General features: G+C 65.0%; 46 protein-coding genes and 2 pseudogenes (1 of these 48 only partly in view). 23 read left to right on the plus strand and 25 right to left on the minus strand.

Going from position 1 to position 48,261, the window contains the following annotated elements; all coding sequences use genetic code 11:
* On the plus strand, positions 1-626 hold the 3' portion of the coding sequence (locus tag ACZY1I_RS27140) for an AAA family ATPase (protein ID WP_463759775.1). The gene continues 1,249 nt to the left of window position 1, outside the view; the window shows 626 of its 1,875 coding nt (coding positions 1,250-1,875); the start codon falls outside the window, past its left edge; it ends in the stop codon at positions 624-626.
* A gap of 32 nt (positions 627-658) precedes the next feature.
* On the opposite strand, the gene ACZY1I_RS27145 is transcribed toward ACZY1I_RS27140, so the two are convergent.
* From ACZY1I_RS27145 to ACZY1I_RS27160, 4 genes are all read right to left on the minus strand, one after another.
* Positions 659-1,867 (minus strand): DNA adenine methylase, encoded by a 1,209-nt coding sequence (locus tag ACZY1I_RS27145; protein ID WP_463759777.1) that lies wholly within the window; start codon positions 1,865-1,867, stop codon positions 659-661.
* Between the two features lie 42 nt (positions 1,868-1,909).
* Positions 1,910-3,319, minus strand: a complete 1,410-nt coding sequence (locus ACZY1I_RS27150; RefSeq protein WP_463759779.1) for a hypothetical protein — start codon at positions 3,317-3,319, stop codon at positions 1,910-1,912.
* Positions 3,320-3,324: 5 nt separating this feature from the next.
* Complete coding sequence (locus tag ACZY1I_RS27155) at positions 3,325-5,331, minus strand: helicase HerA domain-containing protein (RefSeq protein ID WP_463759781.1); 2,007 nt, start codon at positions 5,329-5,331, stop codon at positions 3,325-3,327.
* Positions 5,332-5,834: 503 nt separating this feature from the next.
* Positions 5,835-6,752 (minus strand): hypothetical protein, encoded by a 918-nt coding sequence (locus ACZY1I_RS27160; protein WP_463759783.1) that lies wholly within the window; start codon positions 6,750-6,752, stop codon positions 5,835-5,837.
* 196 nt (positions 6,753-6,948) lie between these two features.
* Between ACZY1I_RS27160 and ACZY1I_RS27165 the strand changes: the two genes are divergently transcribed.
* Entirely contained in the window at positions 6,949-7,239 is a 291-nt protein-coding gene (locus tag ACZY1I_RS27165; RefSeq protein ID WP_463759785.1) for a hypothetical protein, read from the plus strand.
* A 13-nt stretch (positions 7,240-7,252) separates the two neighbouring features.
* Here ACZY1I_RS27165 and ACZY1I_RS27170 read toward each other — a convergent pair whose 3' ends face one another.
* On the minus strand, positions 7,253-7,510 hold the full coding sequence (locus ACZY1I_RS27170) for a hypothetical protein (protein ID WP_463759790.1): 258 nt from the start codon (positions 7,508-7,510) through the stop codon (positions 7,253-7,255).
* A gap of 126 nt (positions 7,511-7,636) precedes the next feature.
* On the opposite strand from ACZY1I_RS27170, the gene ACZY1I_RS27175 reads away from it, so the two are divergent.
* The gene (locus ACZY1I_RS27175; RefSeq protein WP_463759793.1) at positions 7,637-8,578 is read left to right on the plus strand and encodes a PE-PPE domain-containing protein; all 942 of its coding nucleotides are present in this window, start codon (positions 7,637-7,639) and stop codon (positions 8,576-8,578) included.
* Positions 8,579-8,582: 4 nt separating this feature from the next.
* Here the strand turns inward: ACZY1I_RS27175 and ACZY1I_RS27180 are convergent.
* The 5 genes and pseudogenes from ACZY1I_RS27180 to ACZY1I_RS27200 form a co-directional block, all read right to left on the minus strand.
* Positions 8,583-9,322, minus strand: a pseudogene (locus ACZY1I_RS27180) (glucose 1-dehydrogenase).
* Between the two features lie 12 nt (positions 9,323-9,334).
* Positions 9,335-10,471: a cellulase family glycosylhydrolase gene (locus ACZY1I_RS27185; protein WP_463759796.1), complete on the minus strand. Its 1,137-nt coding sequence runs from the start codon at positions 10,469-10,471 to the stop codon at positions 9,335-9,337.
* A 123-nt stretch (positions 10,472-10,594) separates the two neighbouring features.
* Positions 10,595-10,954: a hypothetical protein gene (locus tag ACZY1I_RS27190; RefSeq protein ID WP_463759799.1), complete on the minus strand. Its 360-nt coding sequence runs from the start codon at positions 10,952-10,954 to the stop codon at positions 10,595-10,597.
* 79 nt (positions 10,955-11,033) lie between these two features.
* A complete protein-coding gene (locus ACZY1I_RS27195) occupies positions 11,034-11,417 on the minus strand; it encodes a YbjQ family protein (protein WP_463759803.1) in 384 nt (127 codons plus the stop codon).
* 46 nt (positions 11,418-11,463) lie between these two features.
* On the minus strand, positions 11,464-12,372 hold the full coding sequence (locus tag ACZY1I_RS27200) for a helix-turn-helix domain-containing protein (protein ID WP_463759806.1): 909 nt from the start codon (positions 12,370-12,372) through the stop codon (positions 11,464-11,466).
* Between the two features lie 51 nt (positions 12,373-12,423).
* Here ACZY1I_RS27200 and ACZY1I_RS27205 point away from each other — a divergent pair, with 51 nt between their 5' ends.
* From ACZY1I_RS27205 to ACZY1I_RS27225, 5 genes are read left to right on the plus strand one after another with little or no spacing between them, the layout of a single operon-like run.
* Positions 12,424-13,713: a sulfotransferase family protein gene (locus tag ACZY1I_RS27205; RefSeq protein WP_463759810.1), complete on the plus strand. Its 1,290-nt coding sequence runs from the start codon at positions 12,424-12,426 to the stop codon at positions 13,711-13,713.
* Between the two features lie 13 nt (positions 13,714-13,726).
* Positions 13,727-14,965: an MBL fold metallo-hydrolase gene (locus ACZY1I_RS27210; protein ID WP_463759814.1), complete on the plus strand. Its 1,239-nt coding sequence runs from the start codon at positions 13,727-13,729 to the stop codon at positions 14,963-14,965.
* Complete coding sequence (locus ACZY1I_RS27215) at positions 14,962-15,711, plus strand: SDR family NAD(P)-dependent oxidoreductase (RefSeq protein WP_463759818.1); 750 nt, start codon at positions 14,962-14,964, stop codon at positions 15,709-15,711. The genes ACZY1I_RS27210 and ACZY1I_RS27215 overlap by 4 nt, the downstream gene beginning before the upstream one ends.
* 10 nt (positions 15,712-15,721) lie before the next feature.
* Positions 15,722-16,189: a VOC family protein gene (locus tag ACZY1I_RS27220; RefSeq protein WP_463759821.1), complete on the plus strand. Its 468-nt coding sequence runs from the start codon at positions 15,722-15,724 to the stop codon at positions 16,187-16,189.
* Positions 16,190-16,191: 2 nt separating this feature from the next.
* Positions 16,192-17,163: an LLM class flavin-dependent oxidoreductase gene (locus ACZY1I_RS27225; RefSeq protein WP_463759823.1), complete on the plus strand. Its 972-nt coding sequence runs from the start codon at positions 16,192-16,194 to the stop codon at positions 17,161-17,163.
* A gap of 20 nt (positions 17,164-17,183) precedes the next feature.
* Here ACZY1I_RS27225 and ACZY1I_RS27230 read toward each other — a convergent pair whose 3' ends face one another.
* Positions 17,184-17,582 (minus strand): hypothetical protein, encoded by a 399-nt coding sequence (locus ACZY1I_RS27230; RefSeq protein WP_463759825.1) that lies wholly within the window; start codon positions 17,580-17,582, stop codon positions 17,184-17,186.
* A 205-nt stretch (positions 17,583-17,787) separates the two neighbouring features.
* Here ACZY1I_RS27230 and ACZY1I_RS27235 point away from each other — a divergent pair, with 205 nt between their 5' ends.
* Both ACZY1I_RS27235 and ACZY1I_RS27240 read left to right on the plus strand, forming a co-directional pair.
* On the plus strand, positions 17,788-18,123 hold the full coding sequence (locus tag ACZY1I_RS27235; protein ID WP_463759829.1) for a PE family protein: 336 nt from the start codon (positions 17,788-17,790) through the stop codon (positions 18,121-18,123).
* Between the two features lie 47 nt (positions 18,124-18,170).
* The gene (locus tag ACZY1I_RS27240; protein WP_463759831.1) at positions 18,171-18,557 is read left to right on the plus strand and encodes a DUF2237 family protein; all 387 of its coding nucleotides are present in this window, start codon (positions 18,171-18,173) and stop codon (positions 18,555-18,557) included.
* On the opposite strand, the gene ACZY1I_RS27245 is transcribed toward ACZY1I_RS27240, so the two are convergent.
* The 3 genes from ACZY1I_RS27245 to ACZY1I_RS27255 form a co-directional block, all read right to left on the minus strand.
* Entirely contained in the window at positions 18,558-19,880 is a 1,323-nt protein-coding gene (locus tag ACZY1I_RS27245; RefSeq protein ID WP_463759833.1) for a M1 family metallopeptidase, read from the minus strand.
* Complete coding sequence (locus ACZY1I_RS27250) at positions 19,877-23,812, minus strand: Pls/PosA family non-ribosomal peptide synthetase (RefSeq protein ID WP_463759835.1); 3,936 nt, start codon at positions 23,810-23,812, stop codon at positions 19,877-19,879. Before ACZY1I_RS27250 ends, ACZY1I_RS27245 begins: the two co-directional genes overlap by 4 nt.
* Before the next feature lie 78 nt (positions 23,813-23,890).
* A complete protein-coding gene (locus ACZY1I_RS27255; RefSeq protein ID WP_463759838.1) occupies positions 23,891-24,535 on the minus strand; it encodes a GntR family transcriptional regulator in 645 nt (214 codons plus the stop codon).
* Positions 24,536-24,603: 68 nt separating this feature from the next.
* On the opposite strand from ACZY1I_RS27255, the gene ACZY1I_RS27260 reads away from it, so the two are divergent.
* From ACZY1I_RS27260 to ACZY1I_RS27295, 8 genes are all read left to right on the plus strand, one after another.
* Complete coding sequence (locus ACZY1I_RS27260; RefSeq protein ID WP_463759841.1) at positions 24,604-25,974, plus strand: LLM class flavin-dependent oxidoreductase; 1,371 nt, start codon at positions 24,604-24,606, stop codon at positions 25,972-25,974.
* Entirely contained in the window at positions 25,967-27,151 is a 1,185-nt protein-coding gene (locus ACZY1I_RS27265) for a CaiB/BaiF CoA transferase family protein (RefSeq protein WP_463759926.1), read from the plus strand. Before ACZY1I_RS27260 ends, ACZY1I_RS27265 begins: the two co-directional genes overlap by 8 nt.
* 17 nt (positions 27,152-27,168) lie before the next feature.
* On the plus strand, positions 27,169-28,092 hold the full coding sequence (locus ACZY1I_RS27270; protein WP_463759844.1) for an HpcH/HpaI aldolase/citrate lyase family protein: 924 nt from the start codon (positions 27,169-27,171) through the stop codon (positions 28,090-28,092).
* A 52-nt stretch (positions 28,093-28,144) separates the two neighbouring features.
* Positions 28,145-28,354 carry a hypothetical protein gene (locus ACZY1I_RS27275; RefSeq protein ID WP_463759847.1) on the plus strand — a complete coding sequence of 70 codons (210 nt, stop codon included), beginning with the start codon at positions 28,145-28,147 and terminating at the stop codon, positions 28,352-28,354.
* A gap of 118 nt (positions 28,355-28,472) precedes the next feature.
* Positions 28,473-30,005 carry a carboxylesterase/lipase family protein gene (locus ACZY1I_RS27280; RefSeq protein ID WP_463759850.1) on the plus strand — a complete coding sequence of 511 codons (1,533 nt, stop codon included), beginning with the start codon at positions 28,473-28,475 and terminating at the stop codon, positions 30,003-30,005.
* Positions 30,006-30,082: 77 nt separating this feature from the next.
* A complete protein-coding gene (locus ACZY1I_RS27285) occupies positions 30,083-30,694 on the plus strand; it encodes a TetR/AcrR family transcriptional regulator (protein ID WP_463759854.1) in 612 nt (203 codons plus the stop codon).
* An 80-nt stretch (positions 30,695-30,774) separates the two neighbouring features.
* Positions 30,775-32,139 carry a flavin monoamine oxidase family protein gene (locus ACZY1I_RS27290; RefSeq protein WP_463759857.1) on the plus strand — a complete coding sequence of 455 codons (1,365 nt, stop codon included), beginning with the start codon at positions 30,775-30,777 and terminating at the stop codon, positions 32,137-32,139.
* Between the two features lie 21 nt (positions 32,140-32,160).
* Positions 32,161-33,165 carry a D-2-hydroxyacid dehydrogenase family protein gene (locus ACZY1I_RS27295; protein WP_463759860.1) on the plus strand — a complete coding sequence of 335 codons (1,005 nt, stop codon included), beginning with the start codon at positions 32,161-32,163 and terminating at the stop codon, positions 33,163-33,165.
* Here the strand turns inward: ACZY1I_RS27295 and ACZY1I_RS27300 are convergent.
* The 5 genes from ACZY1I_RS27300 to ACZY1I_RS27320 all read right to left on the minus strand — a co-directional run bounded on the left by ACZY1I_RS27300 (position 33,140) and on the right by ACZY1I_RS27320 (position 36,818).
* On the minus strand, positions 33,140-33,733 hold the full coding sequence (locus ACZY1I_RS27300; protein ID WP_463759862.1) for a TetR/AcrR family transcriptional regulator: 594 nt from the start codon (positions 33,731-33,733) through the stop codon (positions 33,140-33,142). The two genes, ACZY1I_RS27295 and ACZY1I_RS27300, sit on opposite strands and share 26 nt — an antisense overlap.
* Complete coding sequence (locus tag ACZY1I_RS27305; RefSeq protein ID WP_463759865.1) at positions 33,730-34,503, minus strand: SDR family NAD(P)-dependent oxidoreductase; 774 nt, start codon at positions 34,501-34,503, stop codon at positions 33,730-33,732. The genes ACZY1I_RS27300 and ACZY1I_RS27305 overlap by 4 nt, the downstream gene beginning before the upstream one ends.
* Positions 34,500-35,000 carry a VOC family protein gene (locus tag ACZY1I_RS27310; protein WP_463759867.1) on the minus strand — a complete coding sequence of 167 codons (501 nt, stop codon included), beginning with the start codon at positions 34,998-35,000 and terminating at the stop codon, positions 34,500-34,502. Before ACZY1I_RS27310 ends, ACZY1I_RS27305 begins: the two co-directional genes overlap by 4 nt.
* Positions 34,997-36,079 carry an NAD(P)H-dependent amine dehydrogenase family protein gene (locus tag ACZY1I_RS27315; protein ID WP_463759869.1) on the minus strand — a complete coding sequence of 361 codons (1,083 nt, stop codon included), beginning with the start codon at positions 36,077-36,079 and terminating at the stop codon, positions 34,997-34,999. Before ACZY1I_RS27315 ends, ACZY1I_RS27310 begins: the two co-directional genes overlap by 4 nt.
* 64 nt (positions 36,080-36,143) lie before the next feature.
* Positions 36,144-36,818 (minus strand): VC0807 family protein, encoded by a 675-nt coding sequence (locus tag ACZY1I_RS27320; protein ID WP_463759928.1) that lies wholly within the window; start codon positions 36,816-36,818, stop codon positions 36,144-36,146.
* A gap of 319 nt (positions 36,819-37,137) precedes the next feature.
* On the opposite strand from ACZY1I_RS27320, the gene ACZY1I_RS27325 reads away from it, so the two are divergent.
* Positions 37,138-38,487: a WS/DGAT/MGAT family O-acyltransferase gene (locus ACZY1I_RS27325; protein ID WP_463759931.1), complete on the plus strand. Its 1,350-nt coding sequence runs from the start codon at positions 37,138-37,140 to the stop codon at positions 38,485-38,487.
* Between the two features lie 98 nt (positions 38,488-38,585).
* Here the strand turns inward: ACZY1I_RS27325 and ACZY1I_RS27330 are convergent, their stop codons facing one another.
* Complete coding sequence (locus tag ACZY1I_RS27330; RefSeq protein WP_463759872.1) at positions 38,586-39,584, minus strand: AraC family transcriptional regulator; 999 nt, start codon at positions 39,582-39,584, stop codon at positions 38,586-38,588.
* A 46-nt stretch (positions 39,585-39,630) separates the two neighbouring features.
* Here ACZY1I_RS27330 and ACZY1I_RS27335 point away from each other — a divergent pair, with 46 nt between their 5' ends.
* Positions 39,631-41,016: a WS/DGAT/MGAT family O-acyltransferase gene (locus tag ACZY1I_RS27335; protein WP_463759874.1), complete on the plus strand. Its 1,386-nt coding sequence runs from the start codon at positions 39,631-39,633 to the stop codon at positions 41,014-41,016.
* A gap of 5 nt (positions 41,017-41,021) precedes the next feature.
* Positions 41,022-41,507 (plus strand): NUDIX hydrolase, encoded by a 486-nt coding sequence (locus ACZY1I_RS27340; RefSeq protein ID WP_463759877.1) that lies wholly within the window; start codon positions 41,022-41,024, stop codon positions 41,505-41,507.
* Here ACZY1I_RS27340 and ACZY1I_RS27345 read toward each other — a convergent pair.
* On the minus strand, positions 41,490-42,569 hold the full coding sequence (locus tag ACZY1I_RS27345; protein ID WP_463759879.1) for a DUF2330 domain-containing protein: 1,080 nt from the start codon (positions 42,567-42,569) through the stop codon (positions 41,490-41,492). The genes ACZY1I_RS27340 and ACZY1I_RS27345 overlap by 18 nt on opposite strands.
* Positions 42,570-42,641: 72 nt before the next feature.
* Here ACZY1I_RS27345 and ACZY1I_RS27350 point away from each other — a divergent pair, with 72 nt between their 5' ends.
* The gene (locus ACZY1I_RS27350; RefSeq protein ID WP_463759881.1) at positions 42,642-43,880 is read left to right on the plus strand and encodes a cytochrome P450; all 1,239 of its coding nucleotides are present in this window, start codon (positions 42,642-42,644) and stop codon (positions 43,878-43,880) included.
* Positions 43,881-43,931: 51 nt separating this feature from the next.
* On the opposite strand, the gene ACZY1I_RS27355 is transcribed toward ACZY1I_RS27350, so the two are convergent.
* The 3 genes from ACZY1I_RS27355 to ACZY1I_RS27365 form a co-directional block, all read right to left on the minus strand.
* Positions 43,932-44,354 (minus strand): hypothetical protein, encoded by a 423-nt coding sequence (locus ACZY1I_RS27355; RefSeq protein ID WP_463759883.1) that lies wholly within the window; start codon positions 44,352-44,354, stop codon positions 43,932-43,934.
* A gap of 106 nt (positions 44,355-44,460) precedes the next feature.
* Positions 44,461-44,928: a hypothetical protein gene (locus tag ACZY1I_RS27360; protein WP_463759886.1), complete on the minus strand. Its 468-nt coding sequence runs from the start codon at positions 44,926-44,928 to the stop codon at positions 44,461-44,463.
* A 26-nt stretch (positions 44,929-44,954) separates the two neighbouring features.
* Positions 44,955-45,545 (minus strand): TetR-like C-terminal domain-containing protein, encoded by a 591-nt coding sequence (locus tag ACZY1I_RS27365; protein WP_463759888.1) that lies wholly within the window; start codon positions 45,543-45,545, stop codon positions 44,955-44,957.
* A 179-nt stretch (positions 45,546-45,724) separates the two neighbouring features.
* Here ACZY1I_RS27365 and ACZY1I_RS27370 point away from each other — a divergent pair, with 179 nt between their 5' ends.
* Positions 45,725-46,789 (plus strand): ATP-dependent DNA ligase, encoded by a 1,065-nt coding sequence (locus tag ACZY1I_RS27370; protein ID WP_463759890.1) that lies wholly within the window; start codon positions 45,725-45,727, stop codon positions 46,787-46,789.
* Positions 46,790-46,982: 193 nt separating this feature from the next.
* On the opposite strand, the pseudogene ACZY1I_RS27375 reads toward ACZY1I_RS27370, so the two are convergent.
* A pseudogene (locus tag ACZY1I_RS27375) lies at positions 46,983-48,261 on the minus strand (PE family protein); the annotation flags it as partial.

Consider the following 48,261-nt stretch of genomic DNA (forward strand, 5'->3'; position numbering starts at 1 on the left):
TGGTGGAGGTGCCGCTGCCCGGCGCCAAGCGCGGTCTGGGTGCCACCTCGCGGGTCACGCTCAAGGACGCGATGAACCAGTGGGTCGGCTACCTGAAGATGGGCGATCGCATCGATACCCACGACCAAGGTCGGCTGGGACTGGAACTACAGATTCACCAGCAGTTCGTCGACGTCGACCTCGACTTGACCAGCGTCGGCACGGGCGTAAGCCAGCTGCTGCCGGTGCTGGTGCTGTGTTTGGAGGCTCCCCGGGGCTCCCTGGTTCTCATAGAGCAACCCGAACTTCACCTCAACCCAGCAGTCCAGCAGCGGCTGGCCGACTTCCTGCTCGCCATCGCCGCGTCGAACCGCCAACTAATCGTCGAAACGCACAGCGAGTACCTCATTTCGCGGCTTCGCCTGCGCATCGCCGAAGACGCGTCCGACACCGTGCGCGACAGCGTCGGGTTGCTGTTCACCGAGCAGAGCGAGGGCCGAACGACCTACCGACTGGTCGAGACGAACGAGTACGGCGGCATCGACAACTGGCCGGCGGACTTCTTCGACCAGTCGGCGGCAGAGTCACGGGCGATTCTGGAGGCGGCGCTGGAGAAGCGACGCAAGCGGACGGTGCAGACAGAATGACGCCGCGCCTCGTGTGACGAGAATGCGGCGGCTCAGAGTTCTCGCAGTTGGTCGTCGATCGGGACCGTCGCCGGCGGCAGAGTCGTGAGCAGCAGTTCATCGGCTGAACGCTTGCCGACCCGGCCGGCCGCCGTGTAGCGCGTCGTCACCAGACGCTTGCTGATAGTCCACTGCGACACGCCAAGCAATGCGCGGTCGGCTGTGTTCGGCGTCATGCGGCTGCGGGCGTAGAGCCACCTGTTCTCGGTGAGCATGGGGTGGTTGTCATAGCTGAGCACCCACCGGAATTGTGCTTTATGGGTCAGGTAGTGGGCGAGCAGGACGTGTAGGGAGTCGTCCTTGGACGACTGGGCTCGTCGGGTGCCGTGATAGTCGTAGGAGGGGTCGAACGACGCCCGGTATAGGGCGGACGACTTCTCCACGTAGGGCGGGTCCAGGTAGGCCACGACGCGCGAGGGGAGCAGCTGGGGGTAGTACTCGGGGACGTCGGCCAGGGTCTGCTGCCAGTCCTTGCGCCAGACGTCGACCAGACGGCCGCTGTCGTAGAGGTGCCCGATCAGGCGGACGCGCTCGGCCAGGGCGTCCGGATTCCAGCGACACCCGATCGGGTAGGGGCTCTGCTGCCGCCGGCCACCGAGCGGGCCGGCGGTGCCGTGCAGGATCCCCGAGAACGTTGTCCGGTTCAGGAACAGGCACTTCACCGCCGCTCCCAGTCGACGCGTCCGTTGCTGCGTGTTCCGTCGCGGCTCCCAGGCCTTCCAGTAGTCCCACCGCTGGACCGCGGCGTGCCCGCCGGGCCGGACGAACCGATCCCATTCGTCGTAGGCGCGGTCGACGAGGCGTTCGGTGTCCTCGGCGGCGCTCTGCCAGAAGGCGGCGACGAGCGGGTCCGCGTCGGCGAGCAGGATGCGGTCGACCACACCGGATCCGACCAGGCGCAGGGAGGCCGACGCCCCGCCGGCGAACGGCTCGACCAGCAGATTGACGTGTCCGACTTCGCGGGATCTCCGTGCGGAGGTGATGATCCGGGCGATCACCGGCGCCAGAACAGACTTGGCCCCCGGATAGCGCAACGGCGACTGATAGCGGCCAGCGGCCAGCGCGTGGTCGATCGGTTCGAGCCTCGTCGGAAGGGGCCGCGGAAGCGAGCCGATCGTCGGCGATGCGCCGAACCTGTCGGCGACACCGGCGAGCCCGGTCGCGGCCGTTGATGCCGAGGGCGGCGCGCTGACGGGGGCCATGTCCGTATCTTGCACCACGTTTCGGACAGTTCAGCGTATTGGCTAGGCCGGGAAGTAGGAGGGCCGCTTGACCGCTTGCACATCCACCTTCAGCTCGGGGATGTTCTCCTGAGCCATCATGGTGAGCACCGAACGCCCGACGCCCAGCGGCAACGCGGCCGCGGAGTGGGCGAGCGCCACCGGCACGACGGCGTTCTGATACATGTGCGTGCGCAGCGAGTCGAGGATCTCGCAGACCAGTCGCAGTGTGGGGTAGGCCTCGAAACCCTCGACGGCGTCGCCGCCGTCATAGGGCGACAGTCCCGGCGCCGGGGGCACGGTGAGCACCAGCGGGTCCCCGGCACGGGTGCGGTAGATGAACCGGCGGCCGTAGAACTCGTCGATCCCGTAGCGGTTGGTCGGTGCGCGGCCGCTGATGCGGTTGATGTAGGCGTTCGGCAGCCGCATGACCGAACCGGGTGCGATGAGATCCCCGATCAGGGCGGCGTGCTCGACGAACGCGCCGGACTTCTCGATGCCCACCATCAGAGGCGCGGGTAGACCTTGCTCGCCGCACCACGTCGCGAGGTCGCTGAGATGCTCGACGAACCGCCGCTTCAATGGCGCCAGCGGGCCGAAGAGCGCCAGCGGGCCGTCGGTAATAAACAGCGTATGCCGCAGCACCTCCGGGGCGTTCTCGGCGAAGAAATTCAGATAGCAGACCGACATCAGCCGCTCAGTCGCCGTCATCACCCGCCCCATCGGGGTGAAGTTGGACCCCTCTAGGGAGTACTCCTCGTGGGTGCGCAGCACGTCGGACAGGAACAACGGAGCCCGACACCCCGCGCATTCACCACCATCGGCGGCCACGGTGATGGCGGCACCCGGGTCCGCTTTGACGCCACAGCCGGGGCACACGCGAAGGGCGACCCGTTCGGCGGGCCTGCCGCGCGTGCCGTGTAGGGCCAGCAGGCCGTCGGCCAACGTCATCTCGGTGCTCGAGTCGAAGCGTGCGCTGCGCAGGAACTCGTCGAGTTCGGTGCGCCAAGTGTCGACCCCGGACAAGCCGGGACGCACCAGCTGAGAACCCGGAAGCGCTACATCGAAGGCGTACTGGGTGTGCGCACTGCGCACATCGCGGGGGTCGATGTGCCGCTGGGTAGCCAGCGTACGGAACGAGTCGAGCCGCACCATGGAGCCCGCGACACGCAGATAGCCGACCTTGACCGTCGGGTGGTCGCGGGTTGCCTCGACCTCGGTGTCCGATCCGTCGACGGTGATCGAGAACTCGACGTCCTCGGGCCGGCCGATTGACGCGAGGTTGGTCAGCGGGCGGCACAGCGCCTCGATCTCACTGCTGGAATCGGGTCGGGTGGAGGTGATCGTCCACCGTTGCAGGGCTGCCTGGACGGCCTCGTTGCGGACTGTGTCGACATGCCCGAGGCGGGAGGCGCGCTCCATCTGGTACGGCACGGCGATCACTGACCCTCAGGGCGCGCATCAAGTTCGGGCAGGCCGGCGGCGACGCGCGCGGCGTTGACCATCGCGTGGTCGAACTTGACGATCTGGACCGGCACGATGTACTTGCCGGAGTATGTCTTCATCCGCACGAAGCCCACGTCTTCCGCGCGCATAATGCTCGGCGCCCACACCTTGAAGTCGTAATAATGCGACAGCTCGCGCGTCTCGTGATCCGAATTGAGGTGCGCGACAAGAAAGTTGGACGTGTTCGACAGGATGCGCTTGTCGACGGATGTGACCTCCTGAGTCGCGTATACCAGGCCCATTCGATACTTGGCGGCTTCCTTGGACAGCCTGACCCAGGGGTCGTCGGCGACGTCGCGTCCCCCGCGCTCGAACAGGTTATGCGCCTCCTCGACGATGATCTGCATTTCGACGGGCTCGAGATCGGAACGGAACCTTTCCCCGGCGCGGTTGAGCAGATGGCTCACGATCCGTTCAGACATCGCTTTGGCGACGGTGTCGTTTCCGCTGGACAGGTCGACGATCGCAAGCCGGCCGGCCATCATGTCCTGCCAGAGGTGCTCACCGACGTCACCAACGGACTGGGCCCCGTGGAAGGCGCGGATGGTGCGGATCGCCGAGGTGATGCCGGTGTACTTGTACACCCCGTAGATGTCGGCGAAGTGGCAGTTCTCGGTGTCGTGCCACTTGGGGTACTCCGTCGAGTTCTCACCCACCCACTCGGCGAACGCTCGAGCGGCGGCAGGAGAGTTCACGCGGTAGCGTCCGGCACGGCCTGCCTGGCTGAGCATGCCAGCGTGGTCGGCGATGAACTGCTCGGTGGGACCCGCCGGTGCAGCGATAACGAGGTCCTGCGGCATGGCTGCGCACTGGAAACCGCACTTAGCCAACAGCCCGTAGAACGCGACCATCGCCCACCCCCAGCGGCTGTGGGCACTGCGGTCGCCGGGGTCGGGTTCGGTCAGCGCCGCCGCGCGGAAGCTCTTGCCGTAGTTCGTGTTCACCGGGGCGGTGGCCTCGCTGACGAGGCTCCAGGCCGCCTCAAGGACCTCGCGGTCGTAGAAGTTGATACGCAGCGGCTTCTCGCGGTCGTCGGCCGGGTCGGGCTCGACCTTATAGATCCGCACGCTCGTGTCGTCGTCGCCGAGCAGTCGCAGACCAGTCCCGTCCTGGGGGTTGACGTTGGCGTACTCGCCCTGCGGGTCGAAGATCAGCTGCCCGATTGACCTGCGGTGCTCGGAGCCGTACTGGTGCACAGCGGTGACGAGGGTCTTCATCGTGTTGGACTTACCGGTCCTGGTCATGCCGAACACGGCGGTCTTGCGGCCCACGAAGTCGGCGATGTCGACACGCACCTCGGCGGTGTCGATGCCCGAGAGGTGCGCCTTGCGGCGTGTGGCCGCGAAGCGTACGTGTCCGACGGCGAGCGCGTCGTTCGGATTCGTCGGACCGGGGTAGGAGGCCAGCCAGGACAGCACCTGCGGGGACGGCAGGAAGACCTGGTACTTGGCGGACACGACGACGTTGTCTATGTCGGCGCCGAACCGGATCGGGGCACTGCGCTCATCGGAGTCGGTATAGAAGGTGCCCAGCACTTCGCAGTCGAAAGCCGACTGCTGCAACTCATTTCGGGTTAGCACGTCGGTTACGTCGTCGAACCCGACTCCCGATGCGCCGGCATCTCGGACCACCGCCAGCCGCGTCTGCACCAGTTCGGACTCGTTGGGCAGCCCCGCGGTCGACCGGACCCGCAGCAGGATGACCTCCTGATCTTCGAGCACGAAACCGGTGGCGGTATTCGTCCCGGCGACTGCGAGCAGGAACCCGCCGCGCGGCACGCCGCCGGCCTGGTGCTTCTTGAAGTCGTCGGTCAGCACCACGGCCGAGTCGTAGTCCAGCTTGTACACCCCGCCCACCGGGTAGCACTGCTGGTTGATCAATGCGGTCAGCGGCTTCTTCAACTCGTTCGAGTTCTGTACTGCCTCGGCGATTCCGGTCACTCGCTTGTTCTCCTCCGGTCCTGTAGGCCCGCGCCGCAACGGATAGCACCACGGCGTCAGTTCCTCGTTCTGCTTCTAGCAAGCCCCCGCGGTGTCCTCGATGTAAACGACCGGACAAACCCGCATCACAGGCCGAGTGGCGGCTGCCGTCCTTGTGCGGAGGTGGCCGTCCTCGCAGCAGTGATCGAGACCGCGGGCATCGGTGGACTACGCGTGGCGGACCGCATTTGTAGCCCGGTCGGCCCGCCGCGACCGGGCCTGACGTCGGTGGAGATCTTGTGACGCGCCGCCCCGCCTTCAGCGGGCCGCTCCGGTTGGGCGGGGTCGAAGCGTCGCTATGTGCCCACATTTTGCCCACACTTGACCGCTATATCTGGTGATCTCGAGTCAACTGCGGCGATCCATCTGCGCACGTTAACCATGGTTTCTCCGCCGAACAGTGCCTGGAGATAGGGTTCAAATCCCTCCGCCACCGCCAAACGCCCTCTGACTGTTAACGCAGTTCAGAGGGCTTTTGCGTCTCGCGCTTCAGCCGATTTATCGATGGCAGTGGGCGAGCCGCCAAAAGGAATTTCTACACCACTTTGAAATGACAAAGCCGCACTCTGGATTACCAACGCGACAGCAAGTATCCCCAACCAGAGCCAGGCTTCAGTCGGCGAGATGTGCACGGCCGGATTCGCGTATCCCAGTAGTGCAACAGAGCGCATTGTCACGGCGACAGCGACGGCGATCGTCGTGTACGGGACGGACATTTGTACACGTTGCGCAAGGGCGCCGGCAGGAGATTCCGAGCGCCGCCTCTTCATCCCGAGAAACCATATGACGGCGCAAATGATTGTGATCGCCACCGGAATCACCGTCAACAAGTGATTGGCCTGGTCCCACAGCGGTTGCAGCGGCTGTCGCGTGTCCGGATTACCCAGAGCGAGCGCAAGATGCGCGAGTGTCTGTTCGACGAAGGACACGGCAAGTGCAGGAGCAAGAACCGCGAGGATGAAAACGCAGTGCCTGGCGAGAATGCCTGATGCGCCCGAAAAGAACTGAACCACGGCATAAAGCAACGTGTAGATGGAAGCCGCCAGCGACACGGCGGCGAGCACTGCCGCGGACCCGGCTCGGCCCTGGGTAATGGCGCATCCGCTCTCGCCGGCAAGCAGGCTGTAGCGCAGCGTTGTCAGAACCAAGCCCAGAAATGCGCACACCAGCGCAATCCCTATCTGGGTCTCACGCGCAGCCTCACGGGGACTCGACGAACGGCCATCTCCGCGCCGACGATAGGCGCGGTCGAGCACGAGATTTATGACGACAAAGGCAAACCCGGCCAGGATCCCGGTGAATTGGGCGAAGTTTCTGGCCACTATTGCCGGATCGAATCCAGACCAAAGGACGCAGGGCTCAGCAATTTGTCCTGTCAACACCGCCGCATATTAAACGCGATCAGCGATCGCACCTCGTTGCAACTCGCGGTTTAGCGGCGGGCGTCGGCTGATGCGCATGGCTCCAGAGTGCAACTTCGACTGCGGCGAAGGCGCCCGATGCCGACGGCCTCCGCCCAAGCCGAATTGATACCGCGTTCGCCTGGACGTTCCACCCGGGACGCCGCATCATTTCTAAATGAGCGCATCGGAGGCGCAACCCGCCGCAGCGCGGTTGAACGAACTGGCCGACCAAGTGGCGGCAGCTGCCGAGTTGGACGATGGTGCGCGCCGTAATGTCATGTTCGACTTGGAGTTCGGCGACGCGGCGTGCGCGATCTGTGACGCGTTGCTCGCGACACGGAGTCCGCTCCCTGCCCACTTGTTGAAGCGGATCCGTGACGGCGTTACCGACGGCTGGTACGACGGATCAATCCGCGACCTGGTGCTGCACGCACTGTGTCGCCAAGAGCGGCGCCATACCGCCTAGGTAGGCGTCAGTTTCAGCCGCAGGGTGCGTCGCCGGGCGTGTAGTACGGCACGCCTTCGCGGGTGTAACACGGCGGCCGACCTTCGAGGCGCTGCCGGGCTTCGTCCACCGCATCCGCCCCGGCGATACTGCCGATCGGGCAATCGAGCACGTTGGGGTACGTGCCTCCTCCGGTAGCCGGGCAGTAATTCGCATGTGCTGCGGGAGCGATGGCAATCTGCACTGCCGCAGCAGTGACCCCAGCCAGTAGCGCTGCCGAAAACTTGTTCATGGCGGTAAACGTACCGCCCCGGTCAATGGCTCACCGCAAAGCCCGCAGATATGTACCGGAGGCCTCATTCTGGCGTCTATTTGTTCACGCGCCCGCGGGTTGAATGGCTGCCGATGATATATATGCGTGCAGCAAATTCGTCTGCTATCTCTTGAAGTTTGGCCGGAAAGCAGTGCCGGCACAAACGATTTGGGTGGGCAAGAGCATGGGGTGACGCTGGTGAAACGCTCGATAGCTGCATTATTTTCGTCTTTGACAATCGCTGGCAGCGTATCCGCTCTCGCGCCGGCCACCGCCGTTGCGGAAGATGTCTTGGCGGTCGGAGCCACTGTGATGACTCTCGATCCGGCATTTCGCTCGCTCCCGGGCAACTGGCTGCGGGGCGAGCTCTTCAGAGCGCCGAATGTGGTCGCGAAGGTCCCTTACTACAACTTTCCCAGCGCGGGCAACGTCCACCAAGGATCGCTCAACCTGAACAACATGCTGCATGCGACCCCAGGGCCGAAGATCGTTCTCGGCCACAGCGAAGGCGCGCAGGTAGAAGATGACTGGCTGCGAACTTACGGGCCGACCAGCGATATCGACCCCGCCACGGTGACGTTCATTCTCACCGGCGATCCAGAAGGCAAGTACGGCGGTTGTATGACTGTTCCGAACAGTGGATGCACGGCCGCCTATGGTGGACGAGGATTCCCGGCTAATACGCGATACACAGTCAAAGTAGTTATCCGGCAGTACGATTTCTGGGCGGACTGCCCCAATAATCTGGCGAATTCCGTTGCGCGGATGAACAGATTCGCGTCAATGTTCGTCGGGGGCGCAGGTCAGTATCGGCAAGTGCACGGCGATTACAGCAGCCTCAGCCTGAACGACCCCGGCAACAAGAGCTACGTCGAAGGAAACGCGACGTACATTCTCGGCGCCCCGGCCACCTACCATCTGCCGATGGTCACGCTGCTGCAGATCCTGGCCACTGACGAACAGAAGAAGCTGTACGACCAGCAATACCGGGCCAACGTCGAGTCCGCCTACTACCGGCCAATGGGATCGCCCGACCCTCCAGCTTGATCCGTCAGATCGGCGTCGGGACCCCGCAGGTAAGCCCGCCGTCGATGACGAACTCCGCACCGGTCGCGTAGGACGACTCGTCGCTCACCAGGAACACCACAAAGTTGGATACCTCGGCCGGCGCTGCCCCGCGCCGCATCGGGATGGGCTTCATGAACGCGTCCGTGACGCCAGCACTGAGCGGGGTGTGAACGAGCCCGGGGTGGATCGAGTTGACCCGGATGTTGTGGCGGCCAGTTCCAGCGCCGCGGACTTGGTGATGCCCCGCAAGCCGAACTTGGCGGCAACGTAGGCGTGCAGGTGGGCACTGCCGGCGAGGCCCTCAACCGAAGAGATGTTGACGATCGACCCGCCGCCACTGTCGATCATCGGTTTCGCGACCGCGCACATACCGCGATAGGCGCCGGTGAGGTTGACGTCGATCACCTGCTGCCAGTCGGGCAAGGAGGATCGCAGGATCGAATCCAATTTGACGATTCCGGCGTTATTCACCAAGGCGTCAAGGCGCCCGAACTCTCGGACACATGCTTCGACAGCGGCCGCCCACTGCTCACCGTCGGTGACGTCGAGATTCACGAAACGGCAAGCATCGCCGAGCTTTTCGGCGGCGGCGCACCCCGCGACATCGAGCACGTCTCCGATGACTACTCGGGCGCCTTCGGCGACAAGCAGTTCGGCGTGCGCCGCGCCCATACCCTGCGATCCGCCGGTGATGAGCACAACCTTCTCGTCAACGCGTCCCACAATTCGGCCCGTTCAGTCCTGGTTCTGCCCGCTGGCCAGCTTCTTGACCAATTGCATTTCGCCGTCCTTGAACGGCCGGCCGTCCGGCTGAAGCAGATCGGCGAACCAGGTCTTGGGCGGGGCGGTGGCTGGGTGATCCCACGTATTCCACGGAAAGTACGTCTGCGTCTTGCCGGCTACCAAACCCCAGTTCATCGCACCGACGTTGTGCCGCCGGGCAATTGGCAAGATACCTTCCACCGTGCTGCCCAGCGACCGGGCCAGATACTCGGTGCAGATGATCGGCCTTCCCAGCGGCGCCAACTCGCCGATGCGGGATTCGAACTCGCTCGGCGGAGCATAGCTGTGGAAGGTGATGACGTCGGCGTTGTCGAGCTGCATGCTGGCGATTGCGCTGCGGCTGCCGGGATCTCCCCAATTACCTTGCCACACCCCACTTGTCAGTGGCTGGGAGGGATCAACCGCGCGCGCCCACTGAAATACCTGGGGGAGCAGTGCGGCGACCTTGTCCAGCTTGTCCTTGCGTTCCACCTTTCGGTATTCGCGCGCGGGGTTGTCGGGTTCGTTCCACAGGTCCCAACCCAGAATGCGGTCGTCGTTGCGGAATTGGGTCAATACTCCCGTGACGTAGTCGCGCAGGACTCCGATGTAGCGGGGGTCGTCGATGTGCTCTGCTCCGGGACTTTGCACCCAACCGGAGTTGTGCAACCCGGGCGTGGGTGCGCGCTGGCGACCCAGCTTCGGGAACGGGTCCCAGCAGGAGTCGAAGAATACAAATAGCGGCTTGATGCCGTGCCGTGCGGCGATACCCACGAACTGTGACAGCCGGGCCAGGAAACCTTGCCGGTCTTGTGCCCACAGCTGATCGTGCAGGAAGACGCGAATCGTGTTGAAGCCGTGGAACTGGGCCACCTGCAGCTCGTTGTCGATGCGGCGCGGGTCGTACGTGCCGGCCTGGAACATCTCGAGCTGATTGATGGCGGTCGACGTCGTGTAGTTGACGCCGACGAGCCATCCCTGCGCCTGGTACCAGTTCTGGGCGCGCTCAGCCGGCCATCTGCCTGCTGCGGCGGAAGCGCGCGTTGTTCGGGTGAGCGCCGTGCCGACTGCCAGCGCCAGCGGTAACTTCAGGGCGGTTCGACGGTCCACGACGTGAAGGTAAGTTCCGTCGGCCACAACTTCGGCGCGGCGTACCGGACCGCGACAATTTGAGGGTCGGAATTGTTATCCCGCCGTCATCCTCGGGTCGTACGGACTCGCTGCAGAGTGGGGTCAGGCACCACTGACGATCAGCGGGAGCGAGAGAATCCCGGCTCCGCCGGTCACCATCAGGACCCAGCGGCCATCGACCGGCAGGTTCACTTCGATGGGGAAAATAGCGAATCCGAGTTCGGCCATGGTGGCGGCTTCGGGTAGCTCGTACTCGATGGTCAGCGGCTCGTCGTCGGTCGGAGGCCTGATCTCGACCTCGATTCGACGGTCTGGGCTGTCCGTCGATTGCGTGAGTACGACCAGGAGGAACCGGGCCAGCCGGTCTTCCTCGACCGCGAATCTGAGCAGCACGCCACCGGACACGTTGAGTTTATTGTCGACTGCCGCCGCGGCTTCGGCCAGAAAGGCCCCGACTATCACCCGCTGAACCTACCGCTACGGGCGTGCCGAAGCACGGCGGGTAGCTGTGATGCTCTACCTGTTTATGCGGACCACCGGATTACTGCTGAGTCTGCGGAGCGCCGGCGTAGCCCAATTGCGAAGCGGTGTAGCGGGCACCGTCGGTGACGGGCACGGCCTGTACCGCGGTGCCGTACGCGCAGATCTCAGTCCACACATCGCCGAGCTCGGTGGTGTCGAAACGCATTCCGATGATCACATTGCCGCCCTTGGCGTGCGCTTCGGTGATCAGCCGGGCCATTGCCTCGTTGCGACTTTCGGCCAGGTTCTTGGTCATTCCTTGTAGTTCGCCGCCGAACATCGACTTGAACCCGGCGCCGAACTGCGCGAAAGCATTTCGCGACCGGACGGTGAGCCCGAAGACCTCGCCGCACACGCGTTGGATCTCCCAGCCGGGAATGTCATTGGTTGTGACGACGAGCATCGGTCCACTTTACAGCGGAGTTGCAGGCTGCGGGTTCCGTTGCGCCCTAACGTCCGAGCAAGGGGGCGACCTGAGCGACGTGCGATTGGATTCTCGTTGCGGCAGCTTTGACCTCGGCGCCGAGTTGCTTCGCAGTCGCTGCGGTGACCTCGTTGAAAGGTGCGGCGGTGACCGACATCGTGACGACGCCGTCCTCGTCGAAAACCGGAGCCGAAATGGTGGCGACGCTGTGTGTGTCGTGCTCGGAAAGTTCGGCCGACAACACGTCGATCACCGTCAGGTCGGCGAAGGCCCGCGCAAGTTGCGTCGTGATGGCGTCCGGCTCATCGAGGCCGCCGAGTGCACGGAGTGCGGTGTAAACGCGGACATACTCGCGGCTCAACCGCTCTATGGTGTATCCGCGGGCGCGAATCTCGGCCAGCACCGCGGTGATTCGGCACGAAAATGCTCCGGAAGGCTTGCCGATGCCTTTCAGCCAAGTCTGCTGTGCGCTGGTGGAACCCCAGGCGAGGTAGTCGCGGCCAAATGGCGCGACCAGCGGCAGACGTAAACCGCGCTCCACGCGCAGCCCCGACGCGGATTCACCGGCGGTGTCCACGACAACGATGGTGTTGACGTCGCGGCGTGCCAGGAACACCTGTGTCGCTGTGGATTCGGCGAGCTCCCGCAGTATCGCGTGATGCGTGCGGTCGCGCGACGGACGGACCAACGATGCTATCGCCGGACCCCACGAGTAGGCGGCGGCTGCATTCCGCACCACCCACTGATGCTCGGCGAGGGTGGACAGGATCGAGTGGCCGGTTGCGCGGCTGATGCCCAATTCACGCGTGATCTCGGTGAGCGTGAATGCGCGAGCGGGTTGCAGCCCGAGCAATCGCGCGATGGCAATGACACGCTCCGTGGGCGGGGAGGCGGGTTGACGTGCTTTCGAGTCGGAAGTTACCGTCTCTATCATATATTCGAACTATACGTCGAATATTCGACACCGCAAGCGGATGGAGGCGGGGTGGATTCTGCAAGTTCCGGCATTCACCATGGCAGTCCCGATGCCGAAGTCATTGACATCGACGACCTGTCGTCGCCGCAGCTGACCAAAATCCAGCAGTTGATCCTGAAGTTGACCGAGGCTCGCCCGGTCGAATTCGACGTCGACAAGATGCTCGCCGAAGCCGTTGAGCAGGCCGGGGTGGACGACCTTGATGACAACGGTGGCTTCGGGGATCGGCTGGCCGCGCACGTCGCCGCGATCGAGGCCGACGACGGACTACTGCAGCTCAATCGGTCCACCCTGCGTCAGCGAGTGGTCCGACTGCTGCGCAACCGACTGTCGCTGACCGATCTGCTCAAGCGGTATCCCGAGATCGAATCCATCCCGATCGAGAAGCCCTTCATCGTCGTCGGTATGCCACGATCCGGCACCACGCACCTGGTGAATCTGATCGCCGCCGACCCGCGCCGCCGCGCCCTGCCCTATTGGGAGAGCCAGGATCCGATCCCTGCGCGCGGCCAGGGTCCGGACAACTTCGGGGTGGACCCGCGGTACACGCGGACCAAGCAGGAACATGATGCGCTGATGGCGAGCGCTCCGTTGGTGGCCGCCATGCACGATCGATTCCCAGAGGCGATCGAGGAGGAAGTCGAACTTCTTGACCTCGACCTCGCGTCCTATGTTCTGGAATGGCATGCACGCGTGCCGGATTGGCGCGATCACTACCTTCATCTGGACCAGTATCGGCACTACGCATACATGAAAAAAGTGTTGCAGGCCTTGACCTTCCTGCGCGGCCCGCGCACCTGGCTGCTCAAGAGCCCGCAGCATTGTGAGCAATTGGGTCCGTTGATGGCGACGTTCCCCGACGCAACGGTGGCTTTCACCCATCGCGATCCCGTCGCAGTGATCCAGTCTGCGATCACGATGATGGCTTACTCCGATCGGTTGCGGCGCAGCACCATTGATCCCGACTGGCTACTCGACTACTGGAGCGACCGGGTGCACCGATTACTCACCGCCTGCGTGCGTGACCGCGAACTGGTGCCCGCCGCGCGCAGCGTTGATATCAGCTTTCACCACCTCAACGGCAACGAGATGTCGGTGCTGGACGAGCTTTACCGGCGCGGCGACGTCGAACTGACTCCCCAGGTGCGCGATCGGTTCCAGACATACTTGGCCGGCAATCCGCGCGGCAAGCACGGCCGAATCCAATATGACCTGAAACGGCACTTCGGTATCTCGGCCGACGAACTCCGCTCGCGGTTCGACTTCTACTTCGACAGGTTCGACGTCCGCGCCGAATGAAGGGAAAACACTGATGTTTGACCCGGTGTATCGCAGCCGGCCGGGCGCCGACGCGCTGCGTCCCGCGTCGGCCGAGCAAGCAGAGCAGATCGCTCCCGGATTGTGGTGTTCGCCCGGCCTGTCCAACTCGTACCTGCTCACCACCGACCAGGGGCGGGTAATCGTCAATACCGGCATGGGATTCGAGGGCCCGGTGCACCGTGCCAACTTCGACGCAGTCGACTCCTCACCGGTGCGCTACGTCATTTTCACCCAGGGCCACGTCGACCACGTCGGCGGACTGGACAGCGTCCGCGACACCGATACTACCGTTGTCGCGCAAGCGAACTGGACACAGTGGCGCGACGACAACGAACGTCTTATCCCGTACCGTGCCAACCGCAGCGCATTCGCCTTCAAAGACACCTTGTCCACCGGAATCCAGGCAATCCAGCGACGTCTCGGTACCAAGCGATTGCCGCCGCAGAGCGTTCCCGTCGTCGATGTCGACTTCGAGGACACCCTGAGCATCGAAGTCGGCGGGCGCAGAATCGAGTTGATCGCGGTGCCGGGCGGCGAGACCAGCGATTCGTTGGTGATCTGGTTGCCCGATGAGCGAATATGTTTGTGTGGGAATACCTTTGGACCGATCTTCGGGCACATCCCGAACCTGGTCACCATCCGTGGCGACCGGTACCGGGACGCCCTTACGGCCATCGCGTCGGTCGAACGAGTCAGAGCGCTACAGCCCGAACTGCTGGTGACCGGTCACTTCGAACCGATTGCGGGTGCAGAACGTATCGAGGCGGAGTTGACCAGACTGCGCGACGCCATCCAGTACATCCACGATCAGACGGTCGCCGGAATGAACGCCGGCAAGGATGTTCGGACGCTGATGCGCGAAATCGCCCTGCCAGCCGAATGCGAAGTGGGACAGGGCTACGGAAAGGTGGCCTGGGATGTACGGGCCGTCTGGGAGAACTACTCGGGCTGGTTCCACCACAGCTCCACCACCGAACTCTATTCAGTTGGTTTCGACGAGGTCGCCGCCGACATCGTCGAACTGGCCGGCGCCGATGCTCTAGTTGATCGGGCGCGGGCGCACCTGGCCGCCGGGCGTCCGCTACACGCCATCCACCTTGCCGAGTTGATCGACGGCGGCCACCCCGGTGCGCGGGAGGTGCTCAGGGAAGCCCACCAGGATCTGTTGGGTGACAGTGCCAACTTCTGGGAAACGGCGTGGCTCAATCAGCAGATCGCGAGTAACGCATGACCGCGCGGGTGAGCTTTGACTTCACCGGCACCACGGTGCTGATCACGGGTGGCACCAGCGGCATCGGACATGCGATCGCCACACTCTTTCGCGACGCCGGCGCCGAAGTCGCCATCACCGGAACCAAATCTGCTGCGGCCGAATATGATACGGATTTGTCCGGCATGGCCTACCACCAGTTGCAAATCACCGACCCCGCGTCCGTTGACGCGCTCACCGGACGTTTCACCCACCTGGACGTGCTGATCAACAATGCCGGTGCCAATTTTCCCGGTGGCCTGGACGAGTCCAAGCCCGACGGCTTCGAGGCTTCGGTGGGCCTCAATCTGATCGGTCCGTACCGGCTTACGGTAGGCCTGCGTCGCGCCCTGAAAGCATCGACCGCGACGGGCGGCGCGAGCGTGGTCAATCTGGCATCGATGTCGGCGCTGCGCGCCGTGCCGCTGGTCCCCGGTTATGGCGCCGCGAAGGCTGGAATTATCGCTGTGACGAGGAATCTCGCGGTGAAATGGGCGCCGCTGGGAATCCGGGTCAACGCGGTGGCACCTGGCGCCATCGACACCCCGATGACAGCACCCATGCATGCCGCGACCGAACTCGTTGAATCCGAGCTGGCGCATATCCCACAGCGACGCTTCGGATCCACCGGCGAAATTGCGCCCACGGTGGCCTTCTTGTGTACGGAGCAGAGTAGCTACACCACCGGTGCGGTGTTCGTCATCGATGGCGCATCGGATTGCATCTAGAGGACAGGTCATGACATCGACGCTTCGCCCTGAAGACCTCTACCACACCGGCATCGTGGTGCCCGATCTCGACGCGGCGATGGCCCGGTTCACCGCACTTGCGGGCTATCGGTGGATAAGTCCGATGAGCTACACGCTGCCCTTTCGAACGACCGCGGGTACCAGCGACCTGACCTCGACGATCGTCTACTCCGTCCAGGCACCGTATCTGGAACTCGTGCAAGAGGTTCCGGGTACACCTTGGACGGCCGCGCCGGGCAATGCCGTCCACCACCTCGGCTACTTCACCGACAACCTCGTCGCAACGGCCCAGCAGTTGGAAGCCAATGGGTGCACCTTCGAAATGACCGCCGACATGCCGGGATCGGAGTTAGCCCTGTTCGCCTACTACATCGACCCGGTCGGCACCCGTATCGAAATCGTCGATCGCGCATTGTTTCCCGACTTCCCCGCCTTCGTCGAGTCGCAGGCGCAGTAGCTGTGTTGCTCACCGTCCTGCGGTTCAATTTCGCTTCGCCACATGGTGACCCACACAAGCAGAGTGAACTGCTCAATGCTGCAATCGAATTGGTGCAGTGGGGCGAATCGCACGGCATCACCACGGTGAGCGTCGACGAACACCACGCGACCGGTCACGGCTGGAGCTGCAACCCGATCATGGCCGCGGCGATGTTCCTCGCGCGAACCTCACGCATGATCGCGAGTGTGGACTGTGCGCTCGGACCGCTGTGGAACCCGGTTCGGCTGGCCGAGGACATCGCCCTGGTCGACAACATGAGCCGCGGCAGGCTGCACACCACGGTGGGGCTTGGTTATCGGACCATCGAATTCGACTCGCTGGGTGTGGATTTCAGTCGGCGGGGCAAGCAGATGGACAGCCTGGTCGAACGAATGCTGTCCGTCTGGTCCGGTGCCGATTCAGACGCCGGGATCTGCACCGGGACGTGGACCAAGCCGCATCCGCCGCTATATGTGGGCGGCGGGTCGCCGGCCACGGCTCGGCGCGCGGCCCGCTTCGGGCTGCCGCTCAGTCTGGCCGATCATCTGCCCGACGTCGCTGCGCATTATCGCGAGTTGTGTGCACAGGCTGGCGTCGCTCCGTTTGTCATCATGCCCGGACCGGTCAATCGGGGAATGATCTTCCTGCACGAAGATCCGGACCGCGCGTGGGCCGAGTTGGGGGAATTCATCCTCTGGGAGGCAGTCACCTACGGCGGATGGTCAGCCGACGAACGCTCCCTGATGCACCTGCCGGGAGTCCAGACGCTCGACGAGGTCAGGGCTTCGGGTCGATACCGATTCCTGACACCCGACCAACTCGTCGCCGAGGTCAAGGACGCCGAGTATTACGGCCCGATAGTGCTGCACCCGCTGGTGGGCGGCATGCCCGTGGAGGAAGCCTGGCGGTCGGTGCAGCTACTCACCGACCGAGTGTTGCCCGCGCTGCGCTGACGGGCGGCGGATCCGGACGGCTAGAGACCGAAGGACGATGGGAGCTGTTGGGTCGGGAGCTCCAACACCAGGATCGGCAGCGAGATCGCCCCGGAGTTGCTGGAAATCACCATCACCCAGCGGCCATCGGAGGGCAGGCGCAGCTGGAGCTCGAAGAAGGCGAACCCGGGGAACTCGGCGACGGACGCCTCCGGTACCTCGAACTCCAGGAGGATCGGTTCCTCCTCGGTCGGGGGCCGCATCTCGATCTTGAGCTGCCGGTCGGTGTCGCCGGGCTCCGCCTGCGTCAGCACCACCAGTACGAATCGGGCCGACCGGTCAGGTCCAAGGCCGAATCGGGACAACACGCCGCCCGAGACATTGAGCTTGTTGTCGACGACGGCGGCCGCATCGGCCAGGAAGGCACCCGTGAGTATCACGTTGCTGAACCTACCTCTCCGTGGTCACGGCATCGCGTCCGCCCACTGGATATGTCCGCCGATCTGTTTGCGCGGAGCCGTCAGTGTGGCACCAACGCGCGGTTTCCGACCGCCGTGCCATGCAATGCCAAAGTTTTGTAGACGTAAACAGTTGCCTATTGCTACTGTCGCTACAGACATTGTTCGGGGACGAGGGGAGACGCATATGCAGTCCATGACTTTCGACTCAGCCGCCGCCGACATCGGTTCGCGGATCCTGGACAACGGCTATCAGGGCCTGCAGTCAGCAGCGACCGCTTCGAACGCGCTGAGTTCGTTGCTTCCCGCCGGGGGCGACGAGATCTCGGCGCAAGCTGTAATGGCATTTGCCAGCGACGCGGCTGAGATGTTTGCGGTGAACCAGGCGGCGCAGCAGGAGTTGATGCGCGCGGGTTCGACCATTTCCGACATCGCCCGGATGTACGCCGACGTCGACGCCACCGTTGCGGGCAACGTGATGGACATCGGCTTGCTGTGGGGCTCCCGCATGGTGTCGGCCTAGCAGAAACTTCATCTAATTTTCGTTGCCGAAAGCGCGATACTAGGCGTGTGTCCGATCGCAATGTGCTGGGTAGTCCGTTGGAACCGTGCGGCACCGAGCCGGTTACCGGTTTCTATCGCGATGGCTGCTGTTCTACCGGGGACGAGGACCGTGGTTTGCACACGATCTGTGCCGTGGTGACTAGCGAGTTCCTCGATCACCAGCGCTCCATCGGCAACGATCTGTCGACGCCCGTGCCCGAGTACCGGTTCCCCGGCCTGCTCCCAGGCGATCGGTGGTGTGTCACCGCGCTGAACTGGCTCCGGGCTCACCATGACGGCCGCGCGGCTCCGGTCGTGCTGGCCTCCACCCATGAACGGACGCTCGAGGTGGTACCGCTGGAAGTTCTGCAGGAGCACGCCGTCGATGTGCCCGACGATCTGGCCAGTCTGTAATCACGGGACTTCGGTCGAATACAGCCAGGCCTGCCACAACGACCGCAGTGGCTCGTCGGAGTATTTCGCCGCCAGGCTGGTGAAGTCTTCGGTAGTGGCGGTGCTGTGCCGATACCGAGTCGTCCAATCCTTGAGCAGCGCAAAGAAGTTCTCGTCGCCTATCCGCCCGCGTAAAGCGTGCAGCGTCAGCGCACCGCGCTTGTACACCCGGTCGTTGAACATCCGCCGTGGTGCGGGATCGGTCAACAGCAGGTCTTGTGGTTGCACGCGAAGCTGTGCGTGGTGATAGATCGCCAGCTCGTTAGCGCGAGGGCCACCGCTGTGCTCCGACCACAACCACTCGGCGTAGCACGCGAATCCTTCGTGTAGCCAGATGTCCCGCCACCGTCGCGCGGTCACCGAGTTACCGAACCATTGGTGCGCCAGTTCGTGCGCCACCAGTCTCTCGCTGGTCCGTTTGCCGTTGCAGTGATTGGCGCCGAAGATCGAAATGCCCTGAGCCTCGAGTGGAATGTCCAGCACATCGTCGGTGACCACGACGGTGTAACCGTCGGCCAACGGATAGGGCCCGAACAGCTCGATGAACAACTGCATCATGTCGGGCTGCCGAAGGAAGTCGTAATCGAAGTTCGCCCTGAGCCGTTCGGGAAACGCGGCCCGGATCGGCACCGGCGTCCTCGCCAGCCGCACCGCCTCGTAGACCCCGATCTGCAGAGTGATGAGGTACGTCGAGGTCGGCTCCGGCTGTTCGTAAGTCCACACAGTCTGTGACGCCCGCCCGCGCCGCGATACCAGTTTCCCGTTGGCGACCACGTGATAGGCGCTTTCGGTGCTGACCTGAATTCGGAACGCTGCTTTGGCGCTGGGGTGGTCGTTGCAGGGGAACCACGACGCGGCGCCATTGGGCTGCCCGGCGACCAGCACGCCGTCGGTGAGTTCCTCGAAACCCACGTCACCCCAGAGGGTTCGGAGCGGTTTCGGGGTGCCGTTGTAGCGCACGATGACAGAAAGTGCGGCACCGGTGGCCAGCGTCGACGCCAGCGTGATCCGCAACTTGCCGTCCCGGCAGCTGAAGCGCGCGGCGCGTTTGCCGTTCACTGACACCTTGGACACCGACAGCGCACTGGACAGGTCGAAGGTGACCGTTTGCAGCTCGGTCAGGGTCACCGCGGTGATGGTTGCCGTTCCGGACAGCCGGTTGATCCCGACTTTGTATTCGAGGTCCAGCTCGTAGCGGGATACCTGGTAGCCGAAGTTGCCGTTCTGCGGCAGGTATGGATCGAGCTCCCCATTTTTCGGGGTCTTCTTTGCCGTGGACTTCACGCCGCAGTGTCCTCGGTACTGGGGTTCTTGCGACCCGACTTCTTCCGGCCGGCTTGCCGAGCTGGTTTCCAAGGCCGAACCGGATTGCCTTGCCAGCGGGTCGATCCGGGGACTTCGTCGCCGCGCACCACCAGGGACGCGGGACCGACGGACGCGCCGGCGCCCAACCGGGCGGCCGGCAGGGCCACGCAATGCGGGCCCAGGGTGGCCCCGGGTTCCAGCACGACGCTGTCCATCCGCATGATCCGGTCGTGGAACAGGTGTGTTTGCACCACGCAGCCGCGATTGACGGTGCTGCCCGCGCCAAGCGTGACCAGATCGGCCTCTGGCAGCCAATAGGTTTCGCACCAGGCTCCACGTCCCACCGAAGCGCCCAACCCGCGCAGCCACAGGTTCATCACCGGCGTCCCACTGGCAGCGCGGGCAAACCACGTCGCGGCAACGGTTTCGACGAATGTGTCGGCAAGCTCGTTGCGCCACACAAACGATGACCACAGCGGATACTCACTCGCCTTGATGCGGCCGACCAGGAGCCACTTCGCGGCCACCGCCACCACGCCGGCGATCGCGCCAGCGGCCAACAGCACCAGCCCGCCGCACAGTGCCGCCCACAGGACGCCGAATTTCCCGAAAGCCAAAGCCAGCGCTTGTAGCGCGCCCAGCACCGCCAGCCCGATGGCGGCCGTCACCATCACCGGCAATACCCGGCAGGTCTCCACCGCCGACCGCATTACCTTCAACCGGGTCGGCGGGTCGTACGTCGTCTCCAGATCCGCCTCGGCCGGCCGCCGACGCAGCCGCATCGGCGGGCTGCCCAGCCACGATGAGCCGCGCTTGGCCTTCGGCGGCGTCGCGGAGAGCACCGCGACCAGTCCGTCGTCGGGCACCCGGCGCCCGGGTTGAGTGATGCCGGAGTTACCGAGGAATGCGCGCCGGCCGACGGTTGTCTCGGCCACGTGGATCCAACCGCCACCAAGCTCGTAGGAGGCGACCATGGTGTCGTCCGCCAGGAATGCGCCGTCTTCGATCACGGCGAATTTTGGAGTGAGCAGCACAGTGGAGATCTCGGTGCCGCGACCGACACGGGTGCCCAGAATGCGTAGCCAACCCGGCGTCAGCAGGCTGGCATACAGCGGAAACAGGTAGTTGCGCGCGGCGTCCATCAGCCGCTCGGTCGTCCACAGTTGCCACCCGGAGCGGCTGCGAACCGGGTGGTAACCCTCGTGCAGCCCGATCGATAGCAGGCGTACCGCGACAATCGTCACCAGCGCGTACGCCGCGGTTCCGGCCAGCGCCGCGACCGGCGCCCACAGCAGCGCGGGAAGCACGGCTTGCTGCAGGGTGCGGGTGTGGTGGACAGCGACCCCGATGACGGCGAGTCCGGTGCCCACCGCAAGCAGTGGGAGCCCGGCCAGCAGCAGTGACGTGATTCCGTAGACGGCAACCCAGTGCGACCTGCGGGCCGGCCGCTCGTCGGGCCATGGGTGATTGACCCGGCCGGACTTTACCGCCGGAGAGCCTTTCCAGTACTGGCCGTTCTTGATCTTGTCGACCACACCGGACCCGGGAGCGACGTCGGCGTTCTTCCCCACGATCGCGCCAGGCAACAGCGTGGTCCGGGCACCGATGGTCGCGTCGTCTCCGATCGTGATGGCGCCGAGGTGAAACACGTCGCCGTCGACCCAGTGCCCGCGCAGGTCTACTTCCGGTTCGATTGCGCTGCGTTCGCCCACCTCGAGCAGACCCGTCACCGGCGGCACCGAATGCAGGTCAACGCCCTTGCCGATCTCGGCGCCCAGTGCCCGCGCGTAGTAGACGAGCCACGGTGCGCCCGCCAGGTTCTCGGCGCCGCTGGCTTCGGCTAACCGCTCGGCGAGCCACACCCGCAGGTGTACCGAGCCGCCGCGCGGGTACGTCCCCGGCTGGACATTCCGCAGCAGCAGTCGGGCGACGAGGACCGCGATGCTCATCCGGCCCACCGGCGTGACGAAAAGCAGGAATGCAACCGCGACCAGCCACCAGTCCACCGCGAAGGTCCAGGGCACCACATGCAAGGCACGCGCAACGTTGTTCCCCAACGCCAGCCAGGTAATCCACTGCAGCCCAGAGATTGTCGACAGTGGCAGCGTCAGTGCGGTCTGGAGCAATTGCGTGCGACGTGGCGTTGGTTTCACCACCCGCTCGGTGACCTCCGGTGGTGGTTCGAGTTCGTCGAGAAAGCTGGCGAGCGAACCCAGTCGTGGATGGTCGTAAAGGTCGGCGACGGTGATCTGTGGATACTTCTGGCGCAGCATGGCGACCAGCTGTGCCGCGGCCAGCGAGCCGCCGCCCAACGCGAAGAAATCGGCCCCGCCGCCGGACACCGTGGCGCCGAGCAGGTCCCGCCACAATCCGGCCAGCCAGCCCGTGGTGCCGGCCAGATCGGGCGCCTCGTCGGCGTCCTGTCCTGGCGGTGGCCATGGCAGCGCATCCCGGTCGACTTTGCCCGAGGTGCGGGTGGGCAGTTCCTCGATCTGTACCAGCCGTGGCACCAACGCGGCCGGCAGATGCTGCGCGAGCTCCTTGCGCGCGCCGGCGACGTCGAACGACGGATCGGCGCTGACGACGTATCCGACCAGCACGGCAGTGCCGCCGGCCGTGTGTCGGACCGCGGATGCGCCACCGCTGACCCCGGCCAGATTGACCAGCGCCGAATCCACCTCACCCAGCTCGATACGCCTGCCCCCCACCTTGACCTGGTCGTCGCTGCGGCCGCAGAAGTACAGACCGTCGCGCTCCAGGCGCACCAGATCGCCGCTGCGATACGCCCGTTTCCAGCCCAGCGTCGGCATCGACGCGTATTTCTCGGCGTCCTTCGCGTCGTCCAGATAGCGCGCAAGTCCAACTCCGCCGATCACCAACTCGCCGACGTCCCCGTAGTCGACGGGCGCGCCGTCGCCGTCGACGACCGCCAGGTCCCACCCCGTCAATGGCAGCCCGATGCTGATCGGCCCGGAGCCGTCGAGTTTGGCGGCGCAGGCGACCACGGTGGCCTCGGTAGGGCCGTAGGTGTTCCACACTTCGCGGCCCTCCACGGCGAGCCGTTCGGCAAGCTCGGGCGGGCAGGCTTCGCCGCCGAAGATCAGCAGCCGCACCGCCTCCAATGCTTCGGCGGGCCACAGTGCGGCCAGCGAAGGCACCGTTGAGACCACGGTCACGTCCCGGGTGACCAGCCACGGCCCCAGGTCCATCCCGCTGCGAACCAGCGATCGCGGCGCCGGCACCAGACAGGCGCCGTGCCGCCACGCCAACCACATCTCTTCGCACGACGCGTCGAAGGCCACGGAAAGCCCGGCGAGGACCCGGTCACCGGGGCCAATCGGGTTGTCCTGCAAGAACATCTGAGCTTCGGCATCGACGAATGCGGCGGCGCTGCGGTGGGTGACCGCAACTCCTTTCGGGGTGCCGGTCGACCCGGACGTGAAGATGATCCACGCGTCGTCGCGAACCAGCGGTGCGCCGGCCCGCCAGCCTCGTGACGCGCCAAGAGTGCGCTGCGTCCCTTTTGCGGTAATGACCGCAACCACATTGGCTTCACCGAAGACCAGTTCGGCTCGCTCTTCGGGATCGTCGGCGTCGACGGGCACGTACGCGGCGCCGGCGGCCAATATCCCCAGGATCGCCACGTACAACGAGTAGCTGCCCGAGGGAAGTCGCACGCCGATCCGGTCGCCGCGGCCGATACCGCGGGCGGCCAGCCAGGCGACGCTGTCCTGCATGTCTTCGATCAGCTCGCTATAGGTGAGCTGCACTTCGCCGTCGTCGATGGCGGCCGCATCCGGATAGCGCGCGGCGGTTTCCCGGATGATGTCGATGAGCGTGCGCGGGCTCGTTGCGTCAGCCGACAGGATGTACTGCGCGGGGATCTCGGGCACCCTAGGAAGGGTACTCATGCGAGGTGGCCGCCACGGTCGTGGCGGGGCCGAAAAATGCGGCCGTAACAGCAATCTCGCTCAGGCTTCGCGAGGAGGCTAGCCGCGCTGCTCCAACCACTCGGCCAGCGAGCGCCCAGCGTCGAGGACGTGCCGTTCGGCGATGGCGCGGGCACGCTCCACGTCCTTGGCTGCGAAGGCGTCGAGTAATTCCCGGTGGTCGTCGAGTGAGTGCTTCTCGTGGTCGGGGAACAGGGTGAGGAAGTTGGTGGGGACGACGCGCGCCGCCTGCCTGATCTGGGTCATCAGCCGGGGAGAGTGCGCCGCGCGGTGGATCTTCTGGTGGAAGAGCCAGTTGGCTTCGCCGATGCTGTCGTCACCGGACCGCGCGGCGACGTCCGCCGCGAGTTCGCGCAGCATCGTGAGTTCGTCCGGTTCCACCCGCTGGGCCGCCCACGCCGCCGCTTGCCCGGTGAGCACGCCGAGGATGGTGAAGCTGTCCAGCACATCGTCGGGGCTGATGCCGATCACCGTCACGCCGCTGCGCGGGGCTACGCGCACCAGGCCTTCGAAGGACAGTTCCAGCAATGCCTCGCGAACCGGGGTACGGCTGGTCGCGAACTCCTCGGTGATGGCATCGAGGTCGAGGCGCGATCCAGCGGGCAGGGTGCCGGTGAGGATGCGGTCCCGCAGTTCGCGAGCCGCGCGCTCGCGCACGGTTCCGGAGATGTCCATCGCCACCACGGGCCTAGCGTATCAAACTAGACATCTAACATTTGAAATCTGAAATATCAGATGCTACGTTTCGGAACATGAGAAGCGACAAGATGGCCCTGGTTGCCTTCATGCAGGCGGGAAGTACCTCGGTGTACGCGGGATCCTGGCGGCACCCAGCCACCGAACATCGCTACCTCGACGCGTCCTACTACGCAAAGATCGGACGCCAACTCGAAGAGGGCTGCTTCGACCTGATGTTCTTCGACGACCGGCTGGCGATGCCCGGCGTGTACGGCGGCTCAGTGGCCGAGGCCGTCGAATATGGTGCGCGCCCAGTCAAGCTCGACCTCGGCGTCGTGCTGGGCGTACTGGCTCAGGCCACCTCACACATCGGGCTGGGTGCCACCTACTCGACCACCTACTACGCGCCGTTCCACGTCGCGCGGACCTTCGCGTCACTGGACCACCTGTCCGGCGGTCGGGCCGCCTGGAACGTGGTCACCTCGGTCAACGACAGCGAGGCGCAGAATTTCGGCGTCAAAGCCCACCTCGGCCACGACGAACGCTACGACCGGGCGGACGAATTCATGGACGTGGTCGCCGGCCTCTGGGACACCTGGGAGGACGACGCCATCCTGCACGACCGCGCATCGGGTCGCTTTGCTGATCCCGCCAAAGTGCACGAACTCGGACACGTCGGCCAGTACTTCTCCGCGCGCGGGCCGTTGACCGTGCCGCGTACCCCGCAAGGCCGGCCGGTCATCATCCAGGCCGGATCATCCGGACGCGGACGCGAATTCGCCTCGCGCTGGGCGGAATTGATCTTCACCGGCGACCCGGGCATCGACATCGCACGCAGCCACTACGCGGATCAGAAGGAACGTATCGCCGGTGCGGGGCGCGATCCCAGCGCGGTGCGGATCTGCCCGATGGCCTACGCGGTGGTGGGGGAGTCCGAGTCGCATGCCAAGGATCGCGAGGCGATGTTCCTCAACGATCTGGTGCACCCGATGGCGTCGCTTACGCTGTTGTCCGAGCTGATGAACTATGACTTCGCCCAGCACGACCTCGATGACCCCGTCACCGATGAACTCATCGCGTCGGTGTCGGGCATTCGTGGGCTGGTGCAGAACCTGCGCGCGCACATCTCTTCCAATGGCGGAGGCCGCCATGTGACGCTGCGCGACCTGGCCGGCCACCGCGCCACGCTGTTGCAGGGTCCGCGATTCGTCGGAACCGGGGAGCAGGTCGCCGATCAGATGGCGGACTGGTTCGAAAGTGGCGCCTGCGACGGATTCGTCTTGGCCGCAACACATCTGCCCGGAGCGTTCGAGGATGTGGTGCGCATGGTGGTGCCCGAACTGCAGCGGCGCGGGCTGTTCCGTACCGCCTACGAGTCATCCAACTTGCGGGGACACCTCGGCTTGCAGCGACCATCCCGGGTGTGCGCCGGTGCCAATGCTTGACGGTCTGCGCGTCCTCGACCTCGCGACCTTGGCGGCCGCGCCACTGGTGGCCACCTATCTGGGTGAGTTCGGCGCCGACGTCATCAAAGTCGAGCAACCGGGTCAGGGCGATCCCATCCGGTCCTGGGGTAATCAGCGCGACGGCGTCGGGCTGATGTGGAAATCCATCTCCCGCAACAAGCGATCCATCACCCTGGACCTGCGTTGCGGGGAAGGGCAGGCCCTGGTGCGACGGTTGGTGCAACACGCCGACGTCGCGATTTTCAACACCCGGCCCCAGGCGCTGCGCAAATGGGGCCTGGATTATGAGAGCCTGCGCGCGGTCAACGAACGGATCGTGATGCTGCACATCACCGGATATGGGTTGACCGGCCCCAAAAGTGAACGCCCGGGCTTCGGCACCCTCGGCGAAGCGATGAGCGGATTCGCCCACATCACCGGGCAGGCCGGCGGACCGCCGACCCTGCCGCCGTTCATGCTTGCCGACGGCGTCGCGTCGTTGAATGCCGCGTACGCGGTGATGATGGCGCTGTACCACCGCGATGTGCACGGCGGACCGGGCCAGCTGATCGACGTCAATCTCATTGACCCGCTGGCCCGACTGCTCGAGCAGACGCTGCTGGGGTATGACCAGTTGGGGTTGGTCCCGCAGAGATCCGGCAATCGTTGGGATATTTCGGCTCCGCGCAATACCTATCGCACCTCCGACGGTCGTTGGCTGGCGATGTCGGGGAGTTCGCCGGCGTTGGCGCTGCGCGTGTTTCGGGCGATAGGCAGGCCGGATCTGGTGCAGGACGCGGACTTCTCCGACCCGCAGCGGCGGCTGGCCCGGGCCGCCGAAGTGGATGCCGTGGTAGCGGATTGGGTTGCCACCAAGACGCTTTCGGAGGCGATGCAAGTTTTCGAAGCTCACGAGGTGGCGGCGGCGCCGGTCTACGACATCGCAGATCTGGTGGACGACGATCAGCTTGCGCATCGCGGAGTTTTCGTATCGGTCGAGGACGACCAACTCGGTCCGATGACGGTGCAGGCGCCGGTCCCGCGGTTCTCTTCGGCCTCCGGAACGGTCGACCATCTCGGCCCGAGCGTCGGGCAACACAACGCCGAGGTGTACGGCGAGTTGCTCGGTTTGACTGCGAGCGAACTTGACGGCCTGTGCGCCCGTGGCGTGTTGTAAGGGAAGGACATTCATCGATGACGAAGTTGCTCCGCCGCTCCGAACTGGCGGTACCCGCCAGCAACGACAATATGTTCGACAAGGCCGCCGGCTGTGGGGCCGATCTGGTGTTCCTCGATCTCGAAGACGCGGTGCCTGCTGCCTTCAAACTGGAATCACGCGCCAAAGCTATTGCCGCCCTTAATGACATCGACTGGGGCAGCACCGCGCGCGCGATCAGGATCAACGGCCTGGATACGGAGTGGTGCCACGACGACATCATCGAGGTGGTGACTGGGGCCGGCGCCAACCTGGACACGATCATCATTCCGAAAGCACGTACCGCCCGCGACGTGTGGTGGGTCGATGTTCTGCTCACCCAACTCGAGTCAAAACTGGCGCTCAGCAGGCAGATTCGCCTCGAGGTGCTCATCGAGGAGGTTGAGGGCCTGGCCAATGCCGAGGCGATAGCGGTGGCCAGCCCACGGTTGGACGCGCTCATCTTCGGAGTGGGGGACTTCTCGTTGTCCCAGGGCGCACGGGTGGACACCAACTTCGTCCCGCTCGGCGAATACCCTGGTGATTTCTGGCATTACGCGCGCAACAAGGTAATCGTGGCTGCGCGTATCGCCGGCATCGACGCGATCGACGCGCCCTATCCCGACTACCGCGATGTCACGGGTTACGAGCGTGACGCACGACGCGCGTCGCTGCTGGGCTACACCGGAAAGTGGGCGATCCATCCCGACCAGGTTCCGATTGCCAACCGGGTCTACGCCCCGACCGCCGACGAGATCGCACGTGCCGAACGCAATGTCGCCGCTTACCGCGAGGCGGAAGCCAACGGCCGTGGCGCCGTAGGAGTCAACGGGGTCCTGGTCGATGCCGCACACGTGAAGATGGCCGAGCAGACGCTGGCGCGCGCCGCTTTGATCAACTCCGAGCAGTTGACCTCACAGTAGTTTGGCAGCGGGGACATAGCGTGCGGCTAATCACGAGGCGCACAACTAAAGGATGAACACAACACTCCTTGCCGCGCGAGTGCTGCTCGCCGGGGCCGCCACCGTCGCTACCCTCTTCCTCTACGGCACGGGGCACGAACGGGTAGTGCCCATTGGCGCCAACCACGCAGTCGTCACCGCCGACGGCGACGATAACTTCGCCAACGACAACGGTCAGACGTCCGGCGACATCTTCACTCAGAACGCCCAGGATCAGAACTGAGTTCACGCGCTCGGAATGAAGCGTTGCCGTTGGTCACCGCAATCTCTACACCGGGCAGAACCCGGCTTCGGCCGCACCGCTCGCCCAGTAACTGCTCAAAGCCCTGTAGTAATTACGAATGACCACGATCGACGTCGAGTCGGGCGCCGTACAGGGGCGGCACCACCGGGGCGTCGCAGTCTGGCGTTCGATTCCGTATGCAGCTCCACCTGTCGGGCCGCTCCGGTTGCGGGCGCCGCAGCCGGTCACTCCCTGGACCGGTGTGCGAGACGTGACCCGATTCGGTTCCGCCGCACACTCGCACCGGTTCGGTGCGCCCATGGGAATCGTAGGGCGCCAAGTCCAAGACGAGGACTGCCTGACGCTCAACGTGTGCGCACCCTCCGACCGCGGAGCTGAACCGCGTCCGGTGCTGGTGTTCATCCACGGCGGTGCCTTCTTCGAGGGCACCTCAGCTGCGCCGGTGCACGATCCGACAGCCCTGGTGCGACGCACCGGCCTGGTCGTCGTCACCATCAACTACCGGCTGGGTGGACTCGGCTTCGTCGACTTCTCCTCGTACGCAGAGGAATTCGAGTCAAATGTGGGACTGCGCGATCAGGTCGCCGCCCTCGGTTGGGTGCAGCGCAACATCGCGGCCTTCGGCGGCGACCCGGCCAACGTCACCCTGTTCGGCCAATCCGCGGGCGGGTGCTCGGTTCTGACCTTGTTGGCGGTTCCGGCGGCAAGGGGACTGTTCCATCGGGCCGTAGCGCAGAGTCCGATACCTGACGCCGTGCGTACCGGGAAGCAGGCGGCGGATACCGCCCGGCGGTGCATCAAAGCGCTTGGCGCCGAACCGGATACCGCTGCAGACGTCCTCCGCGAGGCTCCGGCCGGGGCGATCAGCCAGGCCGCGATCCGGGTCATGCTCAAGACGGCGCGCGCCGTCCCGTGCCGACTGGCGTTGGCCCCGGTCATCGACGGCGACCTGCTCCCCGAGGCCCCCACCGCGGCCATCGCGTCCGGCCGCGCTCATCGCGTGCCCCTCGTCGTCGGGACGATGCGCGACGAACTTGGCCATGCGGGCTGGGGGCCGGTCCGCCAGTTCGTCAATTTTCTCCCGACCACGCCGGCCCGGGTGGATCGCATGTTCGCCGCTACCGATCCGACCGCCCAGGAACGCGCACTCGCGCACTATCCGGACTATCCGGCCGCGGCGGCCCTGACCCGACTGGCAAGCGACTGCTTTTTCGTCCGACCGACGGTCGGCGTTGCCGAAGCGCACGCGCGCCATGCGCCGACCTATGTCTACCGGCTTGACTATGCCCCCGTGTTGCTCCGCCTGATCGGCATGGGTGCGATACATGCGATGGACGTGCCGATGGTGTTCGGCTGCAACATGCCGGCCATCGAGGCGCTCACGATTATCGGGCGCGGCGGGTACCGCGCGATGAGCGAGCGCATCCAAGACAGCTGGGCGCAGTTCGCGTACGACGGGACGCCAGGCTGGCCTGCCTACGACGACGACCGGGCCGTCTTCGTCTTCGACCATCCGGACTCGCGGGTCGTCCCGGGTCTGCACTCCGCGACCTGGGAGGCGTGGCGGCATTACGCGGGACCGCAGCAAGCAGAACCACAGCAGCGTCCGGAGCAGATGCGTTCCGATTAGGAGTCAAACCGGCAGGATCGGCTACCGTGGCGCCATCCGGGTGGGCTTCGGAGATTCCGGAGATACGGGAGACGTTAATGCCGTACATCGAGTCCGCTGTGCGCAGCAAGCAGGCGGTGGCCGCTGCCCGCGCCGTGCTGATGCGGGACGGCGTCCAAGGAACGACGATGCGCTCGGTCGCGACCGAGGCCGGTATTCCGCTCGGAACATTGCAGTACGTCTTCCCGACCAAGCTGGGGCTACTGCGCGCGGTGATCGAGGACATCGTCGAGGAGATCGCCGAGCTGCTCAGAACTTCCGCTGAACTCGAGTCCGGGCTGGAACACGCGATTCGGAACGGGCTGCGCAATTTCTGGGAAACGTTGGTCGTCGATCACCGTCAGCTGCAGATGGTGCAACTGGAGCTCATCACCCACGCCCTGCGCACGCCGGGCTTGGAGGAACTTCCGCGCTGGCAGTACGAGCGATATACCGAGGCCGTTGCCCAGTGGTGCCAGGAAGCTGCCAGCCGGTCGGGGGAGGTCAGCGCGGTTCCCTTCACTCGCCTCGGACGAGTCCTGGTCGCGGCCATCGACGGGTTGATCGTGCAACACGTGATCGACCCGGATGCCGACCGGGCGGTGGAAGACCTCGAGACCCTCATGGAGATGGTCGTCGCATTCGCGGCGATCAAACCCGCTTCACGCTGACGCCTTGTCGCCTGGTGCCTCGATCCCGTACGCTCTGAACAACCAAGTCATACGACTGTATGAGTTCAGGAGGCGGGGGAATGTCAGACGTGGATGTCGTCGTGGTCGGCGCTGGACTGGCCGGGTTGTCGGCGGCCCGCAAACTGGTCGCGGCCGGGAAGTCGGTGCGGGTTCTCGAGGCGCGCGACCGGGTGGCCGGCCGCAATTTCGGTGGGTTCCTGAGCAACGGAGTGCCCGTGGAACTCGGTGGCCAATGGGTGGGGCCGGGCCAGAACGCGGTGCTCGAACTGATCACCGAACTCGGCCTCGAGACATTCCCCACCTACGACACCGGCGCGGCGATCACCTACGTCGACGGTGCCGCGCTCCGGTATGAAGATGCGTCGTTCGGCCTGCCCGTCGAGAACCTCGCCGAGATCGGCCGTGTCTGGGGTGAACTCGAAACGCTGGCAGCCTCGGTACCGACGGCCGCGCCGTGGCAGGCACCTGAAGCCGCCGACCTGGACCGGCAGACCTTTGACGCCTGGTTGACGGCGCAAACCACCGATAGCGTCGCGGTGCGGTTCTTCCGTCTCGTCGTGCCCACGTTGTTTTGTGCCGAGTCCCCGGAACTTTCGTTGCTGCACTTGCTGTTCTACATCCGGTCGGGCAACGGTCTGGCGGGCATGTTGGCGGTGACCGGGGGTGCGCAGGAACTCCGGGTGGTGGGAGGGACGCACCGGATCTCTGAGCTGCTGGCCGAGGAACTGGGCGATCGGGTCCAATTGGGAGCGGTGGTCCGGACTGTTGTGCAAGACGGCAACGGCGTCACCGTCGGCTACGAGGATGCCGATGCCGGTGACCCGGGCACGATCACCGCTGGCCAGGTGATCGTCGCGATCCCGCCGACCCTGGCCGGCCGGATCCGCTACCTGCCTCCGCTGCCGTCGGCGCGCGACAGCTTGACCCAGCAATTCCCCGCCGGCTCGGTGATCAAATTCCAGGTGGGTTACGACAAGCCGTTCTGGCGTGAAGACGGTCTGAGCGGTTTCGTCACCAGCCTCGACGATGCATTCAGCGTCGTCCTGGACAATTCACCCGCCGACGCCTCCTGCGGGGTGCTGGTGGGTTTCATCGACGGTGCCCATGCCCGCGAAGCGGCCGAGCTCGCCGCGGAACAGCGACACAAGCTGGTCATCGACGCGCTGGTGAAGTACTTCGGGCCCAGCGCTGCCGAACCCTTCGACATCGCGGAGCAGGATTGGAGCGCAGAGGAATTCACTCGCGGCTGCTATGGCGGACGACTGACCGCCGGAGCGCTGACTCAGTTCGGAAAGGCACTGGCAGCACCGGTGGGCCGCATTCACTGGGCGGGCGCGGAGACGGCCCAGGTCTGGTGCGGCTACATGGACGGCGCCATCACCTCGGGCCGCCGGGCCGCCGACGAGGTACTCGCCGTCGGGTAGGGCCCGTGTAAGTTTGGGCGCATGCCCCACGTCGCGATACTCGACGACTATGCCGGTGTGGCGCTGGATGTAGCCGATTGGTCGCCGGTGCAGAACCGCTGCGACGTAACCGTTTTCGACCGGCATCTCTCCGAGGACGAGGCGGCCGAGGTGCTGCAGCCGTTCGATGTGATATGTACCCTGCGCGAGCGAATGGCGCTGCCGTGCAAGCTCATCGAGCGGCTACCGAACCTGAAACTCATCACCATCGTCGGCCGGAGCCTACCCAACTTGGACATGGAGGCGGCCACCGAGCGCGGTGTTCTGGTTGCCCACTCCAATTTTGCACACCCTCGATTCAAGGCCGTGCGGGACGCGACACCCGAACTCGCCTGGGGTCTGATGATCGCGACGGTCCGCAATCTGGCCGAAGAGCATCGGCGGATGCGGGACGGCGCCTGGCAGACCACGATCGGCATGACCCTGTCCGGCAAGACGCTCGGACTGCTGGGTCTCGGCCGAGTCGGAACGCGGATGGCCGAATACGCGAAAGTGTTTGGCATGCAGGTCATCGCGTGGAGTCAGAACCTCACCGATGAGGCCGCGGAGGCGGTGGGAGTCCGTCGGGTCGAGAAGGCGGCACTGTTCACAGAATCCGACGTGGTCTCCATCCATCTGGTGCTTTCAGAGCGTTCCCGCGGACTGATTGGAGCACCCGAGTTTGCTCTGATGAAGCCAAATGCCTATCTGATCAACACATCCCGGGGTCCGATCCTTGACGAGGACGCCTTGATCGAAGCGCTCAGTAGTGGGCGTATCGCCGGTGCGGGGCTCGATGTCTTTGACACCGAACCGCTTCCGGCCGAGCATCCGTTGCGGAGCCTGCCGACAGTGACATTGTCACCGCATCTCGGGTACGTGACCCGCGAGATGCTGGGGGCCTTTTACTCCGACACGGTGGAAGCTGTCGTGGCCTGGCTTGACGGGACACCGGTCCGGATCGCGAACCCCGACGCGCTCCCTACCGAGCCCAGTGCGGGCTTTTGATCGCTTCCAGCGCTTCGACGACGCAATGATCCAGCGGGCGCGACGCCCGGTCCGACCGCCGTACCCACTGCCGGAAAGCGAAATCCCCTGCGGTGAAGCCGAGTTGAACAAGTAGGCCGGGGCGCATGTCGACGTCCGGATCGACGCCCATGCGTTCGCCGATGACTTTCGTCGCCCGCTCCTGATCCGCGGGTAGGTGAATCGTCACCTTGTCGAGCAGGCCAGGCGCGACCAGCAGGGCCGAACGCCACTCTTCGCAGTCGGCTTGGTCGAATGACCGGGTCCTGCTGACGATGGCGTTGATGAGTGCGATGTCCGGCGATTCGGTGGCGGGCCGTTGTTCGAGCAGACTGACGATTGCGGCTCCGCCTTCGCGAACCGGCGCGAGTAGCAACTCTTCCTTCGTCTGAACGTGCCGGAAGAGGGTGCGTGGCGAAACGCCTGCGGCAGCAGCGATTTCGTCCGTGGTGACGGAGTCGTAGCCACGTTCGACGAACAGCCGAAACGCCGCACGCCTGATGTCGGCGCGAATCTGCGCGCGCTGGCGGTCGCGCAGCGACTCCGTCATCGGAAAGAGCCGATACCGCCGTCGACCGCAATGGTCTGCCCGGTGATGAACGTGGCGTCGCTGCTGAGAAGGAACGCCACCAGCGCACCCACATCGGTGCGGACGTCACCGATGCGCTTCATCGGGACGCGGCCCACCGCTTTCTGGTAGTCGTCGGGAGCGAACTGCTTCCACAATTTGACGCCGTCGGACTCGGCGAACGGGCAGATTACGTTGACCCGGATGTTGTCGCGGCCCCATTCCAGAGCGGCGACCTTCGACAACCCGCGGATGCCTTCCTTGGCGGCCGCATATCCACCCCACTTCGGTTCGCCGCCAGTGCCCGTCCCCGATCCGAGGTTCACGATGGACCCGCCGCCCGCCTCGAGCATCAACGGGTACACCGCTTGCATGAGCAGGAATGTCGCCCGCGGCCCGACGTCGTAACCGAGCGCGAGGTCTTCGGTGGTGATGTCGACGAACTTCTTGGGCTCGTTGGTGGCGATGGCGTTGTTGACCAGGCCGTGCACCGTGCCGAATGCTCCCACTGCGGCCGCCGCTATCCGACCCGCGCTATCGGGGTCGCGCAGGTCGGCCACCAGCATCTGGGCCCGTCCCAATTGACTCAGCTCATCCGTTGTCGCAGAAAGCAATTCGGCCTGAATATCGACCAGTAATACGGCCGCGCCGCGCTCGAGTAGCGCGGCGGCGATACCCTTGCCAACGCCCTGAGCCGCGCCCGTCACCACGGCAACGTGCCCGCGCATCGAGTCCGGGTGGGTGTAGGTCATCTCGTCGGGCCGAGCTGTAGCGGTACGCCGCGATGCATCTCGTAGGTGCTGCGCACCCCGCCTGGCAACTCGATGAACTCGACCGCGGTACCGTCGGGATCCTTGACGAAAAACATTCGCACCCCGCCGATTTCGAAAGGCTCCTGGTCGGGCGGGTAGCCGGCTGCGGCGATGCGGCGGTGCGTGTCGTTGAGATCGGTGACGGACAACGACACATTGTGGATCCCGGTGATGCCCCGACGGGCGGGCCTTGAATCCGGTGGATTGGCACCCAGCGAGAGCAGTTCGACCATCAGTCCGCCCAGCAAGCCACCGACCACCCGGCCTTCCTGCTTGCGCTTGGCATGCAGGACGGCGTCGAAAGGTTCGCCCGAGATCAGGCTGTCGAAGACGACTTCCATGCCCAGTAGATCGCGGTAGAACGCCAGCGCACGGTCCATGTCGGTCACGCCGACCACCAGGTGGCAGAACGATACGTCGGCGATGACGCCGGTCACGCCCGGTCCGCCGCGAGTCCGGGCGCGGCACGTCCGGCGAGCAGCGGCAGGTCGAGATAAGTCTTGATGCCAGGCTCGGCACGACAGACGTCGGGGATCGCGTTGACGCAATGGTTGGCGGTCACGACGATGCCGGGATTGCGCACCAGTCCTTCGGCTATGGACTGCGGTTGCAGGCCCTTGAAGGTGATGCTGACGTCGGGGTCGCCGGTGATCTCGACCTCGAAGCGCTCGCCCTTCTCGCCGAACTCCCAGGCCGGCTCTAGGTTCTCCTCACCCATGAGCCAGTTGACGGCGGCGGTGATCACCGGTTCGCCGTCGCAGAGCGCCTGCCAGCGGAATCGCCGTGCCGCCACCGTGCCCGGCGGGATCGGGACGACGTAGTCGATATCGCCGGTCGCGACCGCGATCTCCTGGGTGGTCCGGATGTTGGGATCGATGCGGAAACCCATGTGGTCGGCCACCATGCGCACCGACATCTTGAAGCCCGCCTCGAGCAAACTGGCCATCGGTCCCTGCATCGCTTCTTCGGGTGTGCCCCCGAAGCCCATGATGTGGCGCACCACGTCCGGCGCGTTGTAGGTGCGGATGTCGGAGAATTCTTCGGCCCGCACGTGCGTGACGGCCGACGACAGCGAGGACACCATGAGCGGGAATCGCTCGGTGATGCCGCCCGGGTGGATTCCCGACCCGTGCAACGTCACCCCGGCTTCGATGGCCGCGTCGGCGATGGCCTGATGCCGCGGGTTGTTCGGGTCGGGATATACCCAGCCCACCGGAGTGACGACGTTCTTGCCGGACCGCAGAATCGCCAGGACTTCGTCGTCGTTGGGAATCAGTGGGCTGTACATGACGCAGTCGGCGTCGATGGCCAGCACGTCGTCGATGCTGTTGCTGGCGGTGACACCGATGTCAGCGGTCCCCAAGAGGTGTCCGACGTCGACACCGTTCTTGCTCTCGCTGTGCACCCAGCATCCGGCCAATTCCAGCTCGGGATGGTTCAACACATTTTCGATGGCGGCTTTCCCAACGCCACCGGTTGCCCATTGGATTACGCGAAAAGAGGCTGGTCTAGTCATCAAAGTGGCACGCTATGCCTAGGTGGCAGTGACTGTCAATAAGTGCCGGCCCCCTACTGAGCGGCTACTCCGCGTGCACGTCCGTGGGGTGACCCGCGCGCTCGGCAGCCGCCTGATCGGTCGCGCGGACGAACCTGCGAAAGAGCGTGGTGGCCGTTCCAATGGAGGCAATCAGAACCCCCGGGCCGACCGTCATGATCAGGATCTGCGACAGATCCACCGACAACGTGAAAATCCAGGCGACGGCAAGGATGGGGAACAAGCCGCACAAGATGCCGATCCGAACGGAAAGCCGAGTGTGCAGCTTGTGCCAGTTGTCGATGTCCTCAGGTGTCCACCCGCGCTGCGGCAGGGCGGGGTCGGCGAGGCTGGGCACGATCGCACCGGTTATCGACTTTGACGCAGGCTTGCGCGCCAAACCGCTGGCCACCAGGGACCAGACGATCGTGGTAACGGGAATCAATTCGGTGCACTGCACGATGCGCGGGTTCTTAGTGGTGAAGGCAACGGTCAGCGACGCCGCCGCGCAGAGGAGCACGGCGATATTGAGTGGCTCGACCTTGCGTTTGCGCACCATGGTGTAGACGCCTTGGACGGTCGCAACCACGATGGCACCCACCAGAGCCAGGTAAGGCGGGACCCCGCAGAGTCGAAGTCCGTAGTAACCGAGCAATGGCGGCACGGTGTTGATTACCGTGGTCAGCGCGTACTCGCGGAGGCTTTTAGGTGCGTCGTCCATGCCTGCGCTGGACGGGGACTCGCCGGTTACGTCCGGGTTTTGCTGCGACACCATTCGAGCGTATCCGACGTTTTCGACCAGAATTGTCCCAGCGCTAGACGGTTGCCGTGTGACGGAGCCAATACGTCATTGTCCCCAACTGTCAAAATTAGGTCCTCTAGTGTCAAGACACGAGGCCTGGAGCTGCACCAGACTGTGCGCAGGCCCATATTGCGTGAGGGCGCGGTCGACGATGACAAACCTCCGCTTCGCCAGGTCGGCACCGACCTGCCCGAGCCGACACTGGTCGGCGAAAGCGTAAGGAGCATCAATGGAACTAATGGCACCGATCGACGCGCTGTTCTTGACGGCCGAGTCGCGCGAGCATCCGTTGCACGTCGGCTCGTTGCAGTTGTTCCAACCGCCGAAGGGTAGCGGACGCGCCTTCGGGCGGGACACCCACGAGGCGATGCTCGAGTGTGAAGAAATCTCACCGCTATTCCGCAAGCGTCCTACCTCGTTTCGCGGCGCAGTCACCAACCTGGGCTGGTCGGCAGAGAGCGACGTGGACCTCACGTATCACGTGCGGCGGTCGGCATTGCCGTACCCAGGACGGGTTCGCGAACTGCTGGAGCTGACCTCGAGGCTGCACTCGAACCTGCTCGATCGGCACCGGCCGCTGTGGGAGACGCACCTGATCGAGGGTCTCCGCGATGGACGCTTCGCGATCTACTCGAAGATGCACCACGCTCTGATCGACGGCGTATCGGGGCTTTCGTTGATGCGGCAGTCGCTGGCAACCGATCCCGATGACACCGACTTCCGTGCCATCTGGTCCCCAGCGCCCCGGCGCGAACGGCGCGCCCGGACCCCCCGCAGCACCTTGGACAAATTCGGCGGCTTAGTCGGTTCCGTCGCCGGTCTGGCCCCGTCGTCGCTTCGGGTGGCGCGCTCCGCATTGCTCGAGCAGCAGCTGACGCTTCCGTTCAGCACGCCTCGCACCATGCTCAACGTCCCGGTCGGGGGAGCACGCCGCTGCGCGGCGCAGTCGTGGGAGCTGGACCGCGTCAATGCCGTCAAGGATGCAGCGGGAGTGAGCCTCAACGACGTGGTGCTGGCGATGTGCGCCGGAGCGCTACGCGCCTACCTCGAGGAGAACGACGCATTGCCGGACGCGCCGCTGGTGGCGATGGTCCCGGTGAACCTGCGCGGCGAGGGTGACCCCATCGGCGGCAACCAGATCGGGGCGGTGTTGTGCAACCTGGCCACCCACCTCGACGAGCCGGCCGACCGCCTGGACGCGATCAGCGCGTGTATGCGCGACAACAAGAAGGTGCTTTCGCAACTGCCCCGGGCCCAGGCCATGGCGCTGTCGCTGTTCCTGGTGAGCCCCGCCCTGCTCAACGCGTTGCCCGGCGTGGGCCGGGTGACTCCGCCGCCGTTCAACGTGTGCATCTCCAACGTTCCCGGTGTGCGCGAGCCCAGGTTCTTCAACGGCGCCCGGTTGGTTGGGAACTATCCGATGTCGCTCGCGCTCGACGGACAAGCGCTCAACATCACCCTGAGCAGCACGGCCGACACCCTCGACTTCGGCTTGGTCGGGTGCCGGCAAAGTGTGCCGCACCTGCAGCGGGTGCTCGGTCACCTCGAGACCTCGCTCAAGGAACTGGAACGCTCCGTCGGCCTGTGACCCGGCTGTCGGCTCGACAGCGCAGTTGACGCTGCGCTGAGGGTGAGAAAGTGCGAGAAGATCGCGCCGTGAGCGCAGAGTCAATCCCCTAGGGGGAGCTAAAGGGCGGGCTGGCCCCGGTAGGACGCCGGTCCGGTGCCGAACCAGCGTTTGCACGAGCGGGTCAGCACACTCTGCTCGGCGTAGCCGAGTTCGCGAGCCAGGTGCGACAGGCTGATCTTGGTGGTCCGCAGGTAGCGGTCGGCGGCATCTTTGCGGACCTGGTCGACCAGTGCGGCGAAGGTGGTGCTCTCATCGGCGAGCCTGCGCTGCAACGTTTTTGGATGCAGATGAAACTGTTCGGCGACGACTTCGAGTGTCGCCGCGCCGGTCGGCAGCAGTTGTCGCACAATGGCGCGCACCGATTCCTCGATCCCCGCGCCCAACGGGGTGACGCTGCTCAAGTAATCCACCACCGCCCGGTGCGCGATGTCGTCGCGGTTCAGTCGGCGGCCCAAGTCTGCGGTACGTACGGTGAATCCGCTGCGACGCTGGGTGAAATAGGCTGTGCAGCCGAAGTATTCGGTGTAGGTGGCTGGCGGTGTCAGTGGGTCGTGCGGCAGATGAACGGCCAAGGCACTGTAGTCGGTACCCATCAGAAGACGGAAAACGTTGAGCGCCACACCCAGTGCGAGTTCCAGCGCCTGGGGACACGCGATCGGTGCGTCGAGCAGGTACTCGACCGCGATAAAGGAACGTCGCAGATCGGCCAGTCCGGTGATCTCGATGAAGATCACCGGACTGAACGCCGCCATGTAGGTGTTGAAAATCTGTAGCGCGTCGGCGATCGACGCGGCCGTGCGGGCGGCGACGCCGACCGGCCCCAAGATTTCGATGCCCTGCCGCCGCGCCAGGCGCCGCCCGAAATCCGGTGTTCCCGTTGCGGCGGCGGCCAATTCCATGGCGCGTATCGCCGCACGGAATGGAATGAACGCGTCGTAGTTGCCGACATCTTGATCTCGGACGCCCGCGGCACGGAGCAGGACGGCCGGGTCACCGGACAACTCGGTAACGAGCATCGGGTAGTTCGAGAGCGCGGTCCCGCGCACCACGGACATGGAGGCGAGCCTATCGCCGTGAGAAACCGCGCGGTGTAATAGCGGGATGGAACTGATGATGCCCACCGACTCGATGTTTCTGTTGACCGAATCGCGGGAGCATCCTATGCATGTCGGAGGCTTGTCGTTGTTCCAGCCGCCCGAAGGGGCCGGCCCGGAATTCGTCCGCGAGTTCTATGAAGGGCTGGTTGCCAACGACGAGTTTCAGCCGACGTTCCGTAAGCACCCTGCGACGATCGGCGGGGGTATCTCGCAGCTGGCGTGGACCTATGACGACGAGGTCGACATCGACTACCACGTCCGGCGGTCGGCTTTGCCGTCGCCGGGCCGTGTCCGCGATCTGCTCGAGTTGACTTCGAGGCTGCACTCCACCCTGCTGGACCGGCACCGCCCGCTGTGGGAATTGCACGTCGTGGAGGGACTCAACGACGGCCGCTTCGCTCTCTACACCAAGATTCACCACGCCCTCGTCGACGGTGTGTCTGCGGTAAAGCTGATGCAGCGCACAATGTCGAGCGACCCCGAAGACACCCGGATCCGGGCGATGTGGAACCTGCCCAAGCCGCCACGCGCGCCGCGGCCCCAGCCCGACGAAGACAGCTCGAACCCGCTGAACACACTGCTGAAGCTGGCCGGATCCTCCGTGAAAGGGATTGCGGGAGTGGCACCTTCGACATTGAAGCTGGCCCGCGCCGCGTTGTTCGAGCAGCAGTTGACGCTGCCGTTCGTGGCGCCGCACACGATGCTGAACGTCAAGGTCGGCGGAGCCCGCAGATGCGCCGGCCAGTCCTGGTCGCTGGACCGCATCAAGGCCGTCAAGAAGGCAACCGGCGTGACGGTCAATGATGCCGTGTTGGCAATGTGCGCCGGTGCCTTGCGCTACTACCTACTCGAGCAGGATGCATTGCCGGACACTCCGCTGGTCGCAATGGTGCCGGTGAGCTTGCGCTCAGAAGCCGACGCCGACAGCGGCGGAAACAAGGTCGGCAGCATTCTGTGCAACTTGGCCACCAACGTCGAGGACCCGGCCAAGCGCATCGAGATCATCGGCGAGTCGATGCGACGCAACAAGAAGGTGCTCGCGGAATTGCCGTCCTATCAGGTGATGGCGTTGTCGGCGTTGAACATGGCGCCGCTGACGTTGGCCGGAGTGCCGGGGTTCCTCTCCGCGGTGCCGCCGCCATTCAACATCGTGATCTCGAATGTGCCCGGTGGCGGGGCTCCCCGGTACTACGGCGGAGCGCGACTCGACGGCAGCTACCCGTTGTCCAACATCCCGGACGGGCAGGCGCTGAACATCACGTTGGTCAACAGTGGCGACAATCTCGACTTCGGCCTGGTCGGTTGTCGTCGTAGCGTGCCGCACCTGCAGCGACTTCTCACGCACCTGGAGACGTCGCTGAAAGACCTGGAGCGGGCTGTCGGGATCTGAGCCTCATGCCCAAACTCAGTGCGGGCGTGCTGTTGTACCGGGAGCGCGCCGGTACCGTCGACGTCCTGATCGTTCATCCGGGCGGTCCGTTTTGGGCCCGCAAAGACGAAGGCGCCTGGTCGATCCCGAAGGGTGAGTATGCCGAAGGAGACGACGCGTGGGCGGCCGCGCAACGCGAGTTCGCCGAAGAACTCGGGCTGCCGGTGCCGGACGGCACGCGCATCGACTTCGGCCCGGTGAAGCAGCCAAGCGGAAAAGTGGTCACTGCCTTCGCTATTCGCGCGGACCTCGACATCACCGAGACGCGGAGCAACACCTTCGAAATGGAGTGGCCGCGCGGATCGGGCAAGCTACGGGAATTCCCCGAAGTCGATCGCGTCGAGTGGCTTCCGGTGGTGCAGGCACGCACGAAACTACTGAAGGGCCAGCGTGTTTTCCTCGATCGACTGATGGCCCACCCGGATGTGGCACGATCAGCCGAAGGTCCCTGAGCGCCTAAACCTGCGGCGACGAGACCGGCGCAGGATCACGGTCAGCAGCACACCCGCCGCAACGAGGGTCAACACTGCGCCCACCGCAACGAGTTCCAGTGGGATCATGACGTCGTCGTTGACGATCTTGACCTGCCGGTAGGCATCATCATTGGCGGCATTGCCGAATATGAAATCCGAAGTGATGCCGGATGTTTGAGTGATATCGACTTGAGTCTCGGTCAGATACGAGCCGTGATTGCCGGTCAGTTCGCGCAGCAGCGGGTCCTGAACAATCCCGGCGATGTTTCCGGCGAACTGAACTTTGGTGGTCTGCGACGATCTGTCGGCGTCGGTGCGCTGCTGCCGGTGATCGGACAGCGTGAACACCGAAACGTGTTGCGCGGACGTCGCGGCGACGGAAAGTCGCATGGGATACACCAGGTTCGGCGATTGGAAGGTCAGCCGCACCGGATCGAGCCCACCCACGATCGGCGCGGTGCTCGTCAGTCGCAACGCGACGAAAGCCCAACCGTCCCGCACATACGGGTTGAGTGCCTCCAACACTGTCGGCTTGATGGCGTATCCGTTGTCCACCAACCACTTCTGCAAGCCTGGGAGATCGCCGCCGGCCAGTGTGGTCGCCTCCAGTGGGCCGAGGCGCACCTGATTGACCACGTCTGGACCCCGGGCGCCTGCCGGTGCGCGCGCTCCCTCGTTGCTCGCTCCGGCCGAGAGGAAGAGCCCCAGTTTCCACTGCCGGCGATGCTGGATGAGTGGCGCGGTCAGTTGGTCCAGTTCGGTGAAGGTGGCCTTGTCGGCGGCTGCGACCGACGCAGGGGTGGGCGTCGGCACCACCAGTGCGACGTTGTCGGTGGAAGCACTCATCGCGAGTTGCATGACGATCGTCTCGGTGGTCCCGTCCCAATGCACCAGCGCAACTTCACGATTCATGGTCGCGCTCGAACCAATCGGTGCGATCGCCGCGCCACATGCGCATGCATAGCTCGGAGATGCCACCAGCAGGCTGGCGGCCAGAACCAGGACAACAATTCCCAACCGGCAAACCCGACGCAGCGCCATCAGGCCGATGGTACGCGGAAGTGTGACGTCCGCCACCCCGGTTCACTCAGTCGCGCAGGCAGAATGGCGAGCATGACCACAGCGCCCACCGACCCTGCCTGGCAAGCCGAATCGCAGGCATTGCTGGTGCGACTGCTTGATCCGGTAAGCCGGCCCAATCCGTATCCGGTGTGTGCCGAGTTGCGTGACCGCGTGCCATTGGTGCTGCCAAGCAGCAACATCGTCCTGTTCTCGACCTACCGGGATTGCGACGAGGTGTTGCGGCACTCTTCCTCGAGTAGCGATCAGCTCAACTCGACGATGTCGCAGGAGATGACCGCGGCAGACCCGTCAGCGCGCCGGGAAGTGCCGCCGAGCTTCCTATTTCTCGATCCACCCGACCACACCCGACTGCGCAGGCTGGTCAGCAAGGCGTTTGCGCCGAAGGTGGTCGCAGCGCTGCAGCCCGAAATCGACGCGATAGTTGCGGGGCTGCTCGACCAGATCGCCCAGCAAGGCAGCTTTGATGTGGTCGACGACTTCGCCTATCCGCTGCCGGTCGCGGTGATCTGTCGATTGCTGGGTGTGCCGCTCGAGGACGAGCCGCAGTTCAGCCAGGCGTCGGCGGTGCTGGCGAAGTCGTTGGATCCATTCTTCATCGGGGACGAGGCCGACGACACGGATGACTCGCTAGCTGCTGGTGCGGGGCTACGCGACTACCTGCACGGTTTGATCGAGCGGCGCCGGTCGCACCCGGATGCCGACCTGCTCTCGGCATTGGTTGCCGTGAACGAGTCCGGTGATCAGCTGACCGAGGAGGAGATCGTCTCTACCTGCGTGTTGCTGTTGGTTGCCGGCCATGAGACCACAGTGAACCTGATCGGCAACGCCATCCTGGCGATGTTGCGTGATGAGCGGCATTGGGCCGCGCTGGGCGCCGATCCGTCGCGTGCACCGGTCGTGGTCGAGGAAACGCTGCGCTACGACCCGCCGGTACAACAACTCAGCCGAATTGCCCGCCGCGACATGACAATCGGGGACACCGACGTGGCCAGCGGCGACATGATGCTGCTACTGCTGGCTGCCGCCCACCGTGATCCCGCCGAATTCGACCGACCCGATGTGTTCGACCCGGACCGTGCAGCGTTGCGCCACTTAGGTTTTGGCCGCGGAGCGCACTACTGCCTGGGTGCACCGTTGGCACGCTTGGAAGCCGGTGCAGCCCTGGCGGCGCTGACAGCCCGCTTCCCGCATGCACGGTTGGCAAGTGAGCCGCTGTATAAGCCGAACGTCACGCTGCGCGGGTTGTCAGCATTGACCGTTGCGGTCTAATCGCGATCGCAAGCGCGGCGTACCCGGGTGCAGCGGGTCGCGACCAGTGGGCTAGCTGTTTCTGCGCCCTTGACGTCCACCGGCCAGGTTGATCTGCAGCGGAACCGGTGCGTCGACTGCGCGGGTGGCCTCGGCGTCGTGGTAGACGCCAATGGTGTATTCACCCGTGGCCTCGACCGCGAACGAAAGTTGGGGAGTAAAACAACGGTACTTGGAGGGCCTGCCGCCGTCGTCCGGCCATTGCCAAGCCGAGCGAACGGTTCCGCGAACCGTCCCGCCGGGGTCTTTGCAGACGATGAACAACTCCGGGTCGAAGTCCCCGCCGGAAGGCGCGTGCACCACCATGACCAGTGGAACCGTCAACCACCGAGGAAGCTGTTCGACCTCATAGCTGGTTGTCGGTAGACGCGTGGCGTCGATCGCGGAGTCATCTATGTTGGCGGTTCCCGCCACTAGCAATGCGGCTACATGCATCACGACAGCTTAGCGGTGTCGGCAGCCGGAAATACACGGTCGCACTGTGGGAGTCGGACGAGACTCGAGACGAACTCACAGCGTTGACTCCAATCGGGGCGCGGGGTTATTCGACGTTGTCGACGGGCGCACTGACCAAGTCTTCGTCGCTGTCACTCTCGGCTGCGCCCGCCTCGGCTAACAGGATCGAAACGGGTATGGGAGCCGCCAGTTCGATTTTGCCGCCGGCGTCGTAATAGGCGCCGATGGTGTACTCGCCTTCCGTTTCAATCGGGAAGGAAAGTTCTTGAGTGAAGCACCGGTATTTGGAGGGTAGATTGCCCTCGTCGGGCCAGTGCCACGCTGCCCTCAATGATCCGACCGGCTTCCCGGACGGGTCTTTGCAGACGACATGGAGCTCGGGATCGTAGTCGCCACCGGCGCGCGCGTGCACTACCAGAACAACCGGAACCTTTGCCCACAACGGCATTTGGTCGACGTGAAACCAGGCCATCGGAATGCTCATGGCGTTGATCGCGCCGAATTCGTCGAACGCGGCGGAGCGCGAAACGAATAGTGCAGATACTTGCAGCATCACGACATCCTAAAGGTGTCTCGCCGTCATTCCTTCCGCATCGCGTGCCATGCCATGTCGGCGACTATTAAGCAGTAGGCGTCGTCGATGAGATCTTCGGAGTAAAGGCTGCGAATGTAGAGCGGCGCCGTGACGAGTTGGACTCCGACCAGCGTGTTGACATGGTCGCGCACCTCGTCGCGCTCCCTCGCCCGATCCACGATCGAACGCAGGATGCCGAATCGCTGCTCCCAAAACAGCGTCCGCGTCTCGTTGTCGTGGTAGCCGCGACCGTCCATCACCAATGCCCGATTAAAGGTGCGGCCCACTTTCGTGTTGATGTCCGCAGCGATGTTGCGGGCGAGTGCGAGAAGGTCGCCCTGGAACGAGCCGGTGTCGGTGGCCGCCCGCAAAGCTTCGGGATCGCCGACGGCGGCGTCGACCATCAGGTGCTGCCGATCGCGCCAGTACTTATAAATCATCGCGGGGTCGAGATGGTGGCGCTCGGCGAGGGCTTCGATGCTGAACCGCTCGACACCCCAGCGGGCCAGTTCGTCGAGCACCGCCGGCATGACTTTGGCGCGGACGTCGGCGGGAATGGCATCACGGTAGGTGTCGGTCTGTCGAGACGGCTGCATGCCTTCCTACCTGCCTCCTTGCGACCTGCATTTCGCAAACGAACCGCCTACACCATATGCCCTCGTTAACGAGAGATGGATCGTACGCAGGCGCTTTTCAGTCGGCGAGGGGCTCACGCCCAGCGACGACTCGGCGCACGGCGCGAACCCGTTGATCGCCGAGGCGACACAATGAGCTGATGGACCTACCTGTGCTGCCGCCGGTGTCGCCGATGCTTGCCAAATCGGTTCGATCGATCCCGCCCGGCGCCTCATACGAGCCCAAATGGGACGGATTCCGCTCAATCTGCTTTCGGGACGTTGACGAGGTCGAGCTGGGCAGCCGCAACGAGCGGCCATTAACCCGCTACTTCCCGGAACTGGTCGAGGCGATCAAAGCCGAGCTGCCGCAGCGCTGCGTGATCGACGGCGAAATAGTTATCGCCACCGATCACGGCCTGGATTTCGAGGCGCTGCAACAACGCATCCACCCGGCCGACTCACGGGTCCGGATGCTCGCCGAAAAAACGCCGGCATCCTTCATCGCGTTCGACCTGCTGGCATTGGGCGACGACGACTACACCAAACGCCCCTTCAGCGAGCGGCGCGCCGCGCTAGTCGATGCCCTGCAAGGCTCCGGACCCTCAATTCACGTCACGCCCGCAACCACTGATCAGACCCTTGCGCAGCAATGGTTCGAGGAATTCGAGGGCGCTGGACTGGACGGCTTGATCGCCAAGCCGCTGACCATCACCTACCAGCCGGACAAGCGCGTCATGTTCAAGATCAAGCCCGAGCGGACCGCCGACTGCGTGGTCGCCGGCTACCGGGTCCACAAGTCCGGCAGTGACGCCATCGGCTCCCTGCTGCTCGGGCTCTACCAAGAAGACGGCCAACTCGCTTCGGTCGGTGTGATCGGCGCCTTCCCAATGGCCGAACGGCGGCGGCTCTTCGCTGAGATGCAGCCGCTGGTAACGAGTTTCGATGGTCACCCGTGGAATTGGGCGGCTCATGAGGCAGGCGAACGCACCCCCCGCAAGAACGAGGGCTCACGCTGGAACGCAGGCAAGGACCTTTCCTTCGTGCCGCTGCAGCCGGAGCGAGTCGTCGAGGTCCGCTACGACCATATGGAAGGTCAACGCTTCCGCCACACTGCCCAATTCAACCGGTGGCGACCCGATCGCGACCCGCGCTCCTGCACCTACGAGCAACTCGAACAGCCGCAAACCTTCAGCCTTGGCGATATCGTGCCTGGTCTGGGGTGACCTGACCGGGCATTGGCTTGGTGCCACCGCAACCGACCGCCCTCGGGCAGATCGTTGTCGTAGCGCCGAGGATGACATCCGTACTCCACGGGGATCGCGGGCACCGATGCAGCGCCCGTCGATGGGTGCGGCCATCGCTGCAACGGCAAGCTCCGCAGGACCAGCGACAGCGTGGCCCGCGAGCACCCTGTCTTTAGACGGACATTCCGTTGCTGCCGTCGTTTATGCCGTTGACGCCGCTGCCGCCAGTGCCGCCGTTGCCGACTGTGCCGCCAGCGCCTCCGTCGTTGCCGAAAGTGTCGTTGTTGGCACCGCTGCCGAAGGCGCTACCGACTCCGGGGCCACCGTTACCGGTGCCATCAGCAGTGTTGGCGATGCTGCCGCCACCGCCACCGCCGCCGCTACCGTTGCCGGCCGAACCGCCGGGGCCACCCGCACCGGCTACGGCGCCGACGCCGACAGTGGCGACGGTATTGCCTCCGGCGCCGCCGTTGCCGGCGCTCCCTGCGGTGGATCCGGCTCCGCCGCCTCCGCCGCCACCGCCACCTACCGCCTCGCCCTTCGAGCCGCCATTGCTCGTCGCAAAGCCGCCTCCGCCACCTCCGCCGCCGGCTCCCCCTGATCCGCCGTTGCCTCCGGTCGCGTCGACACCGCTCCCACCGCCGCCACCGGTGCTGCCTGCCGCATTGGAAGAAGGGGGATTGGAGTTTTGAGCGGTGCCGCCGTTGCCGCCGTTGCCGCCGTCGCCGCCGGTGCCACCAACACCGCCAACGCCCCCGACACCGACGTTGCCACCTTTGCCGCCAGCGCCGCCGCCACCGCCACCGCCGCTGTAGACGTTGTCCGCAATCGAATCGATGGCGCCGCCGTCGCCGCCGGCGCCGCCGCCACCGCCTTGACCGCCGGTGCCGTTGGTTCCGGTGCCGACCACGTTGCCGCCGGCGCCAGCGTCGCCGCCTCGGCCCCCGTCCCCGCCTTGGCCCGCGATCTTGATTCCGCCGACGCCGGTGGGCCCGGCGCCGCCATCTCCGGCGGCACCACCCTCGCCGCCATCGCCGGCTAGGCCGCCGTTGGCGCCGTTGGTGCCTGTGCCGCCGGCTCCACCAGCTCCGCCGCTACCGCCGTCACCGCCGGTACCGCCGGTAGTCAACACGCCGTCACCGCCCTTGGCCCCGGCGCCGCCGCCGCCACCGTCGCCGCCCTTGCCGGCGGTGGCGCCTACACCGCTGGCCGCTCCGCCGCTGCCACCAATGCCGCCGTTGCCGCCCGACCCACCAGCGGCCCCATCTGTGGTGGCCGCGGACCCGTTCCCGCCGATTCCGCCGTTACCGGCGTTACCGCCGTCACCGTCTTGGCCGGTGGGGGCGAAGGGGCCGGTGCCGGCTTTGCCGCCGGTGCCGCCGTCGCCGCCGTTGCCGGCGTTGCCGCCGTTGTTGCCGCCGGGGGTGGCCAGGGCGCCGTTGCCGCCGGTC

The sequence above is a fragment of the Mycobacterium sp. IDUB_37 genome, assembly GCF_055419245.1.

Bases quoted from the DNA above. Each gene is read 5' to 3' on its own strand.
- ACZY1I_RS27145 (WP_463759777.1), bottom strand. From the start codon at position 1,867: ATGGCCCCCGTCAGCGCGCCGCCCTCGGCATCAACGGCCGCGACCGGG.
- ACZY1I_RS27165 (WP_463759785.1), top strand. From the start codon at position 6,949: ATGAGCGCATCGGAGGCGCAACCCGCCGCAGCGCGGTTGAACGAACTG.
- ACZY1I_RS27170 (WP_463759790.1), bottom strand. From the start codon at position 7,510: ATGAACAAGTTTTCGGCAGCGCTACTGGCTGGGGTCACTGCTGCGGCA.
- ACZY1I_RS27195 (WP_463759803.1), bottom strand. From the start codon at position 11,417: ATGCTCGTCGTCACAACCAATGACATTCCCGGCTGGGAGATCCAACGC.
- ACZY1I_RS27200 (WP_463759806.1), bottom strand. From the start codon at position 12,372: ATGATAGAGACGGTAACTTCCGACTCGAAAGCACGTCAACCCGCCTCC.
- ACZY1I_RS27210 (WP_463759814.1), top strand. From the start codon at position 13,727: ATGTTTGACCCGGTGTATCGCAGCCGGCCGGGCGCCGACGCGCTGCGT.
- ACZY1I_RS27215 (WP_463759818.1), top strand. From the start codon at position 14,962: ATGACCGCGCGGGTGAGCTTTGACTTCACCGGCACCACGGTGCTGATC.
- ACZY1I_RS27220 (WP_463759821.1), top strand. From the start codon at position 15,722: ATGACATCGACGCTTCGCCCTGAAGACCTCTACCACACCGGCATCGTG.
- ACZY1I_RS27235 (WP_463759829.1), top strand. From the start codon at position 17,788: ATGCAGTCCATGACTTTCGACTCAGCCGCCGCCGACATCGGTTCGCGG.
- ACZY1I_RS27250 (WP_463759835.1), bottom strand. From the start codon at position 23,812: ATGAGTACCCTTCCTAGGGTGCCCGAGATCCCCGCGCAGTACATCCTG.
- ACZY1I_RS27260 (WP_463759841.1), top strand. From the start codon at position 24,604: ATGAGAAGCGACAAGATGGCCCTGGTTGCCTTCATGCAGGCGGGAAGT.
- ACZY1I_RS27265 (WP_463759926.1), top strand. From the start codon at position 25,967: ATGCTTGACGGTCTGCGCGTCCTCGACCTCGCGACCTTGGCGGCCGCG.
- ACZY1I_RS27270 (WP_463759844.1), top strand. From the start codon at position 27,169: ATGACGAAGTTGCTCCGCCGCTCCGAACTGGCGGTACCCGCCAGCAAC.
- ACZY1I_RS27275 (WP_463759847.1), top strand. From the start codon at position 28,145: ATGAACACAACACTCCTTGCCGCGCGAGTGCTGCTCGCCGGGGCCGCC.
- ACZY1I_RS27280 (WP_463759850.1), top strand. From the start codon at position 28,473: ATGACCACGATCGACGTCGAGTCGGGCGCCGTACAGGGGCGGCACCAC.
- ACZY1I_RS27285 (WP_463759854.1), top strand. From the start codon at position 30,083: ATGCCGTACATCGAGTCCGCTGTGCGCAGCAAGCAGGCGGTGGCCGCT.
- ACZY1I_RS27290 (WP_463759857.1), top strand. From the start codon at position 30,775: ATGTCAGACGTGGATGTCGTCGTGGTCGGCGCTGGACTGGCCGGGTTG.
- ACZY1I_RS27295 (WP_463759860.1), top strand. From the start codon at position 32,161: ATGCCCCACGTCGCGATACTCGACGACTATGCCGGTGTGGCGCTGGAT.
- ACZY1I_RS27300 (WP_463759862.1), bottom strand. From the start codon at position 33,733: ATGACGGAGTCGCTGCGCGACCGCCAGCGCGCGCAGATTCGCGCCGAC.
- ACZY1I_RS27305 (WP_463759865.1), bottom strand. From the start codon at position 34,503: ATGACCTACACCCACCCGGACTCGATGCGCGGGCACGTTGCCGTGGTG.
- ACZY1I_RS27315 (WP_463759869.1), bottom strand. From the start codon at position 36,079: ATGACTAGACCAGCCTCTTTTCGCGTAATCCAATGGGCAACCGGTGGC.
- ACZY1I_RS27320 (WP_463759928.1), bottom strand. From the start codon at position 36,818: ATGGACGACGCACCTAAAAGCCTCCGCGAGTACGCGCTGACCACGGTA.
- ACZY1I_RS27325 (WP_463759931.1), top strand. From the start codon at position 37,138: ATGGCACCGATCGACGCGCTGTTCTTGACGGCCGAGTCGCGCGAGCAT.
- ACZY1I_RS27330 (WP_463759872.1), bottom strand. From the start codon at position 39,584: ATGTCCGTGGTGCGCGGGACCGCGCTCTCGAACTACCCGATGCTCGTT.
- ACZY1I_RS27335 (WP_463759874.1), top strand. From the start codon at position 39,631: ATGGAACTGATGATGCCCACCGACTCGATGTTTCTGTTGACCGAATCG.
- ACZY1I_RS27340 (WP_463759877.1), top strand. From the start codon at position 41,022: ATGCCCAAACTCAGTGCGGGCGTGCTGTTGTACCGGGAGCGCGCCGGT.
- ACZY1I_RS27345 (WP_463759879.1), bottom strand. From the start codon at position 42,569: ATGGCGCTGCGTCGGGTTTGCCGGTTGGGAATTGTTGTCCTGGTTCTG.
- ACZY1I_RS27350 (WP_463759881.1), top strand. From the start codon at position 42,642: ATGACCACAGCGCCCACCGACCCTGCCTGGCAAGCCGAATCGCAGGCA.
- ACZY1I_RS27355 (WP_463759883.1), bottom strand. From the start codon at position 44,354: ATGCATGTAGCCGCATTGCTAGTGGCGGGAACCGCCAACATAGATGAC.
- ACZY1I_RS27360 (WP_463759886.1), bottom strand. From the start codon at position 44,928: ATGCTGCAAGTATCTGCACTATTCGTTTCGCGCTCCGCCGCGTTCGAC.
- ACZY1I_RS27365 (WP_463759888.1), bottom strand. From the start codon at position 45,545: ATGCAGCCGTCTCGACAGACCGACACCTACCGTGATGCCATTCCCGCC.
- ACZY1I_RS27370 (WP_463759890.1), top strand. From the start codon at position 45,725: ATGGACCTACCTGTGCTGCCGCCGGTGTCGCCGATGCTTGCCAAATCG.